General features: G+C 67.6%; 57 protein-coding genes and 1 tRNA gene (1 of these 58 cut by a window edge). 35 read left to right on the top strand and 23 right to left on the bottom strand.

Annotation, left to right across the window (positions count from 1 at the left end; translation table 11 throughout):
- Both HAV22_RS21770 and HAV22_RS21765 read right to left on the bottom strand, forming a co-directional pair.
- On the bottom strand, positions 1-14 hold the 5' portion of the coding sequence (locus tag HAV22_RS21770) for a hypothetical protein (protein ID WP_166861868.1). The gene continues 367 nt to the left of window position 1, outside the view; only the first 14 of its 381 coding nucleotides appear in the window; it begins with the start codon at positions 12-14; the stop codon falls past the left edge of the window.
- A 35-nt stretch (positions 15-49) separates the two neighbouring features.
- Entirely contained in the window at positions 50-373 is a 324-nt protein-coding gene (locus tag HAV22_RS21765) for a hypothetical protein (protein WP_166861867.1), read from the bottom strand.
- A 285-nt stretch (positions 374-658) separates the two neighbouring features.
- Between HAV22_RS21765 and HAV22_RS21760 the strand changes: the two genes are divergently transcribed.
- The 10 genes from HAV22_RS21760 (at position 659) to HAV22_RS21715 (ending at position 12,389) form a co-directional block, all read left to right on the top strand.
- On the top strand, positions 659-1,102 hold the full coding sequence (locus tag HAV22_RS21760; RefSeq protein ID WP_166861866.1) for a YchJ family protein: 444 nt from the start codon (positions 659-661) through the stop codon (positions 1,100-1,102).
- 40 nt (positions 1,103-1,142) lie between these two features.
- Positions 1,143-2,750, top strand: a complete 1,608-nt coding sequence (locus HAV22_RS21755; RefSeq protein WP_166861865.1) for a carboxyl transferase domain-containing protein — start codon at positions 1,143-1,145, stop codon at positions 2,748-2,750.
- 18 nt (positions 2,751-2,768) lie between these two features.
- The gene (locus HAV22_RS21750) at positions 2,769-3,554 is read left to right on the top strand and encodes an enoyl-CoA hydratase/isomerase family protein (protein WP_371869705.1); all 786 of its coding nucleotides are present in this window, start codon (positions 2,769-2,771) and stop codon (positions 3,552-3,554) included.
- A 21-nt stretch (positions 3,555-3,575) separates the two neighbouring features.
- On the top strand, positions 3,576-4,919 hold the full coding sequence (gene bioA, locus HAV22_RS21745) for an adenosylmethionine--8-amino-7-oxononanoate transaminase (RefSeq protein ID WP_166861863.1): 1,344 nt from the start codon (positions 3,576-3,578) through the stop codon (positions 4,917-4,919).
- 2 nt (positions 4,920-4,921) lie between these two features.
- Complete coding sequence (gene bioF / locus HAV22_RS21740; protein ID WP_166861862.1) at positions 4,922-6,109, top strand: 8-amino-7-oxononanoate synthase; 1,188 nt, start codon at positions 4,922-4,924, stop codon at positions 6,107-6,109.
- Positions 6,106-6,933: a dethiobiotin synthase gene (bioD, locus tag HAV22_RS21735; protein ID WP_166861861.1), complete on the top strand. Its 828-nt coding sequence runs from the start codon at positions 6,106-6,108 to the stop codon at positions 6,931-6,933. The genes bioF and bioD overlap by 4 nt, the downstream gene beginning before the upstream one ends.
- Positions 6,934-6,952: 19 nt before the next feature.
- Complete coding sequence (bioB, locus tag HAV22_RS21730; RefSeq protein ID WP_229421356.1) at positions 6,953-7,981, top strand: biotin synthase BioB; 1,029 nt, start codon at positions 6,953-6,955, stop codon at positions 7,979-7,981.
- Between the two features lie 296 nt (positions 7,982-8,277).
- Complete coding sequence (locus HAV22_RS21725; RefSeq protein ID WP_166861860.1) at positions 8,278-10,308, top strand: acetyl/propionyl/methylcrotonyl-CoA carboxylase subunit alpha; 2,031 nt, start codon at positions 8,278-8,280, stop codon at positions 10,306-10,308.
- A 224-nt stretch (positions 10,309-10,532) separates the two neighbouring features.
- On the top strand, positions 10,533-11,471 hold the full coding sequence (locus tag HAV22_RS21720; RefSeq protein ID WP_166861859.1) for a 2-hydroxyacid dehydrogenase: 939 nt from the start codon (positions 10,533-10,535) through the stop codon (positions 11,469-11,471).
- A gap of 9 nt (positions 11,472-11,480) precedes the next feature.
- Positions 11,481-12,389, top strand: a complete 909-nt coding sequence (locus HAV22_RS21715) for a hydroxymethylglutaryl-CoA lyase (RefSeq protein ID WP_208296313.1) — start codon at positions 11,481-11,483, stop codon at positions 12,387-12,389.
- A gap of 254 nt (positions 12,390-12,643) precedes the next feature.
- On the opposite strand, the gene HAV22_RS21710 is transcribed toward HAV22_RS21715, so the two are convergent.
- Positions 12,644-12,720 (bottom strand) — tRNA-Pro (locus HAV22_RS21710).
- A gap of 79 nt (positions 12,721-12,799) precedes the next feature.
- On the opposite strand from HAV22_RS21710, the gene HAV22_RS21705 reads away from it, so the two are divergent.
- Positions 12,800-13,435, top strand: a complete 636-nt coding sequence (locus HAV22_RS21705; RefSeq protein WP_166861858.1) for a hypothetical protein — start codon at positions 12,800-12,802, stop codon at positions 13,433-13,435.
- Positions 13,436-13,441: 6 nt separating this feature from the next.
- On the opposite strand, the gene rsmI is transcribed toward HAV22_RS21705, so the two are convergent.
- Positions 13,442-14,350, bottom strand: a complete 909-nt coding sequence (gene rsmI, locus HAV22_RS21700; RefSeq protein WP_166861857.1) for a 16S rRNA (cytidine(1402)-2'-O)-methyltransferase — start codon at positions 14,348-14,350, stop codon at positions 13,442-13,444.
- Between the two features lie 18 nt (positions 14,351-14,368).
- On the opposite strand from rsmI, the gene HAV22_RS21695 reads away from it, so the two are divergent.
- The 7 genes from HAV22_RS21695 (at position 14,369) to HAV22_RS21665 (ending at position 19,081) form a co-directional block, all read left to right on the top strand.
- Complete coding sequence (locus HAV22_RS21695) at positions 14,369-15,673, top strand: penicillin-binding protein activator (protein ID WP_166861856.1); 1,305 nt, start codon at positions 14,369-14,371, stop codon at positions 15,671-15,673.
- A 1-nt stretch (position 15,674) separates the two neighbouring features.
- Complete coding sequence (locus HAV22_RS21690; protein WP_166861855.1) at positions 15,675-16,034, top strand: YraN family protein; 360 nt, start codon at positions 15,675-15,677, stop codon at positions 16,032-16,034.
- A 56-nt stretch (positions 16,035-16,090) separates the two neighbouring features.
- Positions 16,091-16,687, top strand: a complete 597-nt coding sequence (locus HAV22_RS21685) for a phosphoheptose isomerase (RefSeq protein ID WP_166861854.1) — start codon at positions 16,091-16,093, stop codon at positions 16,685-16,687.
- Complete coding sequence (locus HAV22_RS21680) at positions 16,677-17,315, top strand: BON domain-containing protein (RefSeq protein WP_166861853.1); 639 nt, start codon at positions 16,677-16,679, stop codon at positions 17,313-17,315. Before HAV22_RS21685 ends, HAV22_RS21680 begins: the two co-directional genes overlap by 11 nt.
- Positions 17,316-17,442: 127 nt before the next feature.
- Complete coding sequence (locus tag HAV22_RS21675; RefSeq protein WP_166861852.1) at positions 17,443-17,958, top strand: peroxiredoxin family protein; 516 nt, start codon at positions 17,443-17,445, stop codon at positions 17,956-17,958.
- Positions 17,959-18,191: 233 nt separating this feature from the next.
- A complete protein-coding gene (locus HAV22_RS21670) occupies positions 18,192-18,824 on the top strand; it encodes a hypothetical protein (RefSeq protein ID WP_166861851.1) in 633 nt (210 codons plus the stop codon).
- 44 nt (positions 18,825-18,868) lie between these two features.
- Complete coding sequence (locus HAV22_RS21665) at positions 18,869-19,081, top strand: hypothetical protein (protein ID WP_166861850.1); 213 nt, start codon at positions 18,869-18,871, stop codon at positions 19,079-19,081.
- A gap of 7 nt (positions 19,082-19,088) precedes the next feature.
- On the opposite strand, the gene HAV22_RS21660 is transcribed toward HAV22_RS21665, so the two are convergent.
- The 8 genes from HAV22_RS21660 to HAV22_RS21625 all read right to left on the bottom strand — a co-directional run bounded on the left by HAV22_RS21660 (position 19,089) and on the right by HAV22_RS21625 (position 26,755).
- Positions 19,089-21,077, bottom strand: a complete 1,989-nt coding sequence (locus HAV22_RS21660; protein WP_166861849.1) for a helicase-related protein — start codon at positions 21,075-21,077, stop codon at positions 19,089-19,091.
- Between the two features lie 135 nt (positions 21,078-21,212).
- The gene (lipA, locus tag HAV22_RS21655) at positions 21,213-22,211 is read right to left on the bottom strand and encodes a lipoyl synthase (RefSeq protein WP_166861848.1); all 999 of its coding nucleotides are present in this window, start codon (positions 22,209-22,211) and stop codon (positions 21,213-21,215) included.
- A gap of 8 nt (positions 22,212-22,219) precedes the next feature.
- A complete protein-coding gene (gene lipB / locus HAV22_RS21650; protein ID WP_166861847.1) occupies positions 22,220-22,915 on the bottom strand; it encodes a lipoyl(octanoyl) transferase LipB in 696 nt (231 codons plus the stop codon).
- 69 nt (positions 22,916-22,984) lie between these two features.
- The gene (locus tag HAV22_RS21645; protein WP_166861846.1) at positions 22,985-23,251 is read right to left on the bottom strand and encodes a DUF493 family protein; all 267 of its coding nucleotides are present in this window, start codon (positions 23,249-23,251) and stop codon (positions 22,985-22,987) included.
- A 37-nt stretch (positions 23,252-23,288) separates the two neighbouring features.
- Positions 23,289-25,301 (bottom strand): DUF6600 domain-containing protein, encoded by a 2,013-nt coding sequence (locus HAV22_RS21640; protein ID WP_166861845.1) that lies wholly within the window; start codon positions 25,299-25,301, stop codon positions 23,289-23,291.
- Between the two features lie 138 nt (positions 25,302-25,439).
- Entirely contained in the window at positions 25,440-26,075 is a 636-nt protein-coding gene (locus tag HAV22_RS21635) for a LysE family transporter (protein ID WP_166861844.1), read from the bottom strand.
- 77 nt (positions 26,076-26,152) lie between these two features.
- Positions 26,153-26,437 carry an HU family DNA-binding protein gene (locus HAV22_RS21630; protein ID WP_036239618.1) on the bottom strand — a complete coding sequence of 95 codons (285 nt, stop codon included), beginning with the start codon at positions 26,435-26,437 and terminating at the stop codon, positions 26,153-26,155.
- 108 nt (positions 26,438-26,545) lie between these two features.
- On the bottom strand, positions 26,546-26,755 hold the full coding sequence (locus tag HAV22_RS21625) for a BrnA antitoxin family protein (RefSeq protein ID WP_166861843.1): 210 nt from the start codon (positions 26,753-26,755) through the stop codon (positions 26,546-26,548).
- A 201-nt stretch (positions 26,756-26,956) separates the two neighbouring features.
- Between HAV22_RS21625 and HAV22_RS21620 the strand changes: the two genes are divergently transcribed.
- The 4 genes from HAV22_RS21620 (at position 26,957) to HAV22_RS21605 (ending at position 32,394) form a co-directional block, all read left to right on the top strand.
- Positions 26,957-27,886, top strand: a complete 930-nt coding sequence (locus HAV22_RS21620; protein ID WP_166861842.1) for a DUF808 domain-containing protein — start codon at positions 26,957-26,959, stop codon at positions 27,884-27,886.
- A gap of 196 nt (positions 27,887-28,082) precedes the next feature.
- The gene (locus HAV22_RS21615; protein WP_166861841.1) at positions 28,083-30,569 is read left to right on the top strand and encodes a TonB-dependent receptor plug domain-containing protein; all 2,487 of its coding nucleotides are present in this window, start codon (positions 28,083-28,085) and stop codon (positions 30,567-30,569) included.
- Positions 30,570-30,637: 68 nt separating this feature from the next.
- A complete protein-coding gene (locus tag HAV22_RS21610; protein WP_166861840.1) occupies positions 30,638-31,288 on the top strand; it encodes a glutathione S-transferase family protein in 651 nt (216 codons plus the stop codon).
- A gap of 86 nt (positions 31,289-31,374) precedes the next feature.
- Positions 31,375-32,394 (top strand): zinc-dependent alcohol dehydrogenase family protein, encoded by a 1,020-nt coding sequence (locus HAV22_RS21605; protein ID WP_166861839.1) that lies wholly within the window; start codon positions 31,375-31,377, stop codon positions 32,392-32,394.
- A 126-nt stretch (positions 32,395-32,520) separates the two neighbouring features.
- Here HAV22_RS21605 and HAV22_RS21600 read toward each other — a convergent pair whose 3' ends face one another.
- Positions 32,521-33,300: a glutaminyl-peptide cyclotransferase gene (locus HAV22_RS21600; RefSeq protein WP_166861838.1), complete on the bottom strand. Its 780-nt coding sequence runs from the start codon at positions 33,298-33,300 to the stop codon at positions 32,521-32,523.
- Positions 33,301-33,448: 148 nt separating this feature from the next.
- On the opposite strand from HAV22_RS21600, the gene HAV22_RS21595 reads away from it, so the two are divergent.
- Positions 33,449-33,880 carry a DUF7684 family protein gene (locus tag HAV22_RS21595; RefSeq protein ID WP_166861837.1) on the top strand — a complete coding sequence of 144 codons (432 nt, stop codon included), beginning with the start codon at positions 33,449-33,451 and terminating at the stop codon, positions 33,878-33,880.
- A gap of 5 nt (positions 33,881-33,885) precedes the next feature.
- On the opposite strand, the gene HAV22_RS21590 is transcribed toward HAV22_RS21595, so the two are convergent.
- A complete protein-coding gene (locus HAV22_RS21590; RefSeq protein ID WP_166861836.1) occupies positions 33,886-34,965 on the bottom strand; it encodes an NAD(P)H-dependent flavin oxidoreductase in 1,080 nt (359 codons plus the stop codon).
- Positions 34,966-35,164: 199 nt separating this feature from the next.
- On the opposite strand from HAV22_RS21590, the gene HAV22_RS21585 reads away from it, so the two are divergent.
- A complete protein-coding gene (locus HAV22_RS21585) occupies positions 35,165-36,154 on the top strand; it encodes an XdhC family protein (protein WP_166861835.1) in 990 nt (329 codons plus the stop codon).
- Here HAV22_RS21585 and HAV22_RS21580 read toward each other — a convergent pair.
- A complete protein-coding gene (locus tag HAV22_RS21580; protein ID WP_166861834.1) occupies positions 36,151-36,768 on the bottom strand; it encodes a LysE/ArgO family amino acid transporter in 618 nt (205 codons plus the stop codon). The two genes, HAV22_RS21585 and HAV22_RS21580, sit on opposite strands and share 4 nt — an antisense overlap.
- Positions 36,769-36,864: 96 nt before the next feature.
- Between HAV22_RS21580 and HAV22_RS21575 the strand changes: the two genes are divergently transcribed.
- The gene (locus HAV22_RS21575) at positions 36,865-37,761 is read left to right on the top strand and encodes a LysR family transcriptional regulator ArgP (RefSeq protein WP_166861833.1); all 897 of its coding nucleotides are present in this window, start codon (positions 36,865-36,867) and stop codon (positions 37,759-37,761) included.
- On the opposite strand, the gene HAV22_RS21570 is transcribed toward HAV22_RS21575, so the two are convergent.
- On the bottom strand, positions 37,683-38,144 hold the full coding sequence (locus tag HAV22_RS21570; protein WP_166861832.1) for a hypothetical protein: 462 nt from the start codon (positions 38,142-38,144) through the stop codon (positions 37,683-37,685). The genes HAV22_RS21575 and HAV22_RS21570 overlap by 79 nt on opposite strands.
- An 84-nt stretch (positions 38,145-38,228) precedes the next feature.
- On the opposite strand from HAV22_RS21570, the gene HAV22_RS21565 reads away from it, so the two are divergent.
- Together HAV22_RS21565 and HAV22_RS21560 are read left to right on the top strand one after the other, a co-directional pair.
- Complete coding sequence (locus HAV22_RS21565) at positions 38,229-38,594, top strand: MerR family transcriptional regulator (protein ID WP_166861831.1); 366 nt, start codon at positions 38,229-38,231, stop codon at positions 38,592-38,594.
- A gap of 94 nt (positions 38,595-38,688) precedes the next feature.
- Positions 38,689-39,366, top strand: a complete 678-nt coding sequence (locus HAV22_RS21560; RefSeq protein ID WP_166861830.1) for a beta/gamma-crystallin — start codon at positions 38,689-38,691, stop codon at positions 39,364-39,366.
- Between the two features lie 218 nt (positions 39,367-39,584).
- Here the strand turns inward: HAV22_RS21560 and modC are convergent, their stop codons facing one another.
- From modC to modA, 3 genes are read right to left on the bottom strand one after another with little or no spacing between them, the layout of a single operon-like run.
- The gene (gene modC, locus HAV22_RS21555; RefSeq protein WP_166861829.1) at positions 39,585-40,664 is read right to left on the bottom strand and encodes a molybdenum ABC transporter ATP-binding protein; all 1,080 of its coding nucleotides are present in this window, start codon (positions 40,662-40,664) and stop codon (positions 39,585-39,587) included.
- On the bottom strand, positions 40,661-41,347 hold the full coding sequence (gene modB / locus HAV22_RS21550; protein ID WP_166861828.1) for a molybdate ABC transporter permease subunit: 687 nt from the start codon (positions 41,345-41,347) through the stop codon (positions 40,661-40,663). Before modB ends, modC begins: the two co-directional genes overlap by 4 nt.
- Entirely contained in the window at positions 41,344-42,084 is a 741-nt protein-coding gene (gene modA / locus HAV22_RS21545) for a molybdate ABC transporter substrate-binding protein (RefSeq protein ID WP_166861827.1), read from the bottom strand. Before modA ends, modB begins: the two co-directional genes overlap by 4 nt.
- A gap of 107 nt (positions 42,085-42,191) precedes the next feature.
- Between modA and HAV22_RS21540 the strand changes: the two genes are divergently transcribed.
- Both HAV22_RS21540 and HAV22_RS21535 read left to right on the top strand, forming a co-directional pair.
- Positions 42,192-42,959, top strand: a complete 768-nt coding sequence (locus HAV22_RS21540; RefSeq protein ID WP_166862014.1) for a TOBE domain-containing protein — start codon at positions 42,192-42,194, stop codon at positions 42,957-42,959.
- A 65-nt stretch (positions 42,960-43,024) separates the two neighbouring features.
- Complete coding sequence (locus HAV22_RS21535) at positions 43,025-44,884, top strand: patatin-like phospholipase domain-containing protein (RefSeq protein WP_166861826.1); 1,860 nt, start codon at positions 43,025-43,027, stop codon at positions 44,882-44,884.
- Here HAV22_RS21535 and HAV22_RS21530 read toward each other — a convergent pair.
- Positions 44,881-45,228, bottom strand: a complete 348-nt coding sequence (locus HAV22_RS21530; RefSeq protein WP_166861825.1) for a GFA family protein — start codon at positions 45,226-45,228, stop codon at positions 44,881-44,883. The two genes, HAV22_RS21535 and HAV22_RS21530, sit on opposite strands and share 4 nt — an antisense overlap.
- Before the next feature lie 227 nt (positions 45,229-45,455).
- Positions 45,456-45,617: a hypothetical protein gene (locus tag HAV22_RS21525; RefSeq protein ID WP_166861824.1), complete on the bottom strand. Its 162-nt coding sequence runs from the start codon at positions 45,615-45,617 to the stop codon at positions 45,456-45,458.
- 114 nt (positions 45,618-45,731) lie between these two features.
- Between HAV22_RS21525 and HAV22_RS21520 the strand changes: the two genes are divergently transcribed.
- Positions 45,732-46,835: an RDD family protein gene (locus tag HAV22_RS21520; RefSeq protein ID WP_166861823.1), complete on the top strand. Its 1,104-nt coding sequence runs from the start codon at positions 45,732-45,734 to the stop codon at positions 46,833-46,835.
- 8 nt (positions 46,836-46,843) lie between these two features.
- Here the strand turns inward: HAV22_RS21520 and HAV22_RS21515 are convergent, their stop codons facing one another.
- Together HAV22_RS21515 and HAV22_RS31350 are read right to left on the bottom strand one after the other, a co-directional pair.
- Positions 46,844-47,545, bottom strand: coding sequence for an MOSC domain-containing protein (locus tag HAV22_RS21515; RefSeq protein ID WP_208296312.1), 702 nt, complete (start codon positions 47,543-47,545; stop codon positions 46,844-46,846).
- Between the two features lie 209 nt (positions 47,546-47,754).
- Positions 47,755-48,027 carry a hypothetical protein gene (locus HAV22_RS31350; protein WP_229421370.1) on the bottom strand — a complete coding sequence of 91 codons (273 nt, stop codon included), beginning with the start codon at positions 48,025-48,027 and terminating at the stop codon, positions 47,755-47,757.
- Between HAV22_RS31350 and HAV22_RS21510 the strand changes: the two genes are divergently transcribed.
- The 5 genes from HAV22_RS21510 to HAV22_RS21490 all read left to right on the top strand — a co-directional run bounded on the left by HAV22_RS21510 (position 47,960) and on the right by HAV22_RS21490 (position 54,406).
- Positions 47,960-48,466 carry a C39 family peptidase gene (locus HAV22_RS21510; RefSeq protein ID WP_371869710.1) on the top strand — a complete coding sequence of 169 codons (507 nt, stop codon included), beginning with the start codon at positions 47,960-47,962 and terminating at the stop codon, positions 48,464-48,466. The two genes, HAV22_RS31350 and HAV22_RS21510, sit on opposite strands and share 68 nt — an antisense overlap.
- Position 48,467: 1 nt before the next feature.
- Complete coding sequence (locus HAV22_RS21505; protein ID WP_166861821.1) at positions 48,468-49,088, top strand: hypothetical protein; 621 nt, start codon at positions 48,468-48,470, stop codon at positions 49,086-49,088.
- Positions 49,089-49,258: 170 nt separating this feature from the next.
- Positions 49,259-50,020, top strand: a complete 762-nt coding sequence (locus HAV22_RS21500) for a peptidylprolyl isomerase (RefSeq protein WP_166861820.1) — start codon at positions 49,259-49,261, stop codon at positions 50,018-50,020.
- Between the two features lie 46 nt (positions 50,021-50,066).
- Positions 50,067-53,135, top strand: a complete 3,069-nt coding sequence (locus HAV22_RS21495) for a peptidase domain-containing ABC transporter (protein WP_166861819.1) — start codon at positions 50,067-50,069, stop codon at positions 53,133-53,135.
- Positions 53,132-54,406, top strand: a complete 1,275-nt coding sequence (locus HAV22_RS21490; protein WP_166861818.1) for a sigma-54 interaction domain-containing protein — start codon at positions 53,132-53,134, stop codon at positions 54,404-54,406. Before HAV22_RS21495 ends, HAV22_RS21490 begins: the two co-directional genes overlap by 4 nt.
- Positions 54,407-54,637: the final 231 nt, after the last annotated feature.

The following is a 54,637-nucleotide window of genomic DNA, read 5'->3' as shown; positions in this document are numbered from 1 at the left end:
AGCAGCTTGCCCATACGCGGTTCAAGGCGCCCCAACGCTGCCATTGAGCTCAATGACTATCGACCTGCACCCCGCACTCCTCCAGCCGCAACCGCGTCTTGCTGCCGTCGTCGATGATGACGGTGATATCGACGAAACTGCCCGGCTTCATGCTGTCGCAGGGCACGCGCAGCACGTATTGGCCCGGTTTGACGTCGACGGGCTGGCCGCGGTGCGCGACGGCGTCGGCCAGCGCACCCGCCTGCACGCGCTCGAAGAAGCGCGGCTGCGCGCCTTGTGGCATCTTGTTGTCGACGGTGACCTCGGCCGCCGCGGCCGTGGCCATCGCGCCCAGCATGGCGGCTGCGACGACGATCCTCTGGATTGCTGACATGGCGTCTCCTTCAGGCCTGAATATATTGCCGATGTGGCATTTTATATAATCTGGAACACCCTTTGTGCCATTCTTGCATCACTTTTCGGCGCAACGACATGGAAATGTTATGGAACAGCCGTCCCGGGGGACAGTGATACAAAAAATTTCTCCGCCCATTTAATGGGCAGTTCATTTATTTTCGGCAAAAGATCTGGGCAGATGCATTAACGCTCCGCCATCTGCCGTCATCCTGCACGACAGCGCAGCTCACCTTGGGGCGCGAAATGGCGGATAATTGCCGGCATGTCTACTCCTGCGAAGCCTCTTCCCTGTCCGTGCGGCGGCCCGTCGATCATGCGCTGCTGCGGCCCCTTCATCGCCGGCGCGGAACTGCCGCCGACGGCCGAAGCGCTGATGCGATCCCGCTACACGGCCTTCGTGATGCGGGACGAGGCTTACCTGCGCGCGACCTGGCATGCGAGTACCCTGCCGGCGGATCCGATCGTCGACCCGAACCAAAAGGTTCAGTGGCTCGGACTTGAGATAAAATCTGCTTTACGTTTACGTCAACGTAAAGCAGACCTGCCGGACAATCCTAACGAGGATACCGTCGAATTCGTCGCCCGCTTCAAGGTCCACGGCCGCGCGCACCGCTTGCATGAAGTCAGCCGGTTCGTGCGCGAGCCCGACCCGGCCGTGGGCGGCAAGATGCGATGGTTCTATGTGGACGGCAGTTTCCCTGAATAAAACCGCGCCACAAGCCGCGACCAGCAGGAGACAGGACCCGATGCCCCAGATCGACACGAAACTCAACCCGCGCAGCGAAGATTTCAAAGCCAACGCCGCCGCCATGCAAACCCTCGTCGACGACTTGCGCGCCAAGGTGGCGCAGGTCGCGAAGGGTGGCGGCGAAGCCGCATGCGCCAAGCACGTCGCGCGCGGCAAGCTGCTGCCGCGCGACCGCGTGCAGATGCTGCTCGATCCGGGCACCCCGTTCCTCGAATTTTCCCAGATGGCCGCCTATGCGATGTATGACGACGCGGCGCCCGCCGCCGGCATCATCACGGGCATCGGCCGCGTCGCGGGCCAGGAATGCGTGATCGTCTGTAACGACGCCACCGTCAAGGGCGGCACGTACTACCCGATGACGGTCAAGAAGCACTTGCGCGCGCAGGAGATCGCCGAGCAGAACAACCTGCCCTGCATCTACCTCGTCGATTCCGGCGGCGCCAACCTGCCGAACCAGGACGACGTGTTCCCCGACCGCGACCACTTCGGCCGCATCTTCTATAACCAGGCGAATTTGTCGGCCAAGGGCATTCCGCAGATCGCCGTCGTGATGGGCTCCTGCACGGCGGGCGGCGCGTACGTGCCGGCGATGAGCGACGAATCCATCATCGTCAAGGAGCAAGGCACGATCTTCCTGGGCGGCCCGCCGCTCGTGAAGGCGGCGACGGGCGAAGTCGTCACGGCCGAAGACCTGGGCGGGGGCGATGTCCACACGCGCCTGTCCGGCGTCGCCGACCACCTCGCGCAGGACGACATGCACGCGCTGGCGCTCGCGCGCACGATCGTGTCGAACCTGAACCGCGTGAAACCCCAGCAGGGTGCGCTGCGCGAGAGCGTCGAACCGAAGTACGCACCGGAAGAACTGTACGGCGTGATCCCCGTCGACACGAGGAAACCGTTCGACGTGCGCGAGGTCATCGCCCGCATCGTCGACGGCAGCGCCTTCGACGAGTTCAAGGCGCGCTACGGCACGACGCTCGTCTGCGGCTTTGCCCACATCTTCGGCATGAAGGTCGGGATCATCGCCAACAACGGCATCCTGTTCTCGGAATCCGCATTGAAGGGCACGCACTTCATCGAACTGTGCTGCCAGCGCAAGATCCCGCTCGTCTTCCTGCAGAACATCACGGGCTTCATGGTCGGCCGCAAGTACGAGAACGAAGGCATCGCGCGCAACGGCGCCAAGATGGTCACCGCCGTCGCGACGGCATCCGTGCCGAAGTTCACCGTGATCATCGGCGGCTCGTTCGGCGCCGGCAACTACGGCATGTGCGGCCGCGCGTTTTCTCCGCGCTTCCTGTGGATGTGGCCCAATGCGCGCATCTCCGTGATGGGCGGCGACCAGGCGGCGTCCGTGCTGGCCACCGTCAAGCGCGACGGCATCGAAGCACGCGGTGGCCAGTGGAGTGCGGACGAAGAAGCCGCGTTCAAGCAGCCGATCAAGGACCAGTACGAACACCAGGGCCACCCGTATTACGCCACCGCGCGCCTGTGGGACGACGGCGTGATCGACCCGGCCGATACGCGCATGGTGCTGGGCCTGGGCTTATCAAGCGCGCTGAACGCGCCGATCCCGGACACGAAGTTCGGCGTGTTCCGCATGTGAGGAGATGAGGAGATGAATATGGACTATCAGACCCTCACCGTCACGATCCTCGACCGCATCGCGCACGTCACGTTGAACCGGCCGGAGCTGCGCAACGCGTTCAACGAGCAAAGCATCGCGGAACTCGCGCTCGCGTTCGACGAGCTGGGACGCAACGAGCTCGTACGCGCCATCGTGCTGGCCGCGAACGGTCCCGCGTTCTGCGCCGGCGCGGACCTGAACTGGATGAAGAAGATGGCCGGCTACTCCCACAGCGAGAACCGCGCCGACGCCATGCGCCTGGCCGACATGCTGCGCACGATCTACGTCTGTCCGAAGCCCGTCGTGGCGAAGGTGCAGGGCGATTGCTACGCCGGCGGCATGGGCCTCGTCGCGGCGTGCGACGTCGTCGTCTCGGTCGACACGGCGAACTTCTGCCTGTCCGAGGTCAAACTCGGGCTGATCCCGGCGACGATCTCGCCGTACGTGATCAAGGCGATGGGCGAACAGGCCGCGCGCCGGTACTTCCTCACGGCCGAACGCTTCGACGCGAAGGAAGCCCACCGCATCGGCTTCGTGCACGAGGTCGTGCAAGCCGCGGACCTCGACACGAAGGTCGCGGCCATCGTGCAGGCGCTCGCGAACAACAGCCCGAACGCGGTGTGCGCGGCAAAGAAGCTCGTGCGCGAGATCGCGGGCGCGCCCGTGACGGAAGCGCTGCTGGAAGACACGGCGAACCGCATCGCGGCCATCCGCGCATCGCTCGAAGGACGCGAAGGGGTCGCGTCCTTCCTCGAAAAACGCCGGCCTTCATGGCTGGACTAGTTACAAGAAACAGGACGTAGATTGAAACCGACCACCACTTCCGCCGACTGGATCGCGCGCAGCCTGCGCAGCGTCTGGCATCCATGCACGCAAATGCAGCACCACGAAGAGGTGCCGCTGATCGCCGTCAGCCACGCCAAGGGGCCGTGGCTGTACGACCATGAAGGCCAGCGCTACCTGGACGGCATCAGCTCGTGGTGGGTGAACCTGTTCGGCCACGCCAACCCGCGCATCAACGCGGCGCTGAAGGACCAGCTGGACAAGCTCGAACACGCGATGCTCGCGGGCTTCACGCACGAACCCGTGATCGAGCTGTCGGAACAACTGGCCGCGCTGACCGGCCAGCAGCTGGGCCATGCGTTCTATGCGTCCGACGGCGCATCGGCCGTCGAGATCGCGCTGAAGATGAGCTTTCATTACTGGCGCAACGCGGGCCACGCGGACAAGCAGGAATTCGTCTGCCTGCAGGGCTCCTACCACGGCGAGACCGTGGGTGCGCTCGGCGTCACGGACGTCGCCCTGTTCAAGGATGCATACGGCCCGCTGCTGCGCGCAGCCCGCACGGTGACATCGCCGGATGCGCGCAATGCCGTCGACGGCGAGTCCGCGCAGGACGTCGCGCTGCGTGCGGCAAAAGACGTCGAGGCGCTGTTCGCGGAACGGGCGGACAAGATCGCCGCCATCATCGTCGAGCCGCTCGTGCAGTGCGCGACGGGCATGGCGATGCACGACCCGCTGTACCTGCAGCGCCTGCGCGAGCTGTGCGACAAGTATCACGTGCACCTGATCGCCGACGAGATCGCGGTCGGCTGCGGCCGCACGGGCACCTTCTTCGCGTGCGAGCAGGCGGCGATCTGGCCCGACTTCATGTGCCTGTCGAAGGGCATCAGCGGCGGCTACCTGCCGCTGTCGCTCGTGCTCACCACCGACAAGGTCTACGAAGGCTTCTACAGCGAGGACATCACGCGCGGCTTCCTGCACTCGCACTCGTACACGGGCAACGCGCTGGCCTGCCGCGCGGCGCTCGCCACGTTGCAGATCTTCCGCGACGACGACGTGTTGAACAAGAACCGCGAGACGGCCACGCGCCTGATGCTGGAACTGGCGCCGCTGCTGGACCACAAGTGCGTGACGCACTTCCGCCAGCGCGGCATGATCCTCGCGTTCGACGCCGTCGAGCCGGACACGCAGCGCGCCTCCACGTTCGCGCGCCGCTTCTTCACGAGCGCGGTGGAAAACGAGCTGCTGCTGCGCCCCATCGGTCGCACCGTGTACCTGATGCCGCCGTACGTGCTGGACGAGGAAGAGATCGTGGGCCTGGCCGCGCGCACGCGCAAGGTGTTCGAGAAGGTGATCGCGGAATGACGATGAATCTGATCGACGACGTCCGCGCCCAGCTCGACGCGCTGGAAAGCCGCAGCCTGACCCGGCGCCGCCGCACGGCCGAGACGCCCTGCGCGCCGCGCCAGGTCGTCGACGGCCGCGAGCTGCTCGCGTTCTGCAGCAACGACTACCTGGGCCTCGCGGCGCATCCGCGCGTCGTCGAGGCGCTGCGCGAAGGTGCGGCGCTGTACGGCGCCGGCAGCGGCGCGTCGCACCTCGTGTCCGGCCACAGCCGCGCGCACGCGCTGCTGGAAGAGAGGCTGGCCGCGTTCGAGGCGCCGCACCTGGAGTCCGCCCGCGCGCTGTACTTCTGCACGGGTTATATGGCGAACCTCGCCGTCCTGACGGGGCTGGGCGCCACGGCCGACGCGATGATCTTTTCGGAAGCGCTGAACCACGCGTCGCTGATCGACGGCGCCCGCCTCGCGCGCGCGGGCGTGGCCGTGTACCCGCACGGGGACGTGGCCGCGCTCGACGCACAGCTCGCGGCGAGCGAAGCGCCCACGAAAATCGTCGTCACGGACAGCGTGTTCAGCATGGACGGCGACCTCGCCCCGCTTCCCGCGGTGCTGGCTCTGTGCGAACGGCATGGCGCGTGGCTCGTCGTCGACGATGCCCACGGCTTCGGCGTGCTGGGCGAGACGGGCCGCGGCGCGCTGGAACACTTCGGCCTGCGCTCGCCGAACCTCGTCTACGTCGGCACCTTGGGCAAGGCGGCCGGCGTGGGCGGCGCCTTCGTCGCCGCGCACGAGGCCGTGGTCGAGCTGATGATCCAGCGTGCGCGCCCGTACATCTACACGACGGCCGCCGCGCCCGCGCTCGCGCACGCGCTGCTCGCCAGCGTCGACATCATCGAGGGCGCGGAAGGCGCCGCGCGCCGCGCCCATTTGCGTACGCTGATCGCGCAACTGGACGATGGCCTGCGGCTGGAACGCTGGCAGCGTCCCGTGTCGACGACGGCGATCCAGCCCATCATCATCGGCGCGAACGACGAGGCGCTGGCCGCGGCGGCGCGCCTGCACGAGCAGGGCCTGTGGGTGCCGGCGATCCGGCCGCCGACCGTGGCCGTGGGCACGGCGCGGCTGCGCGTCACGTTGTCGGCCGCGCATACCGAACAAGACGTCGCGCAGCTGACGGCTGCGCTCAACCAGCTGGAAAGGACGCGGGCATGACCCTCAACGATCCCGAACAATTAGGCGGCGGCGCTTCCATCGGCACCGCGGAACCGGCAACGGCGGTCGGCACGGCGCCGGCGCCGTTCGCCGTCCCCGCGCCGCTGGCCGCGGAAGGCGTGCCGCTGCGCTTCGCCTGCTTCGTGACGGGCACGGACACGGAGATCGGCAAGACGCTGATCTCCAGCGCCATCCTCCATAAACTCGTGCGGCAGGGCGTGCGTGCGTGCGGCATGAAGCCCATCGCGGCCGGCGCCGAGGAGCGCGACGGCATGCTGCACAACGACGACGCCGCCATGCTGCGCGCGGCCGGCAACGTGCAGCTGCCGCAGTCGATCACGACGCCGTACCTGCTGCGCGAGCCGTGCGCCCCGCACATCGCGGCGCGGCTGGAAGGCGTCACCATCGAACCCGTTCCGATCATGACGGCGTATGCAGAAATCCTGGGCGCGTCCGACGCGACCGTCGTCGAAGGCGTCGGCGGCTTCTGCGTGCCTTTTTCGCCCGACTTCGACAGCGCCGACCTGGCGGTACAATTGGGGCTGCCCGTCGTGCTCGTCGTCGGCCTGCGCCTCGGCTGCATCAACCATGCTTTACTCACGGCCGAGGCGATCATCGCGCGCGGCCTCGTGCTCGCGGGCTGGGTGGCCAACCAGGTCGACCCGGACATGCGCTTCGCCGACGACAACGTCGCGGAACTCGCCCGCCGCCTGCCCGCCCCGCTGCTCGGCCGCGTGCCGCGCCTCGACGAACCCACGGCCGCCCAGGCCTCCACTTACCTCGAGCTCGCGAGCCTGCCGGGATGGCCGGCCAAGCGTGCCTAACCAAAACAAGGAATCCGAAATGACCCAAGTCGTCACTCTCCATCCGCCGGTCACGCCGGCCTCCCTGCCGAAGGACGCCACCTGGCCGCTGGCCGACGTGCTCGCGCTGTTCGAGCTGCCGCTGCCGGAGCTGATGTTCCGCGCGAGCCAGGCGCACCGCGCCGAGTTCCCCGACGGCGACGTCGAACTCGCGACTCTCCTGTCGATCAAGACGGGCGGCTGCGAGGAAGACTGCGGCTACTGCCCGCAGGCTGCGCGCTACGACACGGGTGTCGAGGCGAAGAAGATCCTCGACCTCGACACGGTGCTGGACGCCGCACGCGAAGCGAAGGCCAAGGGCGCCACGCGCTTCTGCATGGGCGCCGCCTGGCGCAGCCCGAAAGAGCGCGACATGGAGAAGGTCGAAGCGATGGTGCGCGGCGTGAAGGCGCTGGGCATGGAAACGTGCGCCACGCTGGGCATGCTGGAAGAAGGCCAGGCCGAGCAGCTGAAGCAGGCGGGCCTCGACTATTACAACCACAACATCGACACGTCGCCCGATTTCTACGGCGACGTGATCTCCACGCGCGAATACCGCGACCGCCTGGACACGCTGGGCCGCGTGCGCACGGCCGGCCTGAAGATCTGCTGCGGCGGCATCGTCGGCATGGGCGAGACGCGCGAGCAGCGCGCGGGCCTGATCGCCCAGCTGGCCAACATGAACCCGTATCCGGAATCGGTGCCCATCAACCACCTCGTGCAGGTCGAGGGCACGCCCATGCACGGCCTGCCGCCGCTGGACCCGATCGAATTCGTGCGCACGATCGCCGTCGCCCGCATCACGATGCCGAAGGCGCGCGTGCGCCTGTCGGCCGGCCGGCGCGAGCTCGGGGAAGCCGTGCAGGCGATGTGCTTCATGGCCGGCGCCAACTCGATCTTCTACGGCGACAAGCTGCTCACCACGGACAATCCGGAAGCGGACGATGACCGCAAGCTGCTGGAAAAGCTGGGTCTGAAAACGCGTTCGGCAATGCTGGAGTCGGTGCAAAAGGAAAGCTGCGGCTGCTGATGCTTCCGCGTGGGCACGGGGAGCCCACCCTACGCCGCTGCGGTACGGTAACGCACGGTGGGCACGGGGAGCCCACCCTACGCCGCTGCGGTACGGTAACGCACGGTGGGCACGGGGTGCCCACCGTGCGCCGCTACCAACTCGTAGGGTGGGCTCCCCGAGCCCACGCGTGACGTACGCGATCCGTTGGCGTCATGCATGAGCACCGGGCCGCACGCTGTCAGGCCACAAGCCAGTTTTATAGAAGTCACCGGCCACAAGCCGATTTTCACAACACATAAAACAGACGAGACACCATGTTCACGAAGATCCTCATCGCCAACCGTGGCGAAATCGCCTGCCGCGTCGCGGCCACCGCGCGCCGGCTCGGCATCAAGACCGTTGCCGTCTATTCGGAAGCCGACGCGAACGCCAGGCACGTGGCGGTCTGCGATGAGGCGGTCCTGCTGGGCCCCGCCGCCGCCAAGGACAGCTATCTGCGCGGCGACAAGATCATCGCCGCCGCGAAAGCCACCGGCGCGCAGGCGATCCACCCGGGCTACGGCTTCCTGTCGGAGAACGCGGAATTCGCGGAAGCCTGCGCGGCCGCGGGCCTCGTGTTCATCGGCCCGCCGGGCTCCTCGATGCGCGCGATGGGATCGAAGTCCGCCGCCAAGCAGCTGATGGAAGGCGCGAACGTGCCCCTGGTGCCGGGCTACCACGGCGACGCGCAGGACCCCGAACTGCTGCAGGCGGAAGCGAACCGCATCGGCTATCCCGTGCTGCTGAAGGCCAGCGCGGGCGGCGGCGGCAAGGGCATGCGCGTGGTGGAGCGGTCGGAGGATTTCCAGGCCGCGCTCGCGTCGTGCAAGCGCGAGGCCATCTCGTCGTTCGGCGACGACAAGGTGCTCGTCGAAAAATACCTCACGCGGCCGCGCCACATCGAGATCCAGGTGTTCGCGGACACGCACGGCAACTGCGTCTACCTGCACGAGCGCGACTGCTCCGTGCAGCGCCGCCACCAGAAAGTGCTGGAAGAAGCGCCGGCGCCGGGCATGCCGCCCGAGCGCCGCGCCGCGATGGGCGAAGCGGCCGTCGCCGCGGCGCGCGCCGTGGGCTATGTGGGCGCGGGCACCGTCGAATTCATCGCCAACCAGGACGGCTCGTTCTACTTCATGGAGATGAACACGCGGCTGCAGGTCGAGCACCCCGTCACCGAGATGATCACGGGGACGGACCTCGTCGAATGGCAGCTGCGCGTGGCGGCCGGCCAGCCGCTGCCGAAGCAGCAGCACGAACTGGCGATCCACGGCCACGCGATCGAGGCGCGCGTCTATGCGGAAAATCCGGAGAAAGGCTTCCTGCCCTCGATCGGGACCTTGCAGCACATGGACACCCCAAGCCACGTCGCGTTCGAACTGGGCGGCGCCGATGGCAACCCCGCCGGCGTGCGCATCGATTCCGGCGTGCGCGCGGGCGATGCGATTTCTCCGTTCTACGATCCGATGATCGCCAAGCTGATCGTGTGGGGCGCCGACCGCGCGCAGGCGCTGGCGCGCATGGCGCAGGCGCTGTCCGAGTTCCACATCGTCGGTCTCGCGACCAATATCGCGTTCCTCAAGCGGCTCGTCGAAGGCGGCGCCTTCGCGCAGGCGGACCTGGACACGGGCCTCATCGAGCGGAATTCGGCCGCACTGTTTCCGCCGGCCGGCCCGGCACCGCTGGCCGCGCTGGCATTGGCGGCCGTCGCCCTCGTCGCCGCGGACACGCCGGTCAGCAGCAATCCGGCCGACCCGTGGACCAGTACCCACGGCTGGCGCATGAACGGCACGTACCGCCGCCGCCTCGCGTTCGGCGACGAGTACGCGGCCACGACCGACGCCAAGGTCTACGCCATCGACCTGGCCTACCATGCGCACGGCTGGACGCTCGAGGCGAACGGCAAGGCGCATCCGCTGGCGCTCGTGGCGCAGCACGACGGGCGCTACGCGATCCGCCTGGATGGCCAGGCCATCGCGGGCACCGTGCGCCGCGACGGCGAAACGCTGCACGTGTTCACAGGCGGCCTGCACCACGTGCTCGCGTGGAGCGACCCGCTCGCGCACGCGGGCGAGCACGAGACGGCCGACGGCCGCCTGACGGCGCCGATGCCGGGCAAGGTCGTCGCCGTGATGGCGGCGAACGGGCAGCACGTCCGCAAGGGCGAGCCGCTCGTGATCATGGAAGCGATGAAGATGGAACACACGATTGCCGCGCCGAGCGACGGCCTGGTCGAGGAAGTGCTGTACCAGGTCGGTGACCAGGTCGCAGACGGCGCGCCGCTGCTGGCATTCAAGGCGGCGGCTTGAGGAGTTGGTGGGCACAGGGTGCCCACCCTACGTTCATGCATCGTAGGGTGGGCGGCCTCCGCCCACCATGCGGCACCAGTAGCCAGGCCCTATCAGGCCAAACGATGTAGACCGCGCCACCTGCCCAGAAGGCGGTGGCGCGCACGACGCCGCAAACCAGGGTGCGGCGTGACGAAACAACGAGACAGCAAACGCAATCCATAAAAATTATTAGGAGACGAAACATGCGGATACTGCTGTACAGAGGCGACGGCATCACCGAGCCGTGGGTCCGGGATTTTTCCAATGCGCTGCCGCACGCGGAGATCGTCGTGTGGCGCGAAGGCATGTCGCTGGCGGCGCAACCGCGCTGCGACTATGCGGTGACGTGGGCGCCGACACCCGCGCTGCTCGACCAGCTCGCGCACGTGAAGGCGATCTTCCTGACGGGCGCCGGCGTCGACGCGCTGCTGAAATTCGGCGACGCCTTGCCGCCGGTGCCCATCGTCCGCCTGGGCGATGCGGGCATGGCCGAGCAGATGGCGGAGTACGTGGCGTATGCGACGTTGCGCTACTTCCGCCGCTTCGACGACTACGAGCTGCAGGCGCGCCAGGGCATCTGGAACCCGCTGCCGCGGCGCGACAAGGCCGATTTCACGGTCGGCGTGCTGGGGCTGGGCCGGCTCGGGATGCCCGTGCTGCGCACCGTGCGCCAGCTCGGCTTTCCCGTGCGCGGCTGGAGCCGTTCGGCGCGCGACCTGCCGGGCGTGGAATGCTACGCCGGCATGGAGGCGCTCGACGACTTCCTGGCCGGCACGCAGCTCCTCGTCTGCATGCTGCCGCTCACGCCGGAGACGACGAACCTGCTCGACCGCGCGCGGCTGTCGCGGCTGCCGCGCGGCGCGTACCTCGTCAACGTCGCGCGCGGCGCGCAGGTGGCCGAGCCCGACCTGCTGGCGCTGATCCGGGCCGGCCACATCGCGGGCGCGACCCTGGACGTGTTCCGCAACGAACCGCTGCCGGCACCGCATCCGTTCTGGAGCGAGCCGCGCATCACCATCACGCCGCACATCTCGGCCATCACCTTGCGCGAGGAGGCGGTGCAGCAGATCGTCGCCAAGATCGAACGGCTGGAACGGGGCGAGGCCATCGACGACGTCGTCGACCGCGCCCGCGGCTATTAGGAAACCACCATGCACATTCAACTGCCGAAACAAGTCAAGATCGTCGAAGTGGGCCCGCGCGACGGGCTGCAGAACGAAAAGGAAGCGGTGTCCGCCGCGGTCAAGATCGAGCTGGTCGACCGCCTGTCGCGCGCCGGTTTCGCCAACATCGAGGCGGCATCGTTCGTGTCGCCGAAGTGGGTGCCGCAGATGGCGACGAGCGCCGAGGTCATGGCCGGCATCGAACGCCGCGCCGGCACGCTGTATTCCGCGCTGACGCCGAACATGCAGGGCTTCGAGGCGGCGCTGGCGGCGCGCGCCGATGAAGTCGTGATCTTCGGCTCCGCGTCGGAAGCGTTCTCGCAGCGGAACATCAACTGTTCGATCGCGGAATCCATCGCGCGCTTCGCGCCCGTGGCGAAGGCGGCGAAGGACCACGGCCTGCGCCTGCGCGGCAGCATCAGCTGCGCGTTCGGCTGCCCGTACCAGGGCGAGGTGCCGCTGGATGCCGTCGCCGACGTCGTCAAGCGCATGCGCGACCTCGGATGCGACGAGATCGACATCGCCGACACGATCGGCGTGGCGACCCCGCGCAAGACGCAGGCCGTGATGGAGACGGCGGCCCGCGCGTTCGCGCTGGAGCGCATCTCCGGCCACTTCCACGACACGTACGGCCAGGCGCTCGCCAACATCTACGCCAGCCTGGAACTCGGGGTCGCGATCTTCCACTCGTCCGTGTCGGGCCTGGGCGGCTGCCCCTACGCGAAGGGCGCGACGGGGAACGTCGCGACGGAGGACGTCGTGTACATGCTGAACGGGCTCGGTATCGAGACGGGCATCGACCTCGACCTCGTCGTGGAGGCGGGTGCGTTCATTTCGCAGCAGTTGGGCCGCAAGGGTGCGAGCCGGGCCGGGAACGCGCTGCTGGCGAAGAAGTAGGGTGGGCACCCTGTGCCCACGCGAACGCCGGCATGACGCAAACGTCCGCGTGGGCTCGGGGAGCCCACCCTACGTCGTAGTGCCCACGCGTAACGCAAACACAACGCAAATGTCCGCGTGGGCACGTTTCATTTGAGGCCCCCAGCCTCAAATGCCCACCCCACCGTGAGGTGCAGCGGGCATTGTCGTGCGAACGTAATGTGCGCTGCGGAAATGAAAAAGGCCGACGATCTCTCGTCGGCCTCTTACTATACTGGTCGGAGTACAAGGATTCGAACCTTGGACCCTCTGGTCCCAAACCAGATGCGCTACCGGGCTGCGCTACACTCCGAAGACAGCCATCATAACGTCCAGGTGCCACCCCGGTCAAGGAAAGTACTCGACTCCGTGGTTTTCTCGCAGGTGACGACGTGACGTATGCAATCGACCACATCGACGGCGGCTTCCGCCCGGCCCTCCCCGACCGCAGACAAATCAACCGCATTGCGGCCTGCATCGTGCTGTCGCTGGCCGCGCATGCGCTGCTGCTCGCGGTCTACCGCCAGCCGGTGACGACGTTGCCCGCCGCGCCACAGGAACGCCTGACGATCCGCCTGCAGCCCACACCGCCGCCGGCGCAGGTGAAACCGGCCGCGGCGCCGCCGATTGCGCGCGCGCAGCCGGAGAAGCATGCGAAAAAGACACGGCCCGTGATCGCCGTCGCGCCGGCGAAGCGCCAGTCGACGGCAGAGACTTATGCCGTGAAACCCGCACCGGAGACACCCGACACGCCCGCCGCGCCCGCGACGACGGCCCCGCAATTCGACCTCGACGCCGCCCGCAGCATGGCGCGCAAGATGGCAACGAAACTGCTCACGGAGCCCGACCCCGACAAGGTGGGCACGGCGCTCGAACGCCTGCCGAAGCCGCCGCTGCAGACGGAAAGCAAGTTCGAGCGGGCGATCAAGTCGGCCAAGCGCCCCGACTGCAAGGACGGCGTGCCGGGCGGGCTGCTCGCGCCGATCTTCCTTGCAATGGACAAGAAAGACAGCGGCTGCAAATGGTGAGTCTGTCTACTCGCCGCCCTTGATCTGCAGCGCGCGGTCGTACAACGCGTTCTTCTTCCTGCCCGTGATCTGCGCCGCCAGCGCCGCCGCCTGCTTCACGGAACACTCTTCGAGCAGGATGCGCAGCACGCGTTCCGCTTCCACGTCGCCTTCGTCGTCCTCCACGCGCGCGCCTTCGACGAGCACGACGAATTCGCCGCGCTCGCGGTTGGCGTCGGCCTTCACCCACGCCAGCGCCTCGCTCAGCGGACAGCGGTGGATTTCCTCGAACAACTTGGTGAGCTCGCGCGCGAACACGACCTGGCGCGTGGGCTCGAATGCGGCCGCGAGAGATTCGACACAGTCCGTGATGCGATGCGGCGCCTCATAGAACACGAGCGTCGCCGGCACGGACTTGAGCGCGGCCAGTTCCCCTTCGCGCTGCTTCGCCTTCGCGGGCAGGAAGCCGACAAAATAGAAGCGGTCGTTCACGAGGCCGCTGGCCGACAGCGCCGCGATCGCGGCCGACGCACCGGGTACCGGAACGACGTGCAGGCCGGCGTCGCGCACGACGTCGACGATGCGCGCGCCCGGGTCGGACACGGCCGGAGTGCCCGCGTCCGACACGAGCGCCACGCGCTCGCCCGCGCGCAGGCGTGTGACGATTTTTTCGGCGACTTCGCGCTCGTTGTGCTGGTGCGCGGCGATCATGGGCTTGTTCAAGCCGAAACGCGTCAGCAGCGCGCCCGTCTTGCGCGTGTCCTCGCAGGCGACGACGTCGGCCAGCAGCAGCACGTGCAGGGCACGCAGCGTGATGTCGGTGACGTTGCCGATGGGTGTGGCCACCACGTAAAGCGCTGCGGTAGGATAGGACTGCTGGGCGGCCTCGCCCATGACGGGCAGTTGGGCGATCTGGCTGGACTGGGTTTCTGTCATGTTGGGGATCGGATGCGGATGAACATTCTCGAGGCGCGCTGCGCCGGACACGTCCGGCTTTTGGCGATGCTGCTCGCGCTGGGCGTGGGCGGCCACGCCCTGGCCGCGGCGCCGAGCGCCGGGCCGCCGTTCGACGGAACGCCGTGCGACGGACCGCAGCGATTGTGCGCGTCCGTGGACGCAAACACAAGTGCGCGCTCGTCTTCTCGTTCCCCTTCCCTCACGCGCGCAGGCTCCCCATTGCTCGCCCTCGCCGACCCGGCCATCCAGCCGCGCCCCGCGAAACCGCAGGCGAACGAACCGTCGCCGCCGCCGCCACCGTCGTCCGCTCCCGTCCGCATCGCGCTGCTGCTACCGCTGCGCTCGGCCACGTTGGCGACGGCCGCGGAAGCCGTGCGCGCCGGCTTCCTGGCCGGCATGGAGCGCGACGGCACCGGCTTCAAGGCCGACGTCATCCCGACGGGTGACGCCCCGCGCGACGTGCTCGACGCGTACGCGCGCGCGGCGGCGGCCAGCGACATCGTCGTCGGGCCCCTGGCCCGCAGCGCCGTCGCGGCACTGGCCGACAGCGATGCCGTCACCCGGCCCACCATCGTGCTGAGCGTGCCCGAAGGCCGCGCGGCCGTGCCGGCAAGGATGCTCGTGGCGGGGCTGTCCGTCGAGGACGAGGCGCGCCAGGTGGCGGAATGGGCCGCGCGCGACCATCCGCACGGCCGCGCGCTGATCCTGACGAGTGGTGCCGCGTGGGCCCGGCGCGCGGCGGGCGCATTCGAGGCGCGCTGGCGCGAGCTGGGCCACACGAACCAGCGCTACGCGATGCCGGCCGGAGAAGCAGGCAAGGTCGCCATCGACGAGTTGAAGCAGAAACTCGACATCGACCCGCCCGACCTGCTGTTCGCCGCCCTCGACAGCACCGTCCTGCGCGCCGTGCGCGCGACGATCGGCACCGCGATCCCGTGCTACGGCGGCGGCGCGGCGAATCCCGGCCGTACACTCCAGGCGGACGACCGGGGCCTGGACGGCGTGCGCATCCTCGACCTGCCGTGGATCGTGCTGCCCGATCACCCCGTCGTGATGGTCTATCCGCGCCCGCTGGATGCGGAACAGCCGCTCGACATGGACCGCCTGTACGCCCTCGGCATCGACGCCTTCCGGGTGGCGCGCGAACTGGCGCTGCGCGGGGGCGCCCCGTTCGGCGTGGACGGCGTCACGGGGCAGCTCGACGTGATGCCGGAGCCGGACGGCCGGCTGCAGCTGCGCCGGCAGGAGGCCGCCGTCATCCTGCGCGACGGCCAGTTCGACCCTGTGGACAAGGCGCGCTGACATGTGGCCGACCCGGCTGTCGCGCAAGCAGGAGCAGGGCCGCGCCTGGGAAGACATGGCGCTGGCCTACCTCGAGCGCCGCGGCCTCGTGCTGGTGGAGGCGAATTTCCGCTGCAAGCTCGGCGAGATCGACCTGATCCTGCGCGACGGCGCCACGCTCGTGTTCGTCGAAGTGCGCCAGCGCGCGGCCGGGGCCCCGGTCAGCGCGGCGGCAAGCATCGGCCCGGCCAAGATCCGCCGCATCATCCGCGCCGCCCAGGTGTATTTGCAGCGTTTCAGCCGCCTGCCGCCCTGCCGGATCGACGTCGTCGCCATCGACGGGGATGATATCGAATGGTTAACGAACGCCATTGAAGTGTAAGCATTTTTTGCCGCGCTTGATCGCCGGGCATTGCCACTGCACTATAATCTTCGACCATGAATACTCAACGCATCCTCGCCCACTTCCAGGAAAGCGCCGAACTCAAGCTGAAGTCGGCGACTCTCCTCGCACAACCGATTTCCCAAGCGATTGAATTGATGTTCAATGCGCTTTCCAATGGCAACAAGGTCCTCGCCTGCGGCAACGGCGGCTCGGCCGGCGACGCGCAGCACTTCGCGGCCGAACTGGTCGGCCGCTTCGAGCGCGAGCGCTTCCCGCTGCCGGGCATCGCCCTGACGACGGACACGTCGATCATCACGGCCGTCGGCAACGACTACAGCTTCAACGAAATCTTCAGCAAGCAGGTGCAGGCGTTCGGCCAGGCGGGCGACATCCTGCTGGCAATTTCCACGTCCGGCAACTCGGCCAACGTGGTGGCCGCCGTCGAAGCAGCGCTGGAACGCGAGATGCGCGTCGTCGCCATGACCGGCAAGGACGGCGGCAAGCTGGGGCAGATGCTGACCGACGCCGACGTTCACATCAACGTACCGCATTCGCGCACCGCCCGCATCCAGGAAGTGCATCTGGTCGCGATCCACAGTATTTGCGACGGCCTCGACGTCGCCCTGTTCGGAGAAGAAGATGCAAATTAACGCCGGCGCCCTGCTGCGTCCCCTGTCCAAGGCCGTGCTGTGCGTGGCCTTGCTGTCCTCGCTGCAAGGTTGCGTCGCTGTCGTGGCCGCCGGCGCCGTGGGCGGTGCCGTCGCGACGGCCGACCGCCGCACCCTGGGCGCGCAGACGGAAGACAAGGCGATCGCACTGAAAGCCGAGACCCGCATGGGCGACATCGTCGGCGATGCCGGCCACGTCAACGTCAACAGCTATAACCGCAAGGTGCTGCTGACGGGCGAAGTGAAGGATGAGGCGATGAAGCGCGCCGTCGAGAAAGAGGTGCGCGGCATCTCGAACGTCGAAGGCGTCATGAACGAGCTGGAGATCGCCGGCCCGTCGAGCTACACCTCGCGCTCCAGCGATACGGTGATCACCGGCAAGGTCAAGCTGAGCCTGGCCGACAAGAAGACGATCTCGGCCACGTCGTTCAAGGTCGTCACCGAGCGTGGCACCGTGTACCTGATGGGCCTCGTGACGCAGCGCGAAGGCAATATCGCCGCCGACGTCGCGCAGGGCGTCTCCGGTGTCATGCGTGTGGTCAAGATGTTCGAATACATCAGCGAAGAAGACGCGCGCTCGATGCAGCAGCCGCAATCGCAGGGTTCGTGAGCCGTGCAAGCCGCCGCGGGCAGGAAGGCGGCGGCAGTTCAGCCGCGCATGCTGCCTCCTGCGCGCAGGCGGCAGCAGTTCTATAATCGCAGGACCGCCTGATGGGCATTGCAGGATGAGTTGAATCATGACCGCTTCCTCTTCACGTACCTGGGTCAAACCGGCCATCATCGGCGCGGCCGTGCTCGCGATCGCCGGTATCGGCTTCGCCGCGTTCAGCCAGCAACAGCAGGCGCCCGACGTCACGTTCATTTCCATCGACGGCCAGAAGATCAGCTCACACGACTTGCGGGGCAAGGTCGTGATGGTCAATTTCTGGGCAACCTCTTGCGCCACCTGCGTGAAGGAAATGCCGCAGATGGTCGAGACGTACAACAAGTTCAAGCAGGACGGCCTGGAATTCGTCGCGGTGGCGATGAGCTACGATCCGCCGAACTATGTCTTGAACTATGCGGAGACGCGCAAGCTGCCGTTCAAGGTGGCGCTCGATTCCGGCGGCGACCTGGCCAAGCAATTTGGCGACGTCAACATGACCCCGACCACCTTTGTCATCGGCAAGGATGGCAAGATCCTCAAGCGCTATCTGGGCGAGCCGGATTTTGCGGCGTTGCATGCGCTGCTGCAAAAGTCGCTGAAATCCTGATCGACGCGGGTCTGCATTTGGTGGACGGAGGCCGCCCACCCTACGGCCGCGGCACGGCGCATATCCGTAGTGTGGGCACCCCGTGCCCACCAAAATGTGCATTTCCGCGACGTCGTTCGATTATCGCGGTCCCCGCGCACCGCTGACCTCCCGCAAAACCCGCGCTACGGTTCGGGCCAATCTTGACGCGCCCGCCAACGCTGTTCACACTGACGCCGGCAAAGGAGGAAGCGATGCGCAAGCTGATCACGGTTGCCCTCGTACCGGGCCTGCTGACGGCCGCAGGCTGTACCAGCGTCGATACCGGTCTGCGCAACACGGTCGTGTTGCATTACCAGCATGTTGCCAACGTCCACCGGATCGATTTCAGCACGCCCGTCGCGCTGCCGCACCGCGCGCCCGTCCGCGCCGTGCTGCCGCTCGATTCGCATGGGTTCTGGGCCGTGTTCGTGCTGTGCGGCCTGGACGTCACGGGCGCCAACCTGCCCGGTTTCTATTTCGACGCCGACCGCCTGCGCGTCGCGTACGGCGAACGGCGCTACGGCCCACTGCACCCGTACACGGTGGTACTCGACGGCACGGCCGACGTCAACAGTCGCTTCGACACGCCCGCCCTCGCCGACGCGATCGCGGCCGAGCTCCAGCGCGGCCCGTCGACCCAGGTCTTTCGCCACGGCTATTACGGGAACCTCGATTACCGCTTCGCCATCTACATCCCGCGCGCGCTGCCCGACTACGCGGGCGAGCAGCTGAGCCTGCGCTACGAAGGCGCCCGGACGCTGGCGCTGGGCAACGGCTATCCGCCGGCCGACGTCGCCGTCGCGGGCCCGGACGGTGCCGGCATCGGGGCGCACTGCCTGCCGTGAACGCCGCATCGGCGTAAGCTGGCGTCATCGACACGGAGACGACCATGAATGCACACACCGACACCCTCACCGTCGACCAGGCCTACCGCGCCATGCTGGCCTTCCTCGAACGCGAAGTCGATCTGACGGAATGCTGCGACCTGGCGGACCTGCTGGCCGGCTACCGCCTGGACGCCGACGGCCAGCCCCGCGATCCGGCGTTGTGGGACGAGTGGATGCAGGCCGTCGCGCAAGTCAGGACGGACAAGCCCGGCTGACACATCGTTACCAGCGCGACCGCTCCTTCTTCGACTGGCGCTTGCGTGCCGCCGCGTTCTGTTGCTGCAGCAATGCATCGACGCGCTCGGATGCCTCGCGCGCGAGCGTCTGCGCTTCCTCGATGCTGGGGAAGAACTCCGGCATGCGGTAGCCGAGCCACGCATACGCCGAATACATGCGGCACGTGTCCTCGACTTCCTGCAGGTTTTGCCAGAACAATTCCTGCGGATGGGGCTGCAGCTTGCACACTTTCCGCTTCGCCAGCGATTGCGCCCAGTGCGACCACGCGCTTTCCAGCGTCGGCACGCGGGTCGAGATGGGGACGAGCGACATCGTGAATTTTTCCGCAATGCTCAAGTCGAGCGTGTCGAGCCATTCCGCGCGCTCGTTCTGCTCTTCCGTGATGCGAGGGTAAAAAAAACCATCCGGCACGTCGATGTTGTGCACGAAGCGTTTGAGCAATTTCACCAGCGACGTCTCGCCCGTCACGGACGATATGCGGTGCAATTGTTCGAGCGACGGGGCCACGGCAAAACCGCTGGCCGGCACGGGCGGGACCTTTTCCTTCATCAACGAGCGCATGATGTCGTGCGTGTCGTCGTCGTAGCCGGCAACGAAGCCTTCCTCGTGCACGCCGTAGCGCCCGGCGCGGCCCGCGATCTGCTTCGCGAGCGCCGCCGAGATTTCCTCTTCCTCGACGCCGTTGTACTTGACCGCGGTCGTCATCACAATGCGCTGGATCGGCATGTTCAAGCCCATCGCGAGGGCGTCCGTGCCGACGACGATGTCGGCCTGCCCTTCGCGGAAGCGCTCGGCCTGCGCGCGCCGCACTTCCGGAGACAGGTTGCCGTAGACGGTGGCCACCGATAATCCCATCTCCGTGATCATGTCGCGCCACATCAGCACTTCGCGGCGCGAGAATGCGATGACGGCGTCGCCCCGCTTCAGGTTGCGCAGCTTGCGCACGGCGCTCGGCTCCATCGACAGCGGCGCCTTGCGTTTTAAAACGTGCACTTCGAGCGAACACTCCAGCCGCTCGGCCAGCGCCTCGATCGCGCGCCGCGCTTCCGGCGCGCCGACGAGGTACACGGTCGACGCGGGCGCGCCGCACACGGCGGCCGTCCACGCGGCGCCGCGGTCGCGGTCGGCCAGCATCTGGATCTCGTCGATGACGGCGACTTGCACGGGCGTCTTCGTATCGAGCATCTCGACGGTGCTCGCGACGTGCGTGCCACCTTCGGCCAGGCGGCGTTCCTCGCCCGTGATCAGGCTGACCTTGATCGGCTCGCCGTCCGCGCCGGCCGCGTTCTGCAATCGCTCGTAGTTTTCCAGCGCCAGCAGGCGCAGCGGCGCGAGGTAGACGCCGCTGTCGGCTTGCGCCAGGTGTTCCATCGCGCGGTGCGTCTTGCCGGAATTGGTCGGGCCCAGCAGGGCGATGAAGCGGCGCGCCATCTTGCTGGCGACCTCGAACGATGCCGGGTACTCGGCCAGGTTGATGCTTTCCTTCGTGCGCGCGGCGTGGCGCTCTTCCTGCTCGCGCTCGCCGGCGTGCAGCAGGCGCTGGCGGATGCGGTCGAACACGAACTCGGCCGGCTCGGAGGTCTCCAGCTCTTCCAGCACGTGCAGGAACAGCATGGGGTCGAAGCCGAACTCGTCGGCTTGGTCGGCAATTTCTCGGACGAATTCCTCGACGTCCTGGTTCAGGTCGTCGACGGCATCGCGCGTGGCCCGTTCCTCGACGAGCTCGCGGCGCGCCTGCAGGTCCATCTTGCGCCACTTGCTCGGCTTGGCCAGCACGCCGCGCGACGGCACGAGGCGGTACTCGACGTGCAGGCCGTCCACGCGCACGGCGCCGGAAAAGCGCAGGAAGACGCGGCCTTCCATGCGGACGAGCTCGACACCACGCGCGGACAGGCTCAGTTCCCGTTCGAGGAACGCGTCGTCGTCCTGGGTGTCGTCGTCGGAAGGGGTGAAACGAGGGTGGTGTTCGCTCATGGTTTCAATATAGCGCGGGCGCATTGTGCGCACCGTTCGGCAAATGACAAAAAAGGTGGGCGGAGGCCGCCCACCCTACGCATCGTTGCCGTAGGGTGGGCGGCCTCCGCCCACCATTGTTCGCGCTGTCGAAAATTATGCGGCGACGCCCGCTTCGTGCGCCTGCTGGTCGGCGTGATACGACGAGCGCACCATCGCGCCGACGGCCGCGTGCACGAAGCCCATCTCGTACGCCTTCTCTTCGAACATTTTAAACGTGTCCGGGTGCACGTAACGGCGCACCGGCAAGTGCGAGTTCGACGGCGCCAGGTACTGGCCGATCGTCAGCATGTCGATGTCGTGCGCGCGCATGTCGCGCATGACTTCCAGGATTTCCTCGTCCGTCTCGCCCAGGCCCACCATCAGGCCGGACTTCGTCACGGCGTTCGGGTACATCTTCTTGAAGTCGCGCAGCAGCACCAGCGAGTGCTCGTAGTCGGCGCCCGGGCGCGCTTCCTTGTACAGGCGCGGCACGGTTTCCAGGTTGTGGTTCATCACGTCCGGCAGGCCGTCGGCGAAGATGTTCAGTGCCTTTTCCAGGCGGCCGCGGAAGTCCGGCACGAGCACTTCGATCTTCGTGTTCGGCGATAGCGCGCGCGTCTTCTGGATGCACTCGACGAAGTGGCCGGCGCCACCGTCGCGCAGGTCGTCGCGGTCGACGGAGGTGATCACGACGTACGACAGGCGCAGGTCGGCGATGGTCTTCGCGAGATTACCCGGCTCGTTGACGTCGAGCGGGTCGGGGCGGCCGTGGCCGACGTCGCAGAACGGGCAGCGGCGCGTGCACTTGTCACCCATGATCATGAAGGTCGCGGTGCCCTTGCCGAAGCATTCGCCGATGTTCGGGCAGCTGGCTTCCTCGCACACGGTGACGAGGTTGTTGGCGCGCAGGATGTCCTTGATCTCGTAGAAGCGCGACGACGGGCTCGCAGCCTTCACGCGGATCCAGTCCGGCTTCTTCAGGCGCTCGTGCTGCTCCAGCGGCACGATCTTGATGGGGATGCGCGACGTCTTGCTCGCGCCTTTCTGCTTTGCGCTGGCGTTGTACGTTGCTGCGGATTCTGCTGCGGAGCCGGTGTCGATTTCGGAAGTCATGTGCGTAGTCAGTTGGTTGCGGCCTGCGCGACCGCTGCGGTTGAAGAGGGTGCCGTGGACAGATGGTCGATCAGCGCGGTGGCGAGGGCTTGCTGCACGTCGGCCAGCGGCACATCGACGCCCATCGTTTTCATGTCGACCGTGGCGAGGCCGGAATAGCCGCACGGATTGATCCAGGTGAACGGCGACAGGTCCATCGCCACGTTCAGCGAGACGCCGTGGTACGTGCAGCCGTTGCCGCGCACCTTCAGGCCCAGCGCGGCGATCTTCGCACCCTTGCGCGGACCGTCGGCGATGTAGATGCCGGGCGCGCCCTCGACGCGTTCACCCGCGAGATTATACGCCGCCAGCACATCGATCACGGCCTGCTCGATCTTGTGGACGAACTGGCGGGCGTACAACTTGCCGCCCGGCTTGTTGCGGCGCAGGTCCATCAGCAGGTAGATCACGACCTGGCCGGGGCCGTGGTACGTGACTTCGCCGCCGCGGTCCGTCTGGACGACGGGCACCTCGTGCGCGCCGACGCTCAGCAGGTGGCCACGGTCGGCACCGAGGCCGAGCGTGAACACGGGCGGGTGCTCGACGATCCACAACTCGTCGGGCGTGTCGGGCGTGCGCGCATCCGTGAAGGCGCGCATCGCGGCAAAAACGGGTTCGTAGTCGGCGCGGCCAAGCTCACGGATAGCCGGCTGGTTCGCTTGCATGGATAGGGTCTTTGAAGGGATACCCCGTCATTATAAGCCAGCCTGATGGCCGGCGCTGTAACCCCAAAGTTACAGAACGATCTTGACCATCGGATGCGACGACAGCTCGCGGTACAGGTTGTCGAGCATTTCTCGGCTGGTGGCGCGCACGATCACCGTCAGGCCCGTGTAGGCGCCCTTCGCGGACGGCCGCACTTCCATCTTGCCTTCATGGAAAGTCGGATCGTGGATCGTGACGACTTCGATGATGGTCGCAGCGAAATCGTCGTGCGTCGGGCCCATGACCTTGATCGGGAAATCGCTCGGGTATTCGATGAGGGAATCTTTCGGGTCCATGGCCACTCCTTTTCTAAAACCGCATTGTAGCCGGGGCTCAACGATCCTGCTGCTGCCGGCGTCCCCGTTCGTCCGCGTGCTGGCGGCGCTCTTCCGGCGCCCTGGCGGCCGGTGCGGGGGCCGCGGCAGGCACCGGGCGCGGCGCCACCGCCACGGGCGGCGCGGCCATCTGCACGGGCGGCGGCGCCGGGCGCTCGATGCGCGCCTCCGTCCGTTCGATCCGGGGCTCCGGCCGTTCGAAGCGCGGGCGTTCGACGCGCTGCTGCGGCATCGGTTGCGGCATCGCCTGCTGCGGCGCCGTCATCATCGGTTGCGGCTGGGCCGGCTGCGCTGCCTGGATCGGCTGCACGGATTGTGCCGGCTGGCGGTTGCGGCGCCATTCGTCCATTTGCTCGCGGCGCTCGTCGCGGCGGTCGTCGCGGTCGATGCGGTCGCGCCGCCAGCCGCCGGGCACGCCCGCAGGTGGCTGCGCCTGCGGTTGCTGGATCACGGGGCTGGCCGTCGTCAGCGGTTGCGGCGACTGGTGCGGCGTGGGGCTCGTCACCGTGCTCAAGGGTTGTTGCGGCAAGTGCGGGGTCGGGCTCGTCACGGTGCTCAGCGGTTGCTGCGGCAGGCGCGGCGTCGGACTGGTGACGGGCAGGCCCTGCACCTGCATCACCGGCGGCGCCGTCAGCACCTGGGCCTGCTGACGCTGGCGCAGGAAGCCATCGCGCGCGCGGTCGGCGCGGTCGGTCTCAATCCGGCGGTCGTGACCGTCCTGGCGGGCGATGCCGACGGGGCCGCGGTTGCCGTCCCGATCACGGTTGATCCAACCGGGCCGCGCCGGCGGCGCACCGGCCGCGACGTTCTGCGCCAGCACGGGCGGCGCCGTCACGATCGCCGCCTGCGCCACGGGAACGCGGCCCGGGTGCCCGAAACGGTCCTGCGGGACCACCGTCAGGCCTTGCGGGCGGTAGCCGTGCGTGTGCTGCGGATTGTCGCGCGCGTATTCGTTCAGCCAGCGCCGGTGATTGTCCGGCGCGTTCCAGGTCGGCACGAAGCGGTCGTGCGGCGACAGGGGATACCAGCCCGTGGCGGGCCGGCGGCCGCTGTCGCGGAACACGAGGTTCCAGCCGTCGCCGCCGACCCAGCCGACGAGCGCCGGCGCCCACACGAGGTGCTCGTGCCGGCGGCCCGGTACCCAGGCCCAACGGTTGCGCACGCAGACCCAGCGGCCGTAGTGGAACGGCGCATAGCCCCACGGCGCATTGTCGACCCACGTCCAGCCCCACGGCTCCAGCCACGTCCAGCTGCCGTCGCGGTACGGCACCCACGTGCTCGACACGGCCGGGTACCACAGCGGACCGTATTCCAGATCCTCGCGCCAGTTGCCGTAGCGGTCGAGGTCTTCGTAGCCCGTCATTTCGCTCGTCACATAGCGGACGGACGCAGCGTTGTCGGCATAGCGGTCGCGCGTGGCGGACCACGCGTCGAACTCGTCACGCGCGGCCGCGAGCGTGCGCACGTCGTCGTCGCCCAGTTCAGCGCGGCGGCCGGCGCGCAAGGTCAGCTGCGATGTGCCGTCCTCGACGAGCGCGGCGCCGTCGAACACGGTGACGGCGCTCGTGTCACGCACGCGCTCGGCGTCCACGCGCACGCGGCCCGGCTGCGTCAGGCGCACTCTGGCCTGCGGCGTTTCCAGTTCGAAGCCGGCCACGACGTCCGGATTCAGCACGCGCACGCTGGCGCTGCCGTAGTGCAGGCGCAGGCGCAGCGCGTCGTCGTCCATCTGCAGCACTTCGAGCGAAGAGTCGCCGTCGAGGCGGATCGACGTCGAACCGACGCGCAATTCCGTGCGGCTGCCGACCGCCGTGCTGATCGTGTTGCCGGACGTGACGGGCCAGTTGACCTGGGCCGCCGTCATCTCGGCGCCGACGTCGCTGCCGATGGCGACCTGGCCCTGGGCCAGCGCGACGCGGCCCACGCGCGCGGGCGGATCGGCCGCCACGGCGAGCGCAGTCAGGGAGGAAAAAGCGAGGAGGACGGCGGCTTTCGCGGCGCGGTTCGGCATGATGTCTCCAGGGCGGGAGTAAACGTATGTTTTTTATCTGTGGACGCGGACGGATTGCGTCTCCTGCATTACAACGCACGAACGTGCGCCACGACGACAGGAATTACAAATGGTTGCCAAATGTGGCCGCGCGCCGGCTCAGGCGTGGCTGCGCTTGACGAAGAAGAGCAAGGTGCCGATAACCATGAGCACTGCGCCGAAGAAGCGGTTCTGCATCTTCACGGCGCGCGCGTCGCGGAACCAGCGCTGCATCGACGACGCCAGCAGCGCGTAGCCGTGCATGACGGTCGTGTCGATGGACACCATCGTCACGCCGAGGATTGCCAGCTGCGGCAGCACGGGCGCGTCCTGCGCGATGAATTGCGGCAGCACGGCGACCATGAAGATGATGCCTTTCGGATTCGTCGCGTTCGTGAGGAAGCCGGTCAGCACGCGGCGGCCGAACGTCGGGTGCGGGGCCAGGCCTGCCGTCGAGATACTTGATGCCTGCGCTTTCGAGCGCCACTGGCTGATGCCGAGCCAGATGAGGTATAGCGCGCCGACGACCTTGACGACGGTGAATGCGGTCTCGGACGCGAGCAGCAGCGAGCCGACGCCTGCGCCAGCGATCACCAGCACGAGCACGAGGCCCAGCTGCAGTCCCAGCACGGTGGCGCTGGCCTTCCTGACGCCGTAGGCGAGGCCGTGCGACATCGACAGGATGGCGCCGGAACCGGGCGAAACGGCGATCAGCGTGCCCGCGATGACGAAGGCGATCCAGGTGGCGAAGCTCATGAAGTCGGGAAAGGAACGCGGGCATGGCGCACGGCCCCGGCGATTGCCGGACGGCCGCGGCCAGCCGCGGGTACTGCTTACTTCTTCTTCGGGTTGACGGCGGCCTTCAGGGTCGCACCGGCAGCGAAGCGCGGGGTCTTCGATGCGGCGATCTTGATGACTTCGCCGGTTGCCGGGTTGCGACCCTTGCGGGCAGCGCGCTTGGTGACCGAGAACGTGCCGAAGCCGGTGATACCCACCGTGTCGCCTTTTTTCAGACGCTCGGTGATGATGTCGATGATGGTGTTCACTGCGTCGTTCGCAGCGGCGCCCGACATCTCGGTACGCTTCGCAAATTCAGCGATCAGTTCGCCTTTTTTCATAAATCCTCCGGGTTGAAAGAGCCGGAAGATTAGCATAATTAATTGCTCCGTGTAATCTTCTTACACGTCATACACCCTGTACTGGCGGGGTCTATGCGATTTTGCCACTCAAGCCGCGGCCGGATTGGCGTCGCCGCTGGTCAGACGCAGGCGCAATGCGGCGTTGATCAGCGTCTGGTAACCGGTGCCGGTGCGCTCCGCGCGCGAGCGGAATTCGTCCAGCACCTCGTCGTCGAGGTAGATGGTGATGCGGGTCTTGCGCTTCGGCGGACGGGCACGGCGGCGTGGAACGGTCGGCAGATCGAGGTTAGGATTCATGGGCATCTCCTTCAGGTCGGCAAGGCTGCTGCACCGCAGCCAATGTTGTCACTATACGTATCGAACGACATCGTCTGTACGGGAAAGCGACGAGATGCAGATTTTCGGGTTTGAAACGCAGAAAACGCGCCTGAACCGTGTGCCGTGGCGCGCCGCCGGCCTCGGTTAAGATGTGGCCATCTTGATATCGAGGAACCGACTATGGCTGCAGGAAGTTTATTGGCGCTCATCGACGACATCGCCAGCGTGCTCGACGACGTCGCCCTGATGAGCAAGGTGGCCGCGAAGAAGACGGCCGGCGTGCTGGGCGACGACCTGGCCCTCAACGCCCAGCAGGTGACGGGCGTGAACGCCGACCGCGAACTGCCCGTCGTGTGGGCGGTGGCGCTGGGCTCGCTGCGTAACAAGGCGATCCTCGTGCCGGCCGCGCTCGCCATCTCCGCCTTCCTGCCGCAAGCCATCACGCCGATGCTGATGCTGGGCGGCGCCTACCTGTGCTTCGAAGGCTTCGAAAAAGTGGCGCACAAGCTGCTGCACAGCGCCGCCGAGGATGCGGCGCACGAGGAGGAACTGGCGACGGCGCTGGCGACGAATGCGGACATGCTCGCGGTCGAGCAGGACAAGATCAAGGGCGCCATCCGCACCGACTTCATTCTGTCGGCGGAAATCATCGTGATCGCGCTGGGCGTCGTCAACGAACAGGGCGCGTCGTTCGGCGCGCAGGTGGCCGCCCTCGTCGCGGTGGCCATCGCGATGACGGTCGGCGTCTACGGCATCGTGGCGGGCATCGTCAAGATCGACGACCTCGGGTTGTACCTGAGCCGCCGGGGCGGCAGCGCCACGCGCGCCGTCGGCAACCTGCTGCTGGCGGCCGCGCCGCGCCTGATGAAGGCGCTGTCCGTGATCGGCACGGTGGCCATGTTCATGGTCGGCGGCGGCATCATCGGGCACGCGTTCGAACCGCTGCACCACCTGGCGACACAAGCCGCCGCGCTGGTGGCCGGCGTCCCCGTCGCGGGCCGGCTGCTGGCGGCCGTCGCACCCAGCGTCGTCGATGCCGTCGCCGGCGTCGTCGTCGGCGCCGCCGTGCTGCTCGTCGTGACCCTCGTGCAAAAGGTGCGCGGCAAATAGTCGAGCGGTCCGTCGTGGTGCACCGATGCACTGCGCATGCGCGACTGTTGCATCCTTACATCTATGCCCCCTGATTGAATTGACACCGATATCACGCACCCCGCACTATCAAGACGAGCTTGCTTTGCGACAATGCTACCTGGATCACATAGTGACCAGGATCAGGACCACGTGTACCGAGAATAAGGATCAAGACATGCAACATCGATTTGTGCCGGAAAAAACCATATTGGCTCTCTCCATCGCCGCCGTGTTCGCCGGCGGCCCCGCCCTGGCCCTTGCGCAGGACGCCGCGGGCGCCGCGACCGTCGTCGTGACCGGCACCCGCGTAGCCAACCGCACCGCGCTCGACACGGCCTCGCCGGTCGACATCATCTCGGCCGACACCCTGAAGACCACGGGCTCGACCGAACTGAACCAGGCCCTGTCGGTGGCACTGCCGTCGCTGAACTTCCCGCGTCCCGCGCTGACGGACGGCACCGACACGATTCGCCCGGCCACCTTGCGCGGCATGGCGCCGGACCAGAGCCTCGTGCTCGTGAACTCGAAGCGCCGCCACGCGTCGTCGCTCGTGAACCTGAACGGCTCGATCGGCCGCGGCTCGGCCGCCGTCGACCTGAACACGATCCCGTCGGCGATCGTCAAGAACATCGAAGTGCTGCGCGACGGCGCGGCCGCGCAGTACGGCTCGGACGCGATCTCGGGCGTCGTCAACGTCCGCCTGCGCACCGACCGCTCGGGCGGCGAAGGCACGATCACGTACGGCGCCCACGTCACCGAATACGACCTGCTGAACGCGGCCCCGCCGGCCGGCGCCACGTGGGCCGGTCCGAATTCGCGCAAGCGCACGGACGGCCAGACGACCACCGTAAGCGCCTGGAAAGGCCTGCCGCTGGGCGAATCGGGCTTCATCACCATCGCGGCCGAGTACAAGAACCAGGAACACACGGAGCGCAGCGGCTACGACATGCGCCAGCAGTACGCGAAGGTGAACGGCGCGTACGACCCGCGCGAACTGACCATCAACCGCTTCGACGCCTGGTACGGCGACCCGGAGATGCAGCAGAAGACCGTATTCGTCAACGCGGGCGACAACATCACGCCCGACGTCAAGGTGTACGGCTGGAGCAGCTACCAGCTGCGCGACGCGCGCTCGGCCGGCTACTTCCGCCCGCCGCAGGACTCGCGCAACGTGCAAAGCATCTACCCGGACGGCTTCCTGCCGATCATCGCGCCGACCGTGGAAGACTTCAGCGCCGCCGGCGGCGTCTCCTGGAGCATCGGCGAGTGGGACATGGACACGTCGCTCGTGTACGGCCAGAACGGCATGAACTACGACATCAAGAACACGCTGAACGCGTCGATCGGCCCGACCAGCAAGACGACGTTCGATGCGGGCGGCTATTCGTACAACCAGCTCGTGTACAACCTGACGGGCGTGCGCAAGTTCGACGTGGGCGGCCTCGCGTCGCCGCTGAACGTGGCGGTCGGCACCGAGGCGCGCCGCGAAGGCTACGCGCTGCACGCGGGCGAGCCGGATTCGTGGCGCAACGGCGGCGTGATCCTGCCGAGCGGCGTCCCGGCGGCATCGGGCGCGCAGGTGTTCCCGGGCTTCCGTCCGGCCAACGCGTCGAACAAGTCGCGCACCGCGATCGGCGTGTTCGTCGACGTCGAGGCGAACGTCACCGACAAGCTGCTCGCATCGGCAGCCGTCCGCGAAGAGCACTACAACGACTTCGGCAGCAACCTGTCGGGCAAGCTGTCCGGCCGCTACGACTTCACGAAGAACTTCGCCCTGCGCGGCGCCGTGCAGAACGGGTTCCGTGCGCCGTCGCTGCAGCAGCAGAGCTTCACGTCGACGTCGACCAACTTCATCAACGGCGTCCCCTACGAGATCACGACGTTCACGCCAACCGACCCGGTCGCCGTCGCGCTGGGCGCCAAGCCTTTGAAGGCCGAGAAATCGACCAACTACTCGTTCGGCGCCGTGATGCGCTTCGCCCCCGTCAGCCTGACGATCGATGCCTACCGCATCAACGTGCGTGACCGCATCGTGCTGTCGGAGAACCTGACGTCGGTCGCGGTACGCAACTACATCGTGTCGCAAGGCTTCACGGGCATCGGCGGCGGCCGCTTCTTCATCAACGGCGTCGACACGAACACGAAGGGCGTCGACATCGTGGCGAGCATGCCGTGGAACGCGGGCGCCGCGGGCCACTTCGACTTCACCCTGGCCGGCAACTTCAACCGCACGGAAGTGACGAAGGTGCCGACCACCGCCCAGCTGGCCGCACTGAACCCGGCGCCCGTGCTGTTCGGCCACGTGAACGTGCTGACGATGGAACAAGGCCAGCCGAAGAGCAAGATCACGGCAAGCGCCAACTGGAAGCTGGCTCAATGGGGCGTGACCGCGCGCGCGACGCGCTACGGCAAGGTCCTGTCGCCGAACACGCCGCCGGTCCCCGACTTCGAACTGGCCGCGCAGACGGTCGTCGACCTGGAAGCCCGCTATGCGCTGACCCGCCAGATGACCCTGGCCTTCGGTGCGGACAACCTGTTCGACAGATACTCGGAAACGCTGCCGCCGGCGCTGAACACGACGAGCAACACGCCGTTCTCGAACTACACGCCGTTCGGCAACAATGGCCGCTTTGTGTATGCGCGGGCGTCGTACAGCTTCTAAACATGCTTGACTGAACGACGGCGTATCGCGACACTGCGGTACGCCGTTTTTCTTTTGGGAGCCGCGCCATGACGATCACGATCACCGCATTCGAACGCTCGCCCGACGGCGGCAAGGGTCTCGCGCGCGACACGCGCGTGCGCTGGGCGCTGGAGGAAGCGGGCCTGCCCTACGACGTCCGCCTCGTGTCGTTCCGCGCGATGAAGGAACCCGCGCACCTCGCGCTGCACCCGTTCGGCCAGATCCCCACGTACGAGGAGGACGGCCTCGTGCTGTTCGAGACGGGCGCGATCGTGCTGTACATCGCGCAGCGCCACGGCGGCCTCCTGCCGGAAGACGCCAACGCGCGGGCGCGCGCCGTCGCGTGGATGTTCGCCGCCGTCAACACGGTCGAGCCGCCCATTCTGGAACTGGTCACCGCGCGCATCTTCGAAGGCGACAAGCCGTGGAGCAAGGAGCGCCTCCCGCTCGTCGAGGAGCGCGTGCGCGACCGCCTGCGCCAGTTGTCGGCGCACCTGGGCGATGCGGAGTGGCTCGACGGCCCGTTCAGCGCGGGCGACCTCATGATGGTATCGGTGCTGCTGCGGACCAGGCCGTCCGGCATCCTCGACGAGTTTCCGACACTGGCCGCCTACGTCGCGCGCGGCGAGGCGCGTCCCGCGTACCAGCGCGCGTTCGCGGCGCAGCTCGCGGTCAACGCACCGCCCGCCCATCCCTGACGCCGTCCGTGCGCCGCCCCTGGGCGCGTTGCGGCGACAATGGCGTCCCGTCCCGCGCGGACGGCCGACCAACCGACGGAGGAGCGATGCGGGCTTACCAGATCCTGCCCGGCGAGGGTATCGACGGGCTGCAATGCGTGGATTTTCCCGAGCGTGAACTGGGCACCGGCGAAGTGCGCGTGCGCGTGCACGCCGTCTCGCTGAACTACCGCGACCTGATGGTCGCCGGCGGCAACTACCTCGTCACCGTCGACGACCCGATCATCCCGTGCTCGGACGGCGCCGGCGAGGTCGTCGCGACGGGCGCCGGCGTCACGCGCGTGCAGCCCGGCGATCGCGTCGTCGCGTCATTCTTTCCCTACTGGCGCGACGGCCCCACGGGACCGGACAAGACCCGCCACGCGCTCGGCGGCGACATCGACGGCATGCTGGCGGAGGACGTCGTGCTGGACGAGGACGCGCTCGTGCCCATCCCCGCCGGCATGAGCTACATCGACGCCGCCACCCTGCCCTGCGCGGGCGTCACGGCATGGAACGCCATCTTCGAATCCGCCAGCGCCATCCGCCCTGGCGACACGGTGCTGCTGCTGGGGACCGGGGGCGTGAGCATCCTCGGCCTGCAGCTGGCCAGGGCCGCGGGCCTGGACACGATCATCACGTCGTCCAGCGACACCAAGCTGCAGCGCGCGCAAGGCCTGGGCGCGCGCCACGTCATCAACTACCGCACGACGCCGGAATGGCAGGAGGAAGTGCTGCGCGCCACGGGCGGCACGGGCGCGCACGTCGTGCTGGAAGTGGGCGGCCAGGGGACGGTGAACCGGTCGATCGCGTCCGCCGCGATGGGCGGCAGCATCGCCATCATCGGCGGCGTGAGCGGCTTCGGCGGCGAGGTCAACCCGGCCACCCTGCTGGCCAGCGCCAAGCGCCTCGTGGGCATCTTCGTGGGCAGCCGCGCGATGCTGGAAAAAGTCGTGCGCTTCGCCGACATCACCGGGCTGCAGCCCATCGTCGACCGCGTGTTTACGTTCGACCAGGCGCGCGAGGCGTACCAGTACATGGCGTCCGGGTCGCATTTCGGCAAAGTGGTGATCGCCGTGACGTCGTGACGAACGCCGGCACGGGCACGATGCCGTAGGGTGGGCGGCCCCCGCCCACGCGGACGCCGACATCACGCGAACGTCACGCGTGGGCACGGCGTGCCCACCCTACGAGTAGCGCGTGCCCGCCGCGTTTCACCGTTTTTCGATCGGCACCAGCTCGATCTCGAACAGCTTCGGCCACAGCTTCCCCGTCACGTACAGGCGATGCTGCCTGGGTTCGTACGCGATGCCGTTCAACACGGCGTCCGGGTCCGGCGTGCCGCGCTGGCCGGCCGGCAGCAGGCCCGTGAGGTCGATCCAGCCGACCACGTTGCCGCTGTCCGGGTCGATGCGCGCGATGACGTCCGTGCCCCACACGTTCGCGAAGATCTGGCCGTCGACGACTTCCAGCTCGTTGAGCCGGGCGATCGGCTTGCCCTCGGCCGTCACCGTGATGCGACGCTCCTCGTCGAGCGTCTTCGGGTCGAGCACGCGGATCTCGGCCGAGCCGTCGCTCATGTACACGTGGTGCGCGTCGCTGGCCAGGCCCCAGCCTTCGCCCTTGTAGTTGAAGCGGCCCTTCAATGCGAACGTCTTCGCGTCGAAGAGGAAACCGACGTTCGACTGCCACGTCAGGCCGACGATGGTGTCGCCCACGGCCGTCGAGCCTTCGCCGAAGTACTCGTCCGCCAGGTCCTTCTTCTGCATGACCTTGCCCGTCTTGAGGTCGACCTTGCGCAGGGACGACGTACCTTTGCGGCCCGTAGTCTCGTACAGTTGGCCGTCCCTGAAGAACAGGCCTTGCGTGAAGGCTTGCGGGTCGTGCGGGTACGTGTGCTTGACGAGGAAGCCGTACACGGGAATGGCGGCCTGCGCGGCGCCCGCGACTGTGACGGAAGCGGCGGCGAGCGCCACGGAAGCGAAGATGTTCATGTGACTCCACGGATCGATGGCCGGACGACCCCGGCGGTACGAGATGGTAACGCAGCCGGGCCGCCCCGGTTGACCTCGCGCCCAAGTTTTGCCCGGACGGGCGCCAGCCGGTGGTAAGCTGGCACCCTCACCGTCCGTACCCGCTGCCATGCACCGCCAGACCGCCGCTTATTTACACCTGCCGCCCGACGCCGACCTGCCCGACCTGGGCAACCGCCCGCCGTTCCTCGCCATCGTGCTCGCCGAGGACGACGTGGCCGAGATGTGGCTGTGGGACGTGGCGCGCTGGCTCGTCGCATCCGGCGCCCGCTACGTGCAGGCGTGGGGCAAGGATGCCGACGCGTGGACCGAGGCCGTCGACGACGCCGCGCTGGAAGCCGTCGACTACGACGACGCCCCGGACGAGCGCCGCGTGCTGGTCACGTCGCACGCGCCCGACGACGAGGACATCGACGAGGTGTTCTGGTTCGCCAAGCACCGCGCCGCGCATCCCGTGCTGCCGCTGGACGCGGTGCTCATCGTGCACGTCGCGGACGCGCCGCGCAAGGAACCGATCGAGGCCGCGTACACGGACGCCTGACGCGTTCAGGCCTGGCGCGGCGTCCCGTCGTTCTGCGCCAGTTCCTCGCCGAGCAGGCGCACCAGTTCCCCCGCCGGCAGCTCGCGCGCGAGCGGAAAACCCTGGCCGGCCCAGTTCACCGTGAAGTCGCTGTTGCCCGCTTTCGTGGCGGCTGCGTTCAGCGCCTTCACCGCATCGTAGGCGATCGGATAATCGGGCAGCGGCGGATGGCCGGGCGCGCCGATCTCGCTGAACAGGCGGTTCACGAGGCCGCGCGCGGGCCGGCCCGACACGACGTCCGTTACAGCCGTCATGACACCTTCCCCGGCCTGCATCAGGACGCGGTGGTGCTTCGTTGCCGACGATTCCGGGCACAGGATGAACGCGGTGCCCATTTGCGCGGCGCTCGCGCCCAGGCGCATCGCGGCGGCGACGCCGGCCCCGTTCATGACGCCACCGGCCGCGATCACGGGGATGCGCACGGCGTTCGCGACGAGCTCCGTCAGCGCGAACGTGCCGATGGCCGGGTCGCCGCGCTCCGGATCGAACAGCCCGCGGTGGCCACCGGCCTCGTAGCCCTGCGCGACGACGGCATCGATGCCGGCCGCCTCCACCTGGCGCGCTTCCGCCACCGACGTCGCGCTGGCCAGCAGCACGATGCCGGCATCCTTCAGCGCCTCGATGCGGCGCGCGTCCGGCAGGCCGAAGTGGAAGCTGACGACGGCCGGACGGGCTTCCAGGATCACCTCGAGCATGTCGTCGTCGTCGACGAAGCTCTTGTAGATTTCGCGCAGCGTGGCCGGCGGCTGCGCGCCGTTCGTCGCGAAGTGCGGCGCGAGGTAGTCGAGCCAGGCCGTTTCGCGCGCGGCGTCGGCTGCGGCCGGGCGGTGGCAGAACACGTTGGCGTTGAACGGCCGGTCCGTCAGGCGGCGCACGTCGGCAATGGCGGCGCGGCCTTGCTGCGCGTCGCCGGCGCCGACGGAGATCGAGCCGAGCGCGCCTGCCTCCGACACGGCCGCGGCCAGCGCCGCCGTCGACACGCCGGCCATCGGGGCCTGGATGATGGGGAGATCGATGCGCAGCAGGGAGAGCAAATCCGGTTTCATGGTGGACTCCAGGACGGTCGCGATTCCTGCGAGTATAGCGCCGCCCGCGCCGGCATGCTTGCGGCCGCACCCTGAAACGATATAAACCGTTTATGGGCGCGGCCGCGTCGTCGTCATTCGCCATTTTGCGTTAGCATGCACGCTGCCTGCCCGCGTCCGGCGGGCGTGTGATTTATCGTTCGGAAACAAAAAGGACATCATGGACAGTATCGACCTCGAAGTGCTGCACGCCTGCGACCAGTGGCTGCGCGCCGGCTGGCGCTGCGAGTACGTCACCGTCGTGCGCACGTGGGGCTCGAGCCCGCGCCCGGAAGGCGCCACGATGGCGATCCGCGCGGACGGCGTCGTCGTCGGCTCGGTCTCGGGCGGCTGCATCGAGGACGACCTGATCGCCGCCGCGCGCGAACAAGGCATCGTACGTACGGCGCCGGAAGTCGTCACCTACGGGATCTCGGCCGACGAGGCGCACCGCTTCGGCCTGCCCTGCGGCGGCACGATCCAGCTCGTCGTCGAGCCGCTGGGCCCGCACAGCCGCATCGAGGAATTGCTCGCGCTGGCGCAGCGCCGCGTGCTCACGCGGCGCACGCTCGATCTCGCGAGCGGCGCCGTCGACCTGGCGCAAGGCCGGGCCGATGAGCGGCTGTGCATGGACGGCGCGACGCTCGTCACCATCCACGGCCCGCGCCTGCGGCTGCTGATCATCGGCGCCGGCCAGCTGTCGCAATTCCTCGCGCAGGTCGCCGTCGGCCTCGAATACCAGGTGACCGTGTGCGACCCGAGGGAAGAATACCGCGCCAGCTGGAACCTGCCGGGTGTCGACGTCGTGCACGCGATGCCGGACGACCTCGTGCTGGACATGAAGCTGGACGGCCGCAGCGCCGTCGTCGCCCTCACCCACGACCCCAAGCTGGACGACCTCGCGCTGATGGAAGCCCTGAAGACGGACGCGTTCTACATCGGCGCCATCGGCTCGCGCGCCAACAACGCGCGGCGGCGCGAGCGCCTGCGCGAGTTCGACCTGACGGCCGACCAGATCGCCAGGCTGCACGGCCCCATCGGCCTGTACATCGGCAGCAAGACGCCGTATGAGATCGCGATCTCCATCCTCGCCGAACTCACGGCCGTGAAGAACGGCGTCGCGCTGCCCGCGCAGATGTCGGTCGAACAGGGCAAGGCACTGGCGGCCTAGCCCTCGGCCAGCAGCAGCGCGGCCAGCACGAGCATCGTCGTGCCCGTGAACGCTTCCACGGCGCGCCACACAACCGGCCGCGCCAGCACGAACGCGCAGCGGCGCGCACCGAGGCCCAGCACGGAAAACCACAGCAGCGACGCCGTCATCGCGCCGGCGGCGAACGAGGCGCGGTGGCCGGCCGCGAGGCTGCTGCCGACCGCGCCCAGCAGCACGACCGTGTCCAGGTAGACGTGGGGATTGAGCAGCGACATCGCCAGCACGATGCCCAGCGCGCGCGCCGCGCTCGACGCGGCCTGGCCGGCGGCCGCCTGTGGCGCGGACGCCCCGCGCCAGCTGCTCAGGAGGCAGCGCACACCGTACCACAGCAGGAACGCGGCGCCGCCCCAGCGCGCCGCGAGCAGCAGCACGGGCGAATGCTCGATCAGCGCGCCGAAGCCGGACATGCCCAGCGCGATCAGCGCGACGTCGATGAAGACGCAGCAAGCGACCGTCAGCACGACGTGCCGGCCGGCGACTCCGGTGCGGATCACGTGCGCGTTCTGGGCGCCGATCGGCATGATCAGGCTCGCGCCCATGCCGAGGCCTTGCAGGAAGATGGGTTGTGAAAACATGGTGCCTCCTTTGTGATTGCGGAGCAGCATGCCTGCCGGGCGCGGCTACATCAATTATATTAATGAATTCTAAGGTTGATTAAATCGGGCTAATCCATGAACATCGATCCGCGCCGCAGCGAGGCGTTCGTCGCCGCCGTCGACAGCGGCAGCCTGGAGCAGGCGGCCGCGCGCCTGAACGTGACGCCGTCCGCCATCTCGCAGCGCATCGCCGCGCTGGAACACGACCTGGGCACGCCGCTGCTCGTGCGCGCCCGCCCGTGCCGGCCGACGGCCCCGGGCATGCGGCTGCTGCAATTCCTGCGCCGGCGCGCGCTGCTGGAAGACGAATTCTTCGCCGAGCAGCACAGCGATCCGGGCCCCGTGCGCGTGGCGCTGGCCGTCAACAACGACACCCTCGCCACGTGGCTGCTGCCCGTGCTGGCGCCCGTGCTGATCGCGGAGGGGCTGCTCGTGGAATTCGTCACGGGCGACCAGCGGCACACGTTCACGCTGCTGGAACAGGGACTCGCGCTCGCGTGCGTATCCGGCGAATCGGAGCCGATGCGCGGCTGCGCCGTCAGCGCGCTCGGCACGATGCGCTACCGGATGGTGGCGGCGCCGTCGTTCGCCGCGCGCTGGTTCCCCGGCGGGATCACGAGGGAGGCCGCCCGGCGCGCGCCCGTGATGGTCTTCGACCGCAACGACCGCCTGCAGACCGCGTTCCTGCTGCAGCACTTCGGCCTGCCGGAAAGCGCGTACCCGTTTCATTACGTCCCGTCCAGCGACCCGTACGTGCAGGCGATCCGGCTGGGCCTCGGCTACGGCCTGCTGCCGCTGGAACAGTGCGCGGACATGCTCGCCAGCGGCGCGCTCGTCGACCTCACGCCGCACCTGCACGTGGACGTGGCGCTGTACTGGCACGCGTGGCGCATTCAGCCGCCGCGGCTGGAGCGCATGGGTGCGGCGCTCGTGAAGGGCGCGCGTGCCGTGCTGCTGCCGCCGCCGTCCTGAGCGACGGGCAGCCACTGCGCCACGCCCCAGCAGAATTCCGGCACGAGGAACAGCCACAGCAGCGGCGCGCCGCTGGCAGCCAGCGCCCATGCCATCCAGGTCGAAAACAGGAAGCGGCCGACGCCGTCGTAGCGGCCCAGCGCCACGCTGGGTGCTGCGAGGCGCAATACGGACCACACGAGCACGATGCTGCCCATCAGGCAGGCGAACAGCACGTGGAACGGGCCGAACGCGGGCAGCGCGGCGCCGCCGAGGGATTCGTTCACGGCGGACAGCCGGGCGTGCGCGACGGCGAACGTCCAGGGTGTGGCGAACGGTGCCGTCAGCAGCAGGTCGTAGGCGGCGCTGGCGCGCACGAGGGTCAGGAAGGCGGAACGGCGCATGGGAACTCCCGAAAATGAATGTTCCGGCAATCATGAACCCTGGAGTACATTCCAAGGTCAAGCCCTTATTGTTGTCGACATCGCATGCAGATCGGAGAACTCGCCACCGCCACCGGCCTCAGCCGGGACACCCTGCGCTTCTACGAGAAACGCGGCCTGCTGCTGTCGCGCCGGCTCGCCAACGGCTACCGCGACTATCCGCCGGAAGCCGTGCAATGGCTGTGCTACCTGCGCGCGGCGCAGGCGCTCGGCTTCACCTTGGCCGAGATCGAGACCGGCCTGCCGCTGCTGGACGACCCCGCGGCGGCCGCGCCGCAACTGCGCGAGGCGTTGCTGCGCAAGCTGGACGACATCGACGCGCGCGTCGCTGCGCTGTCCGCGCTACGGTCCGACCTCGCCCGCGAGTTGGACCGCCCGGAATTTGGCTGCCCCGTCCTCACAGCCGTGTAGGATTTTGTTACAGGAAACTGTCAGCCACGGTGCACGGGCCGACGTTAACTGCACAGGCGCCGACGCAAGGCGCACGACCATCGATGGAGCAATCATGAAACGCCTGCTTGCCGCCGCCGCCGTGCTGGCAACCTTCACCCACGCCGCCTTTGCCGGCGAACTGACCCTGTTCTCGGACAGCAATTTCCGCGGTCAACGCGTCACGATCGATCGCGACGCGACGAACCTTGCCGACTTCGGCTTCAACGACCGCGCGTCGAGCGTCGTCGTCCGCTCCGGCACGTGGCTGTTGTGCGAGCACGCCAACTTCGGCGGCCGCTGCGCCGAATTCGGTCCGGGCGAATACCGCGAGCTGCCGGGTTTCAACGACGCCATCTCGTCGGCCCGACAGATTGACCGCGGCCAGGGCCGCTGGCGCGATCGCGACCGTGACGGCTGGCGCGACCACGACCGCGACGAGTGGCGCGACCGTGACCGCAACGGCTGGCGCGACGACGACCGCGGCGGCTGGGGCAACCGCGGCGGCGCCGACGTGATGATGTTCGCCGGCCCCGGCTTCGAAGGGCCGCAAGTCCAGCTGTCGCAGGACGTGCGCTCGATGAGCGACGTGGGCTTCAACGACCGCGCCAGTTCGATGATCATCCGCGAGGGCCGCTGGGAATTCTGCGAGCACGCCGACTTCCGCGGCGAATGCATCGTGCTGGGCCCGGGCCGCTACGAGTTTCTCGAGTGGATGAACAACCGCATCTCGTCGATGCGCCGCGTCCGCTGAAATTCGGGGTCAGAGCACAAATTCGGGGTCAGGGCACCGGTTCGAGCAATGCCCCCGCAGCATATCGGCGCAAGGTTGTCGCCGTGATTGATGACGCCAGCCCGTGCGCGGGCCGGTGGCCCCACGCTGTTTTGCACAGGAGCCATTGATCGGAAATCTGCTCTGACCCCGAATCGTCCGAACAATGTGCTCTGACCCCGAAGTTACTGACCCCGAAGTTAAGTCAGCAGCGCCACGCCCTTGATCTGGGCCCACAGCTGCTGGCCCGGCGCGATGCCCAGTTCGCGGCGCGAGCGGGCCGTGATGCGCGCCAGCAGGGGTGATTCTCCGATCCGCAGTTGCACGAGCACGTGACCGGGCGTGTCGGTGGCGGCGACGGCCGTCACCACGGCCGGCAGGCGGTTCACGATGCTGCTGCCATGCGGCCGTTCCAGCGCCAGGCTGACGTCGCGTGCGTGGATGCGGCAGCGCAGGCGCGTACCGACGGCTTCGCGGCGCCGGCCCACCAGCAGCGCCCCGCCCGCGAATTCCAGCCGCGACAAAGCGTCTTCCTCGTGACCGGCCAACGTCGTCTCCAGCACGACACCCGCATCGTCGGCGAAGGCGGGCGGCAGGTCCACGCGCGCCAGCGTGTCCGTCAGCGGTCCGCTGGCCACGGCCTTGCCGTCGTCCAGCAGCACGAGGTGGTCGGCCAGGCGCGCGACTTCGTCCGGAGCATGGCTCACGTAGACGATCGGGACCGCCAATTCCTCGTGCATCCGTTCCAGGTACGGCAGGATCTCCTGCTTGCGGCGCAGGTCCAGCGCGGCCAGCGGTTCGTCCATCAGCAGCATGCGCGGCGACGCGAGCAGGGCGCGCGCGATCGCCACGCGCTGGCGCTCGCCACCCGACAGGCCGTCCGGCCGCCGGTCCAGCAAGCCTTCGATGCCCAGTAACGCCGTCACGGGTTCCGGCGCGAAGCGGCGCGCGTGCGCGGGCACGCGCTTGCGGCCGAACGCCAGGTTGCCACGCACGGACAGGTGCGGGAACAGGCTCGCTTCCTGAAACACGTAGCCGAGCGCGCGTTCGTGCACGGGCACGAACACGCCGCGCGCATCGTCCTGCCAGACCTCGCCACCCAACGCGACGTAGCCGCCGGGCGCCCGCTCCAGGCCGGCGATGGCGCGCAGAATCGTCGTCTTGCCCGAGCCGGAGTGGCCGAACAGCGCGGTGATGCCGCGCTGCGGCAGGTCGAGGTCGACGTCAAGTTGAAACGCGCCGCGGTCCAGCGCCAAGCGCACGCGCAATCCGTCCGTCATCGGCGCCGTCCTTTCATCGCCTGCGGATTGAGGGTGTACAGCGCCAACAGCACGACGAAGCTGAAGGCCAGCATGCCGCCCGCGAGCCAATGCGCCTGCGCGTATTCGAGCGCTTCCACGTGGTCGTAGATCTGCACGGACACGACCCGCGTCTTGTCCGGGATATTCCCGCCGATCATCAGCACGACACCGAATTCGCCGACCGTGTGCGCGAACCCGAGCACGGCGCCGGACAGGAAACCGGGCCGCGCGAGCGGCACCGCAACGGACCAGAACGCGTCCCACGGGCTCGCGCGCAACGTGGCCGCCACTTCCAGCGGCCGCGGGCCGATCGCCTCGAACGCGTTCTGCAGCGGCTGCACGACGAACGGCAGCGAATAACATACGGACGCCAGCACGAGGCCCCCGAACGAAAACGGCAGCAGGCCGATGCCGAGCGCCTCCGTGAGCCGGCCAACAGGACCATGGGGCCCGAGCAGCAGCAGCAAATAGAAACCGATGACGGTGGGCGGCAGCACGAGGGGCAGGGCGACGATGGCCCCGACCGCGTGGCGCAGGCGCGAGCGCGTGCGCGCGAGCCACCACGCGATCGGGGTGCCGACGACGAGCAGCAGCGCGGTCACGACGGTGGCCAGTTCCAGCGTCAGCCGGACGGCCGCGAGGTCGGCGGCGTCGAGCGTCACAGCGCGTAGCCGTACGAGCGGATGATGTCCTTCGCCTTGTCCGACTTCAGGTAGTCTTCCAACGCCTTCGCGGCCGGATTGGTGGCGCCTTTAGCGAGGATCACGGCGTCCTGGCGGATCGGCGCGTGCAGGTTGTCGGGCACGATCCAGCCCGAGCCCGAGGTGAATTTGCCGTCGCGATAGACCTGCGACAGCGCGACGAAGCCGAGCGGCGCATTGCCCGTGCCGACGAACTGGTACGCCTGGGAGATGTTCTCGCCCTGCACGAGCCTGCCCTGCACGCGCTCATACACGCGCAGCTTGTGCAAGGTCTCGACGGCGGCCGCGCCGTAGGGGGCCGTCTTCGGATTCGCGATCGCCAGGTGCGCGAAATCGCCCGTTTTCAACACCTGGCCCTGGCCGTCGACATAGCCGTCCTGCGCGGACCACAGCACGAGCTTGCCCGTTGCGTACGTGAAGCGCGTGCCCGGCACGGTGCGGTGTTCCACCTCGAGTTTCGCCGGCGTCTCGTCGTCGGCCGCGAGCAGCACCTCGAACGGCGCGCCGTTGACGATCTGCGCGTAGAACTGGCCGGTGGCGCCGAACGCGAGCACGGCCTTGTGACCCGTGTCGCGCTCGAACGCGGCCGCGATCTTCTGCATCGGCGCCGTGAAGTTGGCGGCCACGGCCACCTGCACGTCGTTCGCCTGGGCCGCACCCCAGGTCACCAGCGCCAGCAGGCCGGCAAGTTGCTTCATCTTCGACTCCTTTCGTCAGCGTTATGTAGTAGAGTATATAACGAAACGAAACGGGAGAGATCGTGAGCGGTGAAGGCACAAGCTTCGGGTTGCAGGGCTCGGTCTGGATGACGGTCGGCGGCGAGACGTTCGGCGGTCCGGGACGGGTCGACCTGCTGGCGGCGATTGGCGCCACAGGATCGATCAGCCAGGCCGCGAAAGCCCTCGGCGTCAGCTACAAGGGCGCGTGGGACGCCATCGACGCGATGAACAACCTGGCCGGCGAGGCCCTGGTGGAACGCGCCACCGGCGGCAAGGGCGGCGGCGGCACGCGCCTGACGGCACGGGGCGAGCAGCTCGTGAAGAACTTCCGGGCGATCGAGCAGCTCCATCGGCAATTCGTCGCCCAGCTCGACGCGCACGCGGGCGACCTCGCCGCGGACCTCACCCTGATCGGCAGACTGAACATGAAAACGAGCGCACGCAACCAGTTCTTCGGCACCGTATCGCGCGTCCAGCCGGGCGCCGTCAACGACGAGATCGCCATCGACATCGCCGGCGGCCACAAGATCGTCGCCATCGTCACGCACGAGAGCACGGCCAGCCTCGGCCTCGCTGCGGGCGTGCAGGCGTTCGCGCTGGTCAAGGCGTCGTCGATCATCCTCATGACGGACGGCGACGGCGCGCGCTTCTCGGCCCGCAACCGCCTCGCGGGCGAGGTATCCCGCCTGACGCCGGGCGCCGTCAACACGGAGGTCGTCCTCGACCTGGCGGGCGGCGGCACCATCGCCGCCATCATCACGAACGAGAGCGCACGCACGCTCGAACTGGCCGAGGGCAGCACGGCGACGGCGATGTTCAAGGCGTCCAGCGTGATCGTGGGCGTGCCGGGTTGAGCGTGTTCGGCGCGGGCAGCGTCGATCGCGCATAATCGTCAGTTCATGAACAGCATGGACGAGCGATGGACGATTTTCTGCCCAAGGAATGCGATATCGTGATGGAAGGCGGGGTGACCTCCGGCGTGGTCTACCCCGCGTTCGTGGCGCGGCTGGCGCGGCGCTTCACCCTGCGCTCGATCGGCGGCACGAGCGTCGGCGCGGTGGCGGCGATCGCGGCGGCCGCGGCCCAGTTCAAACGCAACCGCGTGCGCAAGACCGGGCAAGGCAGCGACGACGGCTTCGACCTCCTCGCGCGGCTGCCGGGCAGCCTGCAAGAGCCCGTCGGCGCCCACACCCGGCTGTTCTCGCTGTTCCAGCCTTGCCGCGCATTGCGGCCGCACTTCCGCGTGATCGGCGCGGCCCTCAACGAAACGAACAAGGCGCAGGCCGCGGGCTATCTGTGGCTCGCGATGCTGTGGAATTTCCCGCTGGGCGCCGTGGTGGGCGCCGGCTTGTGGTTCGCGGGTTTCCTCGTCAGCAGCAGCCTGCTCGGCGGACATTGGCCGCGCCTGCCCGTCGTCGGCGTCGCCAGCGTGCTGTGGTTCGGCCTGTGCATGGCCGTCGGCGCGCTGGGAGGCGCCCTGCTGCAGGCGACGTGGTCGGCGTGGCACGGCCTGCGCGCCAACCGCTGCGGCATCTGCTCCGGCATGGGCACGGGCGGCAGCGGCCACCCCGCGCTGACGGAATGGCTGCATGCGCTCGTGCAGGACATCGCCGGCCTGCCGCTCGATGCGCCGCTGACGTTCGGCCACTTGCGCAAGTCCGAGCCGCCGATCGAACTGGCACTCATGACGACGGGCCTGTCCGAACTGCGCGCACACCGCCTGCCGCATTCGAGCCGCGACCTCGTGTTCCGGGCGTCCGAGATGGAAGCCCTGTTCCCGAGCGACGTCGTCGAGTGGATGAAGGCGCATGCGCGCCATACGGGCCACCGCCCGGCCACGACCGCGCTGATGAAGACGATGAACGCGTCGGGCGAGGATTATTTTTTCATGCCCGATCCGGACGACCTGCCCGTCGTCGTGGCCGCCCGCATGAGCCTGAGTTTTCCCGTGCTGCTGCAGGCCGTGCCGCTGTACCGCCTGCGCGTGCTGCCGGCGGATGGGGAGCAAGTCGAGCTGATGCGCGTCTGGTTCTCCGACGGCGGTTTGACGAGCAATTTTCCGATCCACTTCTTCGACGCCATCCTGCCGACCCGCCCGACGTTCGGCGTCACCTTGCAGGGCGACCTGGATAAAACAAAGCTGGCCCCGGACAATCCGATGGCCGGACGCGTCTCGCTCCCGACGAACAACAACGCCGGCGTGACGGCGGCCTACGTGGCCGTCGACGAGACCGATGGCCGGCCGTCGCTGCCGCGCTTCGCCGGCGCCGTCCTGCGCACGATCCGCACGTGGCGCGACGAGGCGCTGAAACGCACGCCGGGCTACCGCGACCGCGTCGTGCTGATCCGCCACACGAAGCAGGAAGGCGGCTTGAACCTCAACATGAAGCCGGACGACATCGCGACGATGAGCCAGAGCGGCGACGAGGCGGCGCGCCAGGTGATCGAGCGTTTCCTTCACCCCGACCGCGAGCACAACGGCTGGCTGAACCACCGCTGGGTGCGCATGCGCAGCACGGCGGCCGTGCTGCAGGAAACGTTCGCGCCGCTCGCCGAGGCGTGGCACGACGCGCGCCTGGCGCCATCGTACGCGGCGCTGTGGATGGCGCAGGGCGCGGATGCGCTGCCGGCCTACCGCCTCAGCAACGCGAATCGCACGGCCGGCTTCGCGCTGTGGCAAAGCATCGTGGCGCTGCCGCAGCAGATGGCACCCGCGGAGCTGTCGGCCCATGCGCCGCAGCCGCAGCCGGAACTCGCGATTGCGCCCCGGCTGGCCTAGGCGTCGCGGCCGTTGAATTCGTGCACGGGCAGGGCGGCCAGGTCGATGCCGTCGATACAGCGCAGGTTGATGGCGGCCATCGGATTGCCCTTCGGATCGACGCCCTCGGCATACGGATGGATGCCGCAGGTCGGGCAGAAGCGATGCTTGATGATGTGCTTGTTGAACGTGTAGGTGGCGGCCGCGTCCTCGGGCGTGCGCAGGCGGAACTGCGCGCGCGGCACGAACCAGAGCAAGGAACCCTTGCGCTGGCACATCGAGCAGTTGCAGGCGAGGGCGGTGTCGATCGTGCCTTCCACTTCGTACGCCACTTTGCCGCAATGGCAGCTGCCTTGGTAGATCATGGGTCGTCTCCGACGCTCATCGGGCCGTCCATCGTAGCGCAGGGCCGGCCGAACGGGTGACGTTCTTTGGCGGCCCGCGCCGGATTTTTGCAAGCGCGTGTGTCGGCGCGCGCCCTCGACACAATCCGACATCGCCCGGCGCGCGCACGCCGCTACAGTGGGCGCATCGCCAATCGACCGGATAACTTCCATGACCTCTCACGGGATACGTCATGTTCTCCCCTGGATCACCGCCGCGAGCCTCGCGCCGCCGTCATCGCCGAACCGGCGCAGGCACGGCCCAGGCCGCCCGTCACGCCTGACCGGCCGGCACAGGCGTCGGCGACGCGTGCCTGCTGAATGTCGGCATCGATGGGCAGCTGGCCAGGAAGGGCAGCGTGGACAGCCATGTGCTGGGGCGTAGTCAGGTGTGGCGCCCGGCGCGCTGAAGCTTGCCGTCTCAACAATAAACGCCGTACACTGGAAGTTTACGCACGCCAACATCGATTTCCTCCGGAGCCCGCTTGGACAAGCCTGATTTCGCCAAATATTCCGAAGCCCAGCTCCGCCAGATCCTCACCCGTATCGACAAGGAGCGCTTCCCGGACCGTGTCGAGGAAATCCATGCCCATCTGGCCCAATTCGAGGCCGACCGTCCGAACCGGCCCCCCGTCGACGAACCCGGGCCAGCCGATGCCCCGGTCGGCATCGCCGGCTTCTGGCGGCGTGCCGGCGCGTTCGTGATCGACGCCGTGCTGCTTGCCATCGTCGGTGCCGGCCTGGGCATGGTCTTCGGGAATTGGTTCGAGTCGCTGGACGCATGGGGCCGCGCGGTCGGCTTCGTGATCGAGCTGGCCTATTTCGGCACCATGGAAAGTGGCCTGTTCGGGGGCCGCACCATCGGCAAACGCATGCTGGACATCAAGGTCGTCACGGTGGCAGGCGCGCCGCTCGGCCTTGGACGCGCCCTGCTGCGCGCGGCCGTCTTCCATCTCCCGTATTGCTTGAACAATGCCATGCCGAGCGGCGGCGATATCGGGTCGACCTTTCCTGTCGTGCAGGGGCTGATTGTGTTCGGTCTCGGTGGCGCCATCGTCTACCTGTGCGTGTTCAACCGCCGAACGCGGCAATCGGTCCACGACCTGCTCGTGGGTGCCGTCGTCGTGCGCGCGGGCACGCAGGACATGCTGCCGCTGGCGCCCCTCTGGCGCGGCCACGTCGCGATCATGGCGGCGTTGCTCGTCGCCGCAGTCGGCGCCGGCGCCTACGTGCGCTCGCTGTTCAACGACGGCTTCCGGCCTCTGTTGCAGGTGCAACGGCAAGTCGGCCGGCTGCCTGCCGTCCGCGCGGCCAGCGTCGTCTCGGGCGTGACTGTCGTGAACGGCGGCAAGGCCACGACCGTCATCAGCATCAACGTGGTCACCCGCACCGGCGACGTCGACGAGCGAGCGCTCGCAAACAGCGTCGCTGCGATCGCACTGGCGACCGACCCGGCGGCACGCGAGGTCGACAACTTGTCCGTGGGCGTCATGCACGGCTACGACATCGGCATCGCATCGAGCTGGACCGCCAAGAATTTCAATGCCCCGCCTGGCGCGTGGCGGGCGGCGGCCATGGCGAGCCACTGACAAGCGCCCTATGACGCGGCCTCGGCGGCAAGCACGCGGTCGTCCGGCGTGAACAAGTCCTGCCCGTCCCAGCGCGGCAACGCCACATTCGATTGCGACGGCACCGCCTTGCCCGCGTAACGGGGCCCCAGCCGCGCGATCGTGCCCGGAAACGCCCGGCAATAACTCGACGCCACGCCGGCCAGCTGCGCCAGCCGTTTATACGTGATCACGCTGGCGGGCGGACACGCGTCGAGCACTTGCGCGATGCGTTCGCGCCAATCGTCGGACCACGCGGGCAGCGGAGGATCGACGGCGCGGACGGGGTCGCCCGGACGCATCTCGCCGCCGCTCAGCACGCGCGCCAGCATGCCGCGCCGCGTGCCGATGCGCGTGGACAGGCCGGGCCGCTGCGCCTCCAGGTGCCCGCACGCCTCGCACTGGAACATCAGCCGCAGCCGCACGTCGCGGCCCACCTGCAGGATGGTGCCGGAGGCGAGCCGCGACGTGTCGACGTCGAGCAGCAGGTTCTCGCGCAGCGCGTGCGGCGGCAGCGCGAACACGGCGTACGCATCCGTGCCGGCGAGCAGCAGCTGGCGCGGCGACAACGGGTCGGCATACACGTCGCCGTCGAGCCCCACGCCCGCGACGGCGCGCACGCGCTCCACGCGCACGGGAGGCGCGGCCAGGCTGGCGCGCAGGGCCAGTGCTTCGATCCGTCCGATGTCCATGTGCGTGTCCATGTCGGTAGCGATGACGCAGTCTGCCACACGCGCGGCCGTCACGGATGACGCTTCGGCCTGCGCGCGGCACCGGTCAACGATGCTGCCGGTCGCGGGAACCTTTACGCATGCCATGCGTGCCGGCCGTCATCGCGAACATTCCAGGCGATAACGGATTAACGAAAAAGGCCATCCGTCAAATGAGCAGTCTCAATAGATCACCGGAATAAGGTTGGGTTCGCCATCGTTCCGCCTATACCGGTAGCGGGAGGGCCGATTCCATGCCGCCCCGGCACTGGATGATTCTCGACGTACATGATTGATTCGCTGGAGGTCGCTGCAATGAAAAGCGCACATATGATCTGCGGACTTTTTGCTTTAGGAACGTTATCCGCCTGCTGTAATCCACCACTCGTATCGACGATCGACGTACCGAAACTGCCCCAGCAGGCATCGAACTGGTGCTGGGCCGCGAGCGGCGAAATGACCATGCGTTTCCTCGGTCACGACGTCGCGCAATGCGTCGAAGCGAACAACCGTTTCGGCCTTACGACGTGCTGCGTGAACAATTCCGGCAGCTGCAATAACGGCGGCTGGCCCGAATACGAGAAATACAGTTTTTCGGCCGACCAGACGTCGAATACGGCGCTCACGTTCAGTCAGATCAAGACACAGATTTATTGCAGGAAGAAGCCCGTCGCGTTCAGCTGGCATTGGCCGGGCGGCGGCGGCCACATGATGGTCGTGAAAGGCTATCTGACCGTGAACGGCGTGCAGTACGTGGACATCAACGATCCGGAACCGTACACGAACCTGAACACGCTGACGGGTGGCACCGAAAGCATCATCACGTATGCCGACTATGTCAGCGCGCCGGGCGACCACACGCACTGGAACGACTACTACAACATCACGTACAAAGGGGAATGACATGCGCACACTTTCTTCCGCGCTCGTCGTTGCACTGGCCTGTTTCCTGGGCGGATGCCAGACGAGCCAACCCCATCCCAGCACCAGCCAGACGACCGCCGCGCAGCACGGGCTGGCCACGCTCAAGCAGGTCGTCAACGCGAGCAACTACGCGGCACTCGGGTTCGCCTCGCCCGACGAAGTGCGCCAGGCCACGCTCGGCGAACCGCTGCAGGTGTTCCAGGTCCGGCTCGACGCGCTGCGCGCCTTCACGGAGAAGACCGATCCGGAAACGCTGCTCGTCGACATCCGGCGCAACCTGTATCCCGTCAAGGTGGGCGACCGCGTGGCCACGTCGATCTTCGTGCTGGGGTCGCGCGACGGCTGGCGTGCGGCCGAGCTGGGCAACGCGGCCGTCGCGCAGCTCGTCAGCCGCTACCGCCACGGCGGCGGCGACTTCGTCGTGCACGTGCCGGCGCTGAAAGCCTATTTCGTCGCCGACCGCGTCGAAGGCAAGCTCATGCTGACTCCGGTGATGGACGATCCGCGCACGAAACTCCGGGCCGGCGAGACGCTGCCGGCGGACGTCGTCTTCGCCCAGCTCCGGCAAGCGGCGGAAGGGTACAACGGCCTGCCGCAATAATGGGCATGGCTCGCGGGCGGCCGCGGCCGCCCGTCGCGCGGACATTGACTTTGCCGGCCCGCCTGCTACAACGGATAGGACGAGGGCGTCGACCGGCGCGGCATCGCAGCTTTGTGCGCCGGTGGCAACAAGAACAGCAGCCATGCACTGCGGATGCCGAGGGAGAGACCATGACCGGGATTGTGCGCATCGACGACGTCGTCATCGACACGGATGACTTCATCCGTACACTCAAGCTGACTGGGCAATTCGAAGGACTCGTCGAGCAGATCGTGCGCGACAAGCTGACCGTGCTCGCGGCGAAGAAGCAGGGCGTAGAGCCGAAGCCGGAAGCCGTGCAGGAACGCGCCGACCAGTTCCGCCGCATCCTCGGCCTGCACCGCGCGGCCGACATGAATCACTATCTCGACGTCATGGGCGTCAGCCTGGACGAGTTCGAGGACTTCATCGTCGACGGCCTCATCCAGGAAACGATGATGGAGCAGGTCTGCAACCCGCAAGCCGTCGAGCAATATTTCAAGCTAAATTCTCCCAAGTTCGACAGCGTCGAGATCAGCCACATCGTGCTCGATTCCGAAGGCAAGGCGAAGGAAATGATGTCCGCGCTGGCCGACGATCCGGACAGCTTCGCGGAAATGGTGAGCGAGCATTCGGTCGGCGCCGCGCGCGAGAACGGCGGCGTCATCGGCAAGGTGTTGCGCGGCTCATTGAAACCCGACATCGAGGCGCGCGTGTTCAACGCGGCGGCCGGCGACCTGCTGGGGCCGTTTCCCTCGCCCGACCGGACGCTGTTTGAAATCTATGCCGTCAACGCCAGGTATCCGGCGACCTTGGACGAGGAAACGGCCGTGGAAATCCGCCGCCTGTTGCGCGAGGAATGGCTGGCGGCGCGGGCGCAGGAGCACATCATCGAAGCCTGCCCCGCACGTTGAGCCGGCGGTGGCCGCGACGTGAAGGAAGGGTTCGCGGGATACCGACATGGACTCATTGGCGCAACAACAGCAATCGCCCGCCGCATTCCTCGCTACCGTCGAGGTGCTGTCCGTCTTCACGGCGGAGGAACTGGAACGGCTGGCGGCAGCCATCGAGATCCGCACCTACGCATTCGGCGACACCATCTGCAACGCGGGCGACGCCGCCGACGGCCTGTTCGTGATCCACGCCGGTTCCGTACGCGTGTTCAGCGAGGAACACGGCAAGGAAACGAGCCTGGGGGTGCGCAAGACGGGCGAAGTGCTCGCCGAGATCGCCATGCTGCGCGCCGCCCGCCACGAATTGTCCGCGCGCGCGGCGCTGAAGACGGAGCTGTGGTTCATCCCGCGCACGGCGATCGAGCCCGTGATCCGGGGCAACCCCGCCGCCCTCGACTTCATCAACAACTACGTGGCGATCAGCTCGGCCGGCGGGCTCGTCGCGAAGCTGTTCGACCTGCGCGGCAAGGTCAGCAAGCCGGAGCTGGACGAATTCGTGCGCAGCGTGGGCGTCAAACGGATCGGCAGCGGCAAGGAAATCCTGAAGCAGGGCGCGCGCGACGACCGCCGGCTGTACGTCGTACGCCAGGGCGAAGTGCGCGTCATCGTGAACGACAGCACCGACGAATTCGTGCTGGCCACCCTGGGCCCCGGCGAGATCTTCGGCGAGCGCGCCTGCCTGATGCGCCAGGACCAGCCGGCCACCGTCGTCGCGGCGACCGATACGACCGTGCTCGTCATTCCGGAAAAGGCCGCGCACTTCATCCTCGAGCGCAACGCGAAATTCCGCGACGTCATCGAGGAACGCGTGCGCTTCCTCGAACGCGAGTTGCACCGCCAGAAGAAACTGGCCGAGCGGAGAAAGCGGCCCGTCGTGGTCGACCTGGCGTCGCAGCCGAAGTCGGGCGAAAAAGTCATCAAGCGCTTCGCGTGGGTCGAGCAGGCCGAGGAAATGGATTGCGGCGCCGCCTGTCTCGCAATGCTGTGCCGCCATTACGGCATCAACATGACGCTAGGTAAATTGCGCGAGCTGGCCAACGTGACGGCGCAGGGCGCCACCTTGGACAGCCTCGCGCGCGCGGGCGAGGCGCTCGGGTTCGGCGCGCGCGGCGTGCAGTGCACGTACGACGCGCTGCAGGGGTTCGAGCTGCCGTTCATCGTGCACTGGGAGGGCTACCACTACGTGATCGTCTACGGCGTGTCGCCGCAGCACGTGTGGGTGGCCGACCCGGCCGTCGGCTTCAAGAAGCTGACCGTGGAAGAGTTCGAGCGGGGCTGGAGCGGCACCTGCCTCGTGTTCACGCCGGGCGAGCAGCTCGTGCAGCTGACGGCCGGCCGCTCGCCGTGGCTGCGCTTCGTCGGCTATCTGCGCCCGTATAAAAAAATCCTGCTGCACTTGTTCCTCGCCACGTTCGTGATCCAGATGCTGGGCATCGTGCCGCCGCTGATCATCCAGAACATCCTCGACGGCGTGCTCGTGCACCAGAACCTCGGGCTGTTGCACCTGCTGATCCTGGGCCTCGTCATCTCCACGGCGTTCTCGCAAGTCATGTCCACGTTGCGCGCCTATTTGTCGAACTACATGGTGCGCAATCTCGACTTTTCGATGATGGCGCAGTTCTTCAAGCACACGATGTCGCTGCCCTACTCGTTCTTTGCCAAGCGCAAGACAGGCGACATCCTCGCGCGCTTCTCGGAAAACCAGACGATCCGCGCCTTCCTCACCGAATCGACGGTGACTACCCTGCTGAACCTCTTGATGGTATTCATCTACTTCACGATCCTGTTCTTCTACAACGTCAAGCTGACGATGCTGCTGATCGGATTCGTGATTCCCATCATCGCGCTGACCGTGCTGGCGACGCCGCGCATCAAGGAATACGCGCGCGAGGTGTTCACCGCGTCGACCGATGCGCAATCGTTCCTGATGGAAGCGCTGGGCGGCATCGAGACCATCAAGGGCATGGGCAGCGAGCGTCCCGTGCGCCTGAAATGGGAAAAGAAATACGTGAAGGCGCTGGAGACGCAATACCGCTCGCAATCGTTCAGCATCCTCGTGGGTCTCGCCAGCCAGATATTGAATTCCGCCACGACGATCGTGATCCTGTGGGCGGGCGCGAGCCTCGTGCTGGCGCGCGAGCTGACGATCGGCCAGTTGATGGCATTCAATGCGCTGATGGGCAGCGTGCTGGGGCCGCTGATGGGCCTCGTGGGCCTCTGGAGCCGCATGGGCGACGCCACCGTCGCGATGGAGCGCCTCGGCGACGTGCTCGACATCGAACCGGAACAGAAGCCGTCCGACGTCGCCGCGCGTGTCGTGCTGCCCGACCTGCAGGGCGACGTGAAGCTGGAACACGTGTTCTTCCGCTACGGCGGCGAGGACACGCCGTACGTGCTCGAAGACATCGACATCGACATCCGGCCCGGCCAGCTCGTCGCCATCGTCGGCCGCAGCGGTTCCGGCAAGACGACGCTGGCCAAGCTGCTCGTGGGTTTCTATCCGCCCAGCGAAGGCAAGATCGTCGTGGACGGCTACGACATGGCGGCCATCGACCGCGGCTATTTCCGCGCCCAGGTCGGCTATGTCATGCAGAGCAATCTGCTGTTCTCCGGCACGATCGCGGAAAACATTGCCAGCGGCGACGACAGCCCGGACCGCCGCCGCGTCGAGGAGGTGGCGAAGATGGCCGATGCGCATGCCTTCATCAGCAAGCTGCCGCTCGGCTACGAGCAAGTGGTGGGCGAGCGCGGCGTGGGCCTGTCGGGCGGCCAGGTGCAGCGGCTGTGCATCGCGCGCGCCCTGTACCACGACCCGCGCCTGCTCGTGTTCGACGAAGCGACGTCCGCACTCGACACGCAGTCCGAGAGCAACATCATGGCCAATATGGAAGCGATCCTCACGGGGCGCACGGCCGTCATCATCGCGCACCGCCTCAGCACGATCATGCGGGCGGATAAGATCGTCGTGCTGTATGAAGGAAAGATCGCCGAGCAGGGCCGCCACGACGAGCTGCTCGCGCGGCGCGGCATGTACTACGAGCTCGTGCAGAAACAGCTGGGCGCGGGGATCTCATGAAACTGTTCAATCCGGGCGGCGAGCGCGGGTCGGCGATGTCGTATGCGGCCCTGCTGGAAAAGATCGAGATCATGCGCTCCACGTTGCGCTGGGCGACGCGGCTCGAGCGGCCGGACGTCGATAAACTGCTGCGTCAGGCGAACACCTTGCGCGACGAGGTCATGCAGCTGTCGCACAAGGAGCGCTTCGTGCAGGCCGTCAGCGGCGACGTCGAGCGTCGCACCGGCGAGGAACCCGTTGCCGAACCGCCGACGGGCGAGCGCCGGCGTGCGCTGCTGGCGCGCAGCTTCGTGTTCGAAGGCACGTTCGGCGACAATCCGAAACTGCTCGACGCGCTGGAGATCGCGGAAAAGGCGGCGCCCACGGATTTACCGGTGCTCGTCGACGGCGAGAGCGGCACGGGCAAGGAACTCATGGCCAAGGTGATCCACGCCAACGGCGCGCGCGCCGACAAGCCCTATGTGTCCGTCAACTGCGGCGCCATTCCCGACAGCCTGCTCGAATCGGAACTGTTCGGCCACAAGAAGGGCGCGTTCACGGGGGCCGCGAACGACCGCAAGGGCAAGTTCGAAAGCGCACACAAGGGCACGATCTTCCTCGACGAGATCGGCGAATTGCCGTTGCCCGGCCAGGTCAAATTGTTGCGCGTGCTGCAGTCGCACGAGATCCAGCGCGTCGGCTCGGACGAGACGATTGCCGTCGACGCCCGCATCGTCGCGGCGACGAACAAGAATCTGCGCAAGCTGATCGAGCAGGGCACGTTTCGCGAAGACTTGTTTTATCGGCTCAGCGTCATCCACGTCACGTTGCCGCCGCTGCGCGAGCGCAAGGACGAGATCCCGCTGCTGCTCGCCTACTACGGCGACGAGGCGGCGGAAGCCTTGAAACGCCGGCCCGTCGCGCTGACGGCGCGCCTGCGCGACTTCCTGCTGCGCTATGCGTATCCCGGCAATATCCGCGAGCTGCGCAACATCCTGTACCGCATCAGCTGCCTGGCCGGTGAGACGGCGGACCTGGCGCATTTGCCGGAAGACATCCGGCCGGCGGCAGCCATCGCGCCCGCGCCGCCGGACGGCGCGAACGTGTCGCTGGCCGAGGCCAAGCGCGTGGCCAGCGACGAGGCGGAGCGGCTGTGTCTGGAGCGGGGCTTGCAGGAAGTGGGCGGCACGGTAGCTGAACTGGCGCGGCGCTGGGACATGAACCGCTCGCATCTGCAGATCCTGTTGCGCAAGCATGGCTTGCATTCGAAGGACTTCCGCAAGACCCATTGAAACCCCGCGTTACCGCGACGCGAACGTCTGGTGGGCGGGGACCGCCCACCCTACGGCACTGCCCCGACACGGACGCGGAATATCCATCGTCGCGAATCACTTTCCGTAACGTGAAAGAACGTATCCAAAAGACGTGCGGATGCCTGGCCGGGGTAGGCCATCAAAAATTGTGCAGCTCGCGACTCAGGCAGGTTGGTCGATCAGACCGAATTTCTTGAGAGCCTTGATCCA

It is taken from the genome of Telluria antibiotica (assembly GCF_011682055.1).
In the GTDB taxonomy this organism is placed as follows: Bacteria; Pseudomonadota; Gammaproteobacteria; order Burkholderiales; family Burkholderiaceae_D; genus Telluria; species Telluria antibiotica.
The sequence above is the reverse complement of the archived record's forward strand: the minus strand, read 5'-3'. Positions and strand labels throughout refer to the sequence as shown.

What these genes read in the sequence shown, in the direction of transcription:
- HAV22_RS21715 (WP_208296313.1), top strand. Translation starts at nt 11,481, where the DNA reads ATGCACATTCAACTGCCGAAACAAGTCAAGATCGTCGAAGTGGGCCCG.
- HAV22_RS21660 (WP_166861849.1), bottom strand. Translation starts at nt 21,077, where the DNA reads ATGAGCGAACACCACCCTCGTTTCACCCCTTCCGACGACGACACCCAG.
- HAV22_RS21505 (WP_166861821.1), top strand. Translation starts at nt 48,468, where the DNA reads ATGCGCACACTTTCTTCCGCGCTCGTCGTTGCACTGGCCTGTTTCCTG.
- HAV22_RS21515 (WP_208296312.1), bottom strand. Translation starts at nt 47,545, where the DNA reads ATGGACATCGGACGGATCGAAGCACTGGCCCTGCGCGCCAGCCTGGCC.
- lipB (WP_166861847.1), bottom strand. Translation starts at nt 22,915, where the DNA reads ATGCAAGCGAACCAGCCGGCTATCCGTGAGCTTGGCCGCGCCGACTAC.
- bioD (WP_166861861.1), top strand. Translation starts at nt 6,106, where the DNA reads ATGACCCTCAACGATCCCGAACAATTAGGCGGCGGCGCTTCCATCGGC.
- HAV22_RS21500 (WP_166861820.1), top strand. Translation starts at nt 49,259, where the DNA reads ATGACCGGGATTGTGCGCATCGACGACGTCGTCATCGACACGGATGAC.
- HAV22_RS21540 (WP_166862014.1), top strand. Translation starts at nt 42,192, where the DNA reads ATGACGGTCGGCGGCGAGACGTTCGGCGGTCCGGGACGGGTCGACCTG.
- HAV22_RS21595 (WP_166861837.1), top strand. Translation starts at nt 33,449, where the DNA reads ATGCACCGCCAGACCGCCGCTTATTTACACCTGCCGCCCGACGCCGAC.
- HAV22_RS21570 (WP_166861832.1), bottom strand. Translation starts at nt 38,144, where the DNA reads ATGCGCCGTTCCGCCTTCCTGACCCTCGTGCGCGCCAGCGCCGCCTAC.
- HAV22_RS21605 (WP_166861839.1), top strand. Translation starts at nt 31,375, where the DNA reads ATGCGGGCTTACCAGATCCTGCCCGGCGAGGGTATCGACGGGCTGCAA.
- HAV22_RS21680 (WP_166861853.1), top strand. Translation starts at nt 16,677, where the DNA reads ATGCAAATTAACGCCGGCGCCCTGCTGCGTCCCCTGTCCAAGGCCGTG.
- HAV22_RS21620 (WP_166861842.1), top strand. Translation starts at nt 26,957, where the DNA reads ATGGCTGCAGGAAGTTTATTGGCGCTCATCGACGACATCGCCAGCGTG.
- bioB (WP_229421356.1), top strand. Translation starts at nt 6,953, where the DNA reads ATGACCCAAGTCGTCACTCTCCATCCGCCGGTCACGCCGGCCTCCCTG.
- HAV22_RS21565 (WP_166861831.1), top strand. Translation starts at nt 38,229, where the DNA reads ATGCAGATCGGAGAACTCGCCACCGCCACCGGCCTCAGCCGGGACACC.
- HAV22_RS21625 (WP_166861843.1), bottom strand. Translation starts at nt 26,755, where the DNA reads ATGAATCCTAACCTCGATCTGCCGACCGTTCCACGCCGCCGTGCCCGT.
- HAV22_RS21560 (WP_166861830.1), top strand. Translation starts at nt 38,689, where the DNA reads ATGAAACGCCTGCTTGCCGCCGCCGCCGTGCTGGCAACCTTCACCCAC.
- HAV22_RS21670 (WP_166861851.1), top strand. Translation starts at nt 18,192, where the DNA reads ATGCGCAAGCTGATCACGGTTGCCCTCGTACCGGGCCTGCTGACGGCC.
- HAV22_RS21530 (WP_166861825.1), bottom strand. Translation starts at nt 45,228, where the DNA reads ATGATCTACCAAGGCAGCTGCCATTGCGGCAAAGTGGCGTACGAAGTG.
- HAV22_RS21635 (WP_166861844.1), bottom strand. Translation starts at nt 26,075, where the DNA reads ATGAGCTTCGCCACCTGGATCGCCTTCGTCATCGCGGGCACGCTGATC.
- HAV22_RS21695 (WP_166861856.1), top strand. Translation starts at nt 14,369, where the DNA reads ATGAACATTCTCGAGGCGCGCTGCGCCGGACACGTCCGGCTTTTGGCG.
- HAV22_RS21610 (WP_166861840.1), top strand. Translation starts at nt 30,638, where the DNA reads ATGACGATCACGATCACCGCATTCGAACGCTCGCCCGACGGCGGCAAG.
- HAV22_RS21685 (WP_166861854.1), top strand. Translation starts at nt 16,091, where the DNA reads ATGAATACTCAACGCATCCTCGCCCACTTCCAGGAAAGCGCCGAACTC.
- HAV22_RS21640 (WP_166861845.1), bottom strand. Translation starts at nt 25,301, where the DNA reads ATGCCGAACCGCGCCGCGAAAGCCGCCGTCCTCCTCGCTTTTTCCTCC.
- rsmI (WP_166861857.1), bottom strand. Translation starts at nt 14,350, where the DNA reads ATGACAGAAACCCAGTCCAGCCAGATCGCCCAACTGCCCGTCATGGGC.
- HAV22_RS21720 (WP_166861859.1), top strand. Translation starts at nt 10,533, where the DNA reads ATGCGGATACTGCTGTACAGAGGCGACGGCATCACCGAGCCGTGGGTC.
- HAV22_RS21525 (WP_166861824.1), bottom strand. Translation starts at nt 45,617, where the DNA reads ATGGCTGTCCACGCTGCCCTTCCTGGCCAGCTGCCCATCGATGCCGAC.
- HAV22_RS21495 (WP_166861819.1), top strand. Translation starts at nt 50,067, where the DNA reads ATGGACTCATTGGCGCAACAACAGCAATCGCCCGCCGCATTCCTCGCT.
- HAV22_RS31350 (WP_229421370.1), bottom strand. Translation starts at nt 48,027, where the DNA reads ATGGTCATTTCGCCGCTCGCGGCCCAGCACCAGTTCGATGCCTGCTGG.
- HAV22_RS21675 (WP_166861852.1), top strand. Translation starts at nt 17,443, where the DNA reads ATGACCGCTTCCTCTTCACGTACCTGGGTCAAACCGGCCATCATCGGC.
- bioF (WP_166861862.1), top strand. Translation starts at nt 4,922, where the DNA reads ATGAATCTGATCGACGACGTCCGCGCCCAGCTCGACGCGCTGGAAAGC.
- HAV22_RS21630 (WP_036239618.1), bottom strand. Translation starts at nt 26,437, where the DNA reads ATGAAAAAAGGCGAACTGATCGCTGAATTTGCGAAGCGTACCGAGATG.
- HAV22_RS21760 (WP_166861866.1), top strand. Translation starts at nt 659, where the DNA reads ATGTCTACTCCTGCGAAGCCTCTTCCCTGTCCGTGCGGCGGCCCGTCG.
- lipA (WP_166861848.1), bottom strand. Translation starts at nt 22,211, where the DNA reads ATGACTTCCGAAATCGACACCGGCTCCGCAGCAGAATCCGCAGCAACG.
- HAV22_RS21490 (WP_166861818.1), top strand. Translation starts at nt 53,132, where the DNA reads ATGAAACTGTTCAATCCGGGCGGCGAGCGCGGGTCGGCGATGTCGTAT.
- HAV22_RS21535 (WP_166861826.1), top strand. Translation starts at nt 43,025, where the DNA reads ATGGACGATTTTCTGCCCAAGGAATGCGATATCGTGATGGAAGGCGGG.
- HAV22_RS21580 (WP_166861834.1), bottom strand. Translation starts at nt 36,768, where the DNA reads ATGTTTTCACAACCCATCTTCCTGCAAGGCCTCGGCATGGGCGCGAGC.
- HAV22_RS21725 (WP_166861860.1), top strand. Translation starts at nt 8,278, where the DNA reads ATGTTCACGAAGATCCTCATCGCCAACCGTGGCGAAATCGCCTGCCGC.
- HAV22_RS21690 (WP_166861855.1), top strand. Translation starts at nt 15,675, where the DNA reads ATGTGGCCGACCCGGCTGTCGCGCAAGCAGGAGCAGGGCCGCGCCTGG.
- HAV22_RS21665 (WP_166861850.1), top strand. Translation starts at nt 18,869, where the DNA reads ATGAATGCACACACCGACACCCTCACCGTCGACCAGGCCTACCGCGCC.
- modA (WP_166861827.1), bottom strand. Translation starts at nt 42,084, where the DNA reads ATGAAGCAACTTGCCGGCCTGCTGGCGCTGGTGACCTGGGGTGCGGCC.
- HAV22_RS21575 (WP_166861833.1), top strand. Translation starts at nt 36,865, where the DNA reads ATGAACATCGATCCGCGCCGCAGCGAGGCGTTCGTCGCCGCCGTCGAC.
- HAV22_RS21750 (WP_371869705.1), top strand. Translation starts at nt 2,769, where the DNA reads ATGGACTATCAGACCCTCACCGTCACGATCCTCGACCGCATCGCGCAC.
- modC (WP_166861829.1), bottom strand. Translation starts at nt 40,664, where the DNA reads ATGACGGACGGATTGCGCGTGCGCTTGGCGCTGGACCGCGGCGCGTTT.
- HAV22_RS21585 (WP_166861835.1), top strand. Translation starts at nt 35,165, where the DNA reads ATGGACAGTATCGACCTCGAAGTGCTGCACGCCTGCGACCAGTGGCTG.
- HAV22_RS21755 (WP_166861865.1), top strand. Translation starts at nt 1,143, where the DNA reads ATGCCCCAGATCGACACGAAACTCAACCCGCGCAGCGAAGATTTCAAA.
- HAV22_RS21645 (WP_166861846.1), bottom strand. Translation starts at nt 23,251, where the DNA reads ATGGACCCGAAAGATTCCCTCATCGAATACCCGAGCGATTTCCCGATC.
- HAV22_RS21615 (WP_166861841.1), top strand. Translation starts at nt 28,083, where the DNA reads ATGCAACATCGATTTGTGCCGGAAAAAACCATATTGGCTCTCTCCATC.
- HAV22_RS21600 (WP_166861838.1), bottom strand. Translation starts at nt 33,300, where the DNA reads ATGAACATCTTCGCTTCCGTGGCGCTCGCCGCCGCTTCCGTCACAGTC.
- HAV22_RS21765 (WP_166861867.1), bottom strand. Translation starts at nt 373, where the DNA reads ATGTCAGCAATCCAGAGGATCGTCGTCGCAGCCGCCATGCTGGGCGCG.
- HAV22_RS21590 (WP_166861836.1), bottom strand. Translation starts at nt 34,965, where the DNA reads ATGAAACCGGATTTGCTCTCCCTGCTGCGCATCGATCTCCCCATCATC.